This is a genomic window from Hylemonella sp. P2_B10, from assembly GCF_056404875.1.
Window position 1 is genome coordinate 1 of sequence record NZ_JBFUDE010000007.1, and the last position, 55971, is coordinate 55971.

Annotated in this window: 54 protein-coding genes (1 of these 54 only partly in view); 39 read left to right on the plus strand and 15 right to left on the minus strand. The window is 66.2% G+C overall.

Annotation, left to right across the window (positions count from 1 at the left end; genetic code table 11):
* Positions 1–1224 (minus strand): tetratricopeptide repeat protein (locus AC1DX2_RS24470; RefSeq protein ID WP_477199051.1); only part of this gene is annotated, 1224 nt, incomplete at its 3' end.
* Between the two features lie 274 nt (positions 1225–1498).
* On the opposite strand from AC1DX2_RS24470, the gene flhD reads away from it, so the two are divergent.
* The 11 genes from flhD (at position 1499) to AC1DX2_RS24525 (ending at position 12023) form a co-directional block, all read left to right on the plus strand.
* Positions 1499–1825, plus strand: coding sequence for a flagellar transcriptional regulator FlhD (flhD, locus tag AC1DX2_RS24475; RefSeq protein WP_477199052.1), 327 nt, complete (start codon positions 1499–1501; stop codon positions 1823–1825).
* A gap of 54 nt (positions 1826–1879) precedes the next feature.
* Positions 1880–2416: a flagellar transcriptional regulator FlhC gene (gene flhC / locus AC1DX2_RS24480; protein ID WP_477199053.1), complete on the plus strand. Its 537-nt coding sequence runs from the start codon at positions 1880–1882 to the stop codon at positions 2414–2416.
* Positions 2417–2583: 167 nt separating this feature from the next.
* Positions 2584–3444, plus strand: coding sequence for a flagellar motor stator protein MotA (gene motA / locus AC1DX2_RS24485; RefSeq protein WP_477199054.1), 861 nt, complete (start codon positions 2584–2586; stop codon positions 3442–3444).
* A gap of 50 nt (positions 3445–3494) precedes the next feature.
* Positions 3495–4436, plus strand: coding sequence for a flagellar motor protein MotB (motB, locus tag AC1DX2_RS24490; RefSeq protein ID WP_477199055.1), 942 nt, complete (start codon positions 3495–3497; stop codon positions 4434–4436).
* A 64-nt stretch (positions 4437–4500) separates the two neighbouring features.
* The gene (gene cheY / locus AC1DX2_RS24495) at positions 4501–4887 is read left to right on the plus strand and encodes a chemotaxis response regulator CheY (RefSeq protein ID WP_477199056.1); all 387 of its coding nucleotides are present in this window, start codon (positions 4501–4503) and stop codon (positions 4885–4887) included.
* Positions 4887–5534, plus strand: coding sequence for a protein phosphatase CheZ (locus tag AC1DX2_RS24500; RefSeq protein ID WP_477199057.1), 648 nt, complete (start codon positions 4887–4889; stop codon positions 5532–5534). Before cheY ends, AC1DX2_RS24500 begins: the two co-directional genes overlap by 1 nt.
* 206 nt (positions 5535–5740) lie before the next feature.
* Positions 5741–6895: a flagellar biosynthesis protein FlhB gene (flhB, locus tag AC1DX2_RS24505; RefSeq protein WP_477199058.1), complete on the plus strand. Its 1155-nt coding sequence runs from the start codon at positions 5741–5743 to the stop codon at positions 6893–6895.
* Positions 6892–8970, plus strand: coding sequence for a flagellar biosynthesis protein FlhA (flhA, locus tag AC1DX2_RS24510; RefSeq protein WP_477199059.1), 2079 nt, complete (start codon positions 6892–6894; stop codon positions 8968–8970). Before flhB ends, flhA begins: the two co-directional genes overlap by 4 nt.
* Positions 8967–10496 carry a flagellar biosynthesis protein FlhF gene (gene flhF / locus AC1DX2_RS24515; protein ID WP_477199060.1) on the plus strand — a complete coding sequence of 510 codons (1530 nt, stop codon included), beginning with the start codon at positions 8967–8969 and terminating at the stop codon, positions 10494–10496. The genes flhA and flhF overlap by 4 nt, the downstream gene beginning before the upstream one ends.
* Positions 10483–11307, plus strand: a complete 825-nt coding sequence (locus tag AC1DX2_RS24520) for a hypothetical protein (protein ID WP_477199061.1) — start codon at positions 10483–10485, stop codon at positions 11305–11307. The genes flhF and AC1DX2_RS24520 overlap by 14 nt, the downstream gene beginning before the upstream one ends.
* The gene (locus AC1DX2_RS24525; RefSeq protein ID WP_477199062.1) at positions 11307–12023 is read left to right on the plus strand and encodes an RNA polymerase sigma factor FliA; all 717 of its coding nucleotides are present in this window, start codon (positions 11307–11309) and stop codon (positions 12021–12023) included. Before AC1DX2_RS24520 ends, AC1DX2_RS24525 begins: the two co-directional genes overlap by 1 nt.
* A gap of 78 nt (positions 12024–12101) precedes the next feature.
* Here AC1DX2_RS24525 and AC1DX2_RS24530 read toward each other — a convergent pair whose 3' ends face one another.
* From AC1DX2_RS24530 to flgA, 3 genes are all read right to left on the minus strand, one after another.
* Positions 12102–12476, minus strand: coding sequence for a hypothetical protein (locus AC1DX2_RS24530; protein WP_477199063.1), 375 nt, complete (start codon positions 12474–12476; stop codon positions 12102–12104).
* 32 nt (positions 12477–12508) lie between these two features.
* Positions 12509–12829 carry a flagellar biosynthesis anti-sigma factor FlgM gene (gene flgM / locus AC1DX2_RS24535; protein WP_477199064.1) on the minus strand — a complete coding sequence of 107 codons (321 nt, stop codon included), beginning with the start codon at positions 12827–12829 and terminating at the stop codon, positions 12509–12511.
* Between the two features lie 119 nt (positions 12830–12948).
* Positions 12949–13677, minus strand: coding sequence for a flagellar basal body P-ring formation chaperone FlgA (gene flgA, locus AC1DX2_RS24540; RefSeq protein WP_477199065.1), 729 nt, complete (start codon positions 13675–13677; stop codon positions 12949–12951).
* Positions 13678–13889: 212 nt separating this feature from the next.
* Between flgA and flgB the strand changes: the two genes are divergently transcribed.
* From flgB to AC1DX2_RS24600, 12 genes are all read left to right on the plus strand, one after another.
* A complete protein-coding gene (flgB, locus tag AC1DX2_RS24545; RefSeq protein ID WP_477199066.1) occupies positions 13890–14369 on the plus strand; it encodes a flagellar basal body rod protein FlgB in 480 nt (159 codons plus the stop codon).
* A gap of 33 nt (positions 14370–14402) precedes the next feature.
* Positions 14403–14807, plus strand: a complete 405-nt coding sequence (gene flgC / locus AC1DX2_RS24550; RefSeq protein WP_477199067.1) for a flagellar basal body rod protein FlgC — start codon at positions 14403–14405, stop codon at positions 14805–14807.
* Positions 14808–14824: 17 nt separating this feature from the next.
* On the plus strand, positions 14825–15451 hold the full coding sequence (locus AC1DX2_RS24555) for a flagellar hook assembly protein FlgD (RefSeq protein ID WP_477199068.1): 627 nt from the start codon (positions 14825–14827) through the stop codon (positions 15449–15451).
* Positions 15452–15519: 68 nt separating this feature from the next.
* Positions 15520–16725: a flagellar hook protein FlgE gene (gene flgE, locus AC1DX2_RS24560; protein ID WP_477199069.1), complete on the plus strand. Its 1206-nt coding sequence runs from the start codon at positions 15520–15522 to the stop codon at positions 16723–16725.
* A 41-nt stretch (positions 16726–16766) separates the two neighbouring features.
* Positions 16767–17507 carry a flagellar basal body rod protein FlgF gene (locus tag AC1DX2_RS24565; RefSeq protein WP_477199070.1) on the plus strand — a complete coding sequence of 247 codons (741 nt, stop codon included), beginning with the start codon at positions 16767–16769 and terminating at the stop codon, positions 17505–17507.
* A gap of 29 nt (positions 17508–17536) precedes the next feature.
* On the plus strand, positions 17537–18319 hold the full coding sequence (flgG, locus tag AC1DX2_RS24570; RefSeq protein ID WP_477199071.1) for a flagellar basal-body rod protein FlgG: 783 nt from the start codon (positions 17537–17539) through the stop codon (positions 18317–18319).
* Positions 18320–18345: 26 nt separating this feature from the next.
* Positions 18346–19050, plus strand: coding sequence for a flagellar basal body L-ring protein FlgH (locus AC1DX2_RS24575; protein WP_477199072.1), 705 nt, complete (start codon positions 18346–18348; stop codon positions 19048–19050).
* A gap of 35 nt (positions 19051–19085) precedes the next feature.
* A complete protein-coding gene (locus AC1DX2_RS24580; RefSeq protein WP_477199073.1) occupies positions 19086–20216 on the plus strand; it encodes a flagellar basal body P-ring protein FlgI in 1131 nt (376 codons plus the stop codon).
* A gap of 19 nt (positions 20217–20235) precedes the next feature.
* Positions 20236–21132, plus strand: a complete 897-nt coding sequence (gene flgJ, locus AC1DX2_RS24585) for a flagellar assembly peptidoglycan hydrolase FlgJ (RefSeq protein ID WP_477199074.1) — start codon at positions 20236–20238, stop codon at positions 21130–21132.
* Between the two features lie 25 nt (positions 21133–21157).
* The gene (gene flgK, locus AC1DX2_RS24590) at positions 21158–23068 is read left to right on the plus strand and encodes a flagellar hook-associated protein FlgK (protein WP_477199075.1); all 1911 of its coding nucleotides are present in this window, start codon (positions 21158–21160) and stop codon (positions 23066–23068) included.
* 31 nt (positions 23069–23099) lie between these two features.
* Positions 23100–24362: a flagellar hook-associated protein FlgL gene (gene flgL / locus AC1DX2_RS24595; protein ID WP_477199076.1), complete on the plus strand. Its 1263-nt coding sequence runs from the start codon at positions 23100–23102 to the stop codon at positions 24360–24362.
* A gap of 192 nt (positions 24363–24554) precedes the next feature.
* Positions 24555–25814 carry an HDOD domain-containing protein gene (locus AC1DX2_RS24600; RefSeq protein ID WP_477199077.1) on the plus strand — a complete coding sequence of 420 codons (1260 nt, stop codon included), beginning with the start codon at positions 24555–24557 and terminating at the stop codon, positions 25812–25814.
* A 21-nt stretch (positions 25815–25835) separates the two neighbouring features.
* Here the strand turns inward: AC1DX2_RS24600 and AC1DX2_RS24605 are convergent, their stop codons facing one another.
* Positions 25836–26429 carry a hypothetical protein gene (locus AC1DX2_RS24605; protein WP_477199078.1) on the minus strand — a complete coding sequence of 198 codons (594 nt, stop codon included), beginning with the start codon at positions 26427–26429 and terminating at the stop codon, positions 25836–25838.
* Positions 26430–26537: 108 nt separating this feature from the next.
* The gene (locus tag AC1DX2_RS24610) at positions 26538–27953 is read right to left on the minus strand and encodes an aminotransferase-like domain-containing protein (protein WP_477199079.1); all 1416 of its coding nucleotides are present in this window, start codon (positions 27951–27953) and stop codon (positions 26538–26540) included.
* 110 nt (positions 27954–28063) lie between these two features.
* On the opposite strand from AC1DX2_RS24610, the gene AC1DX2_RS24615 reads away from it, so the two are divergent.
* From AC1DX2_RS24615 to AC1DX2_RS24635, 5 genes are all read left to right on the plus strand, one after another.
* Positions 28064–28990: a DMT family transporter gene (locus tag AC1DX2_RS24615; RefSeq protein ID WP_477199080.1), complete on the plus strand. Its 927-nt coding sequence runs from the start codon at positions 28064–28066 to the stop codon at positions 28988–28990.
* Positions 28990–30216 carry an aminotransferase-like domain-containing protein gene (locus AC1DX2_RS24620; RefSeq protein ID WP_477199081.1) on the plus strand — a complete coding sequence of 409 codons (1227 nt, stop codon included), beginning with the start codon at positions 28990–28992 and terminating at the stop codon, positions 30214–30216. The genes AC1DX2_RS24615 and AC1DX2_RS24620 overlap by 1 nt, the downstream gene beginning before the upstream one ends.
* 15 nt (positions 30217–30231) lie before the next feature.
* On the plus strand, positions 30232–30852 hold the full coding sequence (locus tag AC1DX2_RS24625) for a glutathione S-transferase family protein (RefSeq protein ID WP_477199082.1): 621 nt from the start codon (positions 30232–30234) through the stop codon (positions 30850–30852).
* A gap of 33 nt (positions 30853–30885) precedes the next feature.
* The gene (locus AC1DX2_RS24630; protein ID WP_477199083.1) at positions 30886–31797 is read left to right on the plus strand and encodes a PhzF family phenazine biosynthesis protein; all 912 of its coding nucleotides are present in this window, start codon (positions 30886–30888) and stop codon (positions 31795–31797) included.
* Between the two features lie 104 nt (positions 31798–31901).
* Complete coding sequence (locus AC1DX2_RS24635; protein WP_477199084.1) at positions 31902–32570, plus strand: histidine phosphatase family protein; 669 nt, start codon at positions 31902–31904, stop codon at positions 32568–32570.
* On the opposite strand, the gene AC1DX2_RS24640 is transcribed toward AC1DX2_RS24635, so the two are convergent.
* Together AC1DX2_RS24640 and AC1DX2_RS24645 are read right to left on the minus strand one after the other, a co-directional pair.
* On the minus strand, positions 32571–33407 hold the full coding sequence (locus AC1DX2_RS24640) for a S1/P1 nuclease (RefSeq protein ID WP_477199085.1): 837 nt from the start codon (positions 33405–33407) through the stop codon (positions 32571–32573).
* Between the two features lie 68 nt (positions 33408–33475).
* Positions 33476–34327 (minus strand): creatininase family protein, encoded by an 852-nt coding sequence (locus AC1DX2_RS24645; RefSeq protein WP_477199086.1) that lies wholly within the window; start codon positions 34325–34327, stop codon positions 33476–33478.
* Between the two features lie 165 nt (positions 34328–34492).
* Here AC1DX2_RS24645 and AC1DX2_RS24650 point away from each other — a divergent pair, with 165 nt between their 5' ends.
* The 6 genes from AC1DX2_RS24650 (at position 34493) to priA (ending at position 42176) form a co-directional block, all read left to right on the plus strand.
* On the plus strand, positions 34493–36673 hold the full coding sequence (locus AC1DX2_RS24650) for a protein-disulfide reductase DsbD family protein (protein ID WP_477199087.1): 2181 nt from the start codon (positions 34493–34495) through the stop codon (positions 36671–36673).
* A gap of 92 nt (positions 36674–36765) precedes the next feature.
* Positions 36766–37389: a thioredoxin family protein gene (locus AC1DX2_RS24655; protein WP_477199088.1), complete on the plus strand. Its 624-nt coding sequence runs from the start codon at positions 36766–36768 to the stop codon at positions 37387–37389.
* A gap of 117 nt (positions 37390–37506) precedes the next feature.
* Positions 37507–37920 (plus strand): CoA-binding protein, encoded by a 414-nt coding sequence (locus AC1DX2_RS24660; RefSeq protein ID WP_477199089.1) that lies wholly within the window; start codon positions 37507–37509, stop codon positions 37918–37920.
* A 117-nt stretch (positions 37921–38037) separates the two neighbouring features.
* A complete protein-coding gene (locus AC1DX2_RS24665) occupies positions 38038–38571 on the plus strand; it encodes a response regulator (protein WP_477199090.1) in 534 nt (177 codons plus the stop codon).
* Between the two features lie 21 nt (positions 38572–38592).
* Positions 38593–39711, plus strand: a complete 1119-nt coding sequence (hemE, locus tag AC1DX2_RS24670; protein WP_477199091.1) for a uroporphyrinogen decarboxylase — start codon at positions 38593–38595, stop codon at positions 39709–39711.
* Between the two features lie 347 nt (positions 39712–40058).
* On the plus strand, positions 40059–42176 hold the full coding sequence (gene priA, locus AC1DX2_RS24675) for a replication restart helicase PriA (RefSeq protein ID WP_477199092.1): 2118 nt from the start codon (positions 40059–40061) through the stop codon (positions 42174–42176).
* A 7-nt stretch (positions 42177–42183) separates the two neighbouring features.
* Here priA and AC1DX2_RS24680 read toward each other — a convergent pair whose 3' ends face one another.
* Entirely contained in the window at positions 42184–42954 is a 771-nt protein-coding gene (locus AC1DX2_RS24680) for a substrate-binding periplasmic protein (RefSeq protein ID WP_477199093.1), read from the minus strand.
* Between the two features lie 90 nt (positions 42955–43044).
* Here AC1DX2_RS24680 and AC1DX2_RS24685 point away from each other — a divergent pair, with 90 nt between their 5' ends.
* The 4 genes from AC1DX2_RS24685 (at position 43045) to AC1DX2_RS24700 (ending at position 47536) form a co-directional block, all read left to right on the plus strand.
* A complete protein-coding gene (locus tag AC1DX2_RS24685) occupies positions 43045–43599 on the plus strand; it encodes a cysteine hydrolase family protein (RefSeq protein ID WP_477199094.1) in 555 nt (184 codons plus the stop codon).
* A gap of 73 nt (positions 43600–43672) precedes the next feature.
* Positions 43673–44920 (plus strand): aminotransferase class V-fold PLP-dependent enzyme, encoded by a 1248-nt coding sequence (locus AC1DX2_RS24690; protein WP_477199095.1) that lies wholly within the window; start codon positions 43673–43675, stop codon positions 44918–44920.
* A 2-nt stretch (positions 44921–44922) separates the two neighbouring features.
* The gene (locus AC1DX2_RS24695) at positions 44923–45372 is read left to right on the plus strand and encodes a DUF2214 family protein (RefSeq protein ID WP_477199096.1); all 450 of its coding nucleotides are present in this window, start codon (positions 44923–44925) and stop codon (positions 45370–45372) included.
* Positions 45373–45496: 124 nt separating this feature from the next.
* The gene (locus AC1DX2_RS24700; protein ID WP_477199097.1) at positions 45497–47536 is read left to right on the plus strand and encodes a M13 family metallopeptidase; all 2040 of its coding nucleotides are present in this window, start codon (positions 45497–45499) and stop codon (positions 47534–47536) included.
* Between the two features lie 18 nt (positions 47537–47554).
* Here the strand turns inward: AC1DX2_RS24700 and AC1DX2_RS24705 are convergent, their stop codons facing one another.
* A complete protein-coding gene (locus AC1DX2_RS24705; RefSeq protein WP_477199098.1) occupies positions 47555–48520 on the minus strand; it encodes an AEC family transporter in 966 nt (321 codons plus the stop codon).
* Between the two features lie 249 nt (positions 48521–48769).
* Here AC1DX2_RS24705 and AC1DX2_RS24710 point away from each other — a divergent pair, with 249 nt between their 5' ends.
* Positions 48770–50896: an ATP-dependent helicase gene (locus tag AC1DX2_RS24710; RefSeq protein ID WP_477199099.1), complete on the plus strand. Its 2127-nt coding sequence runs from the start codon at positions 48770–48772 to the stop codon at positions 50894–50896.
* A gap of 177 nt (positions 50897–51073) precedes the next feature.
* Here the strand turns inward: AC1DX2_RS24710 and AC1DX2_RS24715 are convergent, their stop codons facing one another.
* The 5 genes from AC1DX2_RS24715 to AC1DX2_RS24735 all read right to left on the minus strand — a co-directional run.
* Entirely contained in the window at positions 51074–51934 is an 861-nt protein-coding gene (locus AC1DX2_RS24715; protein WP_477199100.1) for an N-acetylmuramoyl-L-alanine amidase, read from the minus strand.
* 63 nt (positions 51935–51997) lie between these two features.
* On the minus strand, positions 51998–52912 hold the full coding sequence (locus AC1DX2_RS24720) for a BadF/BadG/BcrA/BcrD ATPase family protein (RefSeq protein ID WP_477199101.1): 915 nt from the start codon (positions 52910–52912) through the stop codon (positions 51998–52000).
* Positions 52913–52920: 8 nt separating this feature from the next.
* Complete coding sequence (locus AC1DX2_RS24725; protein WP_477199102.1) at positions 52921–53895, minus strand: M14 family metallopeptidase; 975 nt, start codon at positions 53893–53895, stop codon at positions 52921–52923.
* Positions 53896–53924: 29 nt separating this feature from the next.
* Positions 53925–55115: an MFS transporter gene (locus AC1DX2_RS24730; protein ID WP_477199247.1), complete on the minus strand. Its 1191-nt coding sequence runs from the start codon at positions 55113–55115 to the stop codon at positions 53925–53927.
* A 136-nt stretch (positions 55116–55251) separates the two neighbouring features.
* Positions 55252–55971 carry the 3' portion of a serine hydrolase domain-containing protein gene (locus AC1DX2_RS24735; RefSeq protein WP_477199103.1) on the minus strand. Its footprint extends 663 nt past the window's final position, so only the last 720 of its 1383 coding nucleotides appear in the window; its start codon lies off the right edge, out of view; the stop codon is at positions 55252–55254.

Here is a 55971-nt window from a genome sequence, read left to right on the forward strand (position 1 = left end):
CAGTTCGGCCAGTTCGGCGTAGGCATAGATTTCCACGCGCTGCGGGTCGTGGTTGCCCACCAGGGGCTCCAGGAAGTAGCGGCAGGCGTGGTTGCGAAAGTCGGGGGAGACGTAGCCCACTTTCAAGCGCCGCCCGGCCAGCGGCGCATTGCCGTGGGGCTGCCATTCCTTGCGCAAGGGCTCGCCGAAGCGCCTCTCGTACTCCTGGTACGCCTCGAAGATCTCCTGTGCGCTCTTGTCGGCGTCGTAGTTCAGCGCAAACAACAGGTTGTCGACCACACTGTGGTTGTCGGGCTGCAGCGCCAGCGCCTTGCGCAGCGCCACCAGCGCCTCGTCAAGCCGCCCCAGCCCGGTGAGCGCACCACTGAGGTTGTTGTAGGCCGCGACCAGGTCCGGCGCCAAGGCAATGGCCCGCTTCAAACTGGCCAGCGCATCGTGCACCCGGCCCTGTGCGGCCAACGCCCGCCCCAGGTTGCTGTGTGCCTCGGCATAGCCGGGGCTCAGGGCCACGGCGCGGCGCAACAACGGCTCGGCCTCGTCCACCCGGTCGACCTCCAGCAGTGCGCGGGCCAGGTTGTTCTGCGCTTCGGCGTCGTCGGGCAGCAATTCGGCCGCGCGTTGCTTGACGGCCAGTGCTTCGTCCAGCCTGCCCTGCGGCTGCAGCATGGTGCCCAAGGCCTTCCAGGGGAAGCCCGCATCGGGTTCGCGCGCGATCCAGGCCCGGGCCAACTGTTCGCCGCCGGCATAGTCGCGTCGCCGAAAAAATTCCACCAAGGCCTGCTTCTGTGCCTCGTCATCCAGCACCGGCACCGGCGCCGAAGGTGGCGCTGGCGAGTCCGGCGGCAAGCGCTCCAGCAAGGCGTTGATCAGTGATTCCTGCAGGCCAAACTGGCGCGCCAGCGGCAGCAGCGGGGCTACCGCCTGCGCCTGCTCGGCCCGGATCAAGGCATCCAGGTAGCTGAACCAGAACTGCCCACGCGTGGGGTCGGCGTCCAGCGCCGCCTCGAAATGCGGCAACGCCTGCTTGGCTTGCAGCAACTGCACCGCCAGCAGAACGCCCAGGTTGTGCTGCGCGTCGGCATGGCGCGGCTGCTGCGCCAGGATGTCCTCGTAGAGCGTGCGCGCCTGCTCGAAGCGCAACTCCCGGTGCGCCGTGATGGCCTGCTCCAGCAACGCCTCCACCGCCTCGGGCGGCGGGGTTGGCAGGGGAGCGGCATCGGTCATGGCGGCATCACACAAATGCATGATCGGTGGAGTCGTGTCGTGGCAGCCTCCAAGGATAGTGGAGCACCCCGGCATGAAACCGGTCAATTGGCACAGGCTTACCCGCCATTTTGACGCGCCCGTACACGGCGTGTAGGAATTTCGCTGACACCGCGCGTGGGACAAGATGACAGCCGGCGCAGCGATTCACCGATTCAAGCCGCGCCCCCTCACGCCCAGAATCACCCCAACGCACCTGATATGGGTGCCAACAGATACCAGCAAGGAGCACGGCATGGACAGTGAACAGATGGCAACCGAAATCCGCGAGGCCAACCTGACCTACCTGATGCTGGCGCAGAACCTGATACGCGCCGACCGCGCACAAGCCCAGTTCCGCCTGGGCATGTCGGAAGAAGCCGCCAGGTTGATCGCCCTGTTGTCGCCAGCGCAATTGCTGAAGATCGCTTCCACCAACAAGCTGTTGTGCAAGTTCCGCATGGACGACGAATCCGTCTGGGGCCTGCTGACCAACCACAGCCAGCGCAAGGTCGACAACGACGCCACTGCCAAGCTGCACGCCAGCATCCTGATGGCGGGCCGTTTCGCCGAGGCCATGTGAGCCCGGCCTGACGACTTTCCAGCACATAGACATAACCAGTATCCGGAGACAGCCATGGCAGCCAAGAGCGTTTTGAACGAGTCCAAGCAGATCGAGCGGGCCGTGGCCCTGATACGCCTGGGCGCGCGCCTGCAGGTGCTGGAGAGCGAGACCGAGCTGTCCTACGAGCGCCTGCTGCGCCTGTACAAGGAAGTGGCGGGGCGCTCACCGTCCAAGGGGCAGCTGCCGTTTTCCACCGACTGGTTCCTGACCTGGCAGCCCAATATCCATGCCTCGCTGTTCCTCAACACCTACGAGTACCTGACGAAAGTCACCGCGCTGGACGACATCGACGCCGTGATGAAGGCCTTCAGCCTGTACAGCGAGCAGATCACCGCCTGCGGCGTCGAACCCCTGCTGTCGGTGACCCGGGCCTGGCGTCTGGTGAAATTCATTGACAACCAGATGCTGGCCATGACGCGCTGTTCCAAGTGCGGCGGCCACTTCGTCACCGAGCCGTATGAGAACGCGCGCCACTTCGTTTGCGGCCTGTGCGAGCCACCGGCACGCGCTGGCAAAGGTGCCCAGGCGGGCGGCATCCTGCTGCACTGAGCAGGGCCCCGCGTCGGGAAATCCCGCCAAACCCTACCGAATGGGCCGCGATCACGGCCCATTTCTTTTTATGTTACGGCAATTTAATCCAATAGAATAAATTCAGTGCAACCCTCGGCCTGCGCGCCGCAACCCTCCGTGGACAAACCGCTGGAAGCCCAAACGCCATGATGGTCATCGTTGGTTACGTCGTCGCCATGGGCTGCATCTTTGGCGTCTATATTGTCCACGGCGGCAATATCGGCGTCATCCTGACTGCCCTGCCGTTCGAGCTGATCACCATCTTCGGCGGCGCGCTGGGCGCTTTCGTGGTCAACAACCAGCCCAAGGTGTTGAAAGCCACCATCAAGCTGATCCCGCAGGCACTGAAAGGCTCCATCTACACCAAGGAACGCTACCTGGAGTTGATGGCGCTGCTCTACGACATCCTGCAAAAGGCCCGCAAAGAGGGCCTGATGGCGATTGAAAAGGACGTCGAGGCGCCGCACGAATCCCCCATCTTCAAGAAATACGGCGCCGTCGGCAGCGACCACCACGTGGTGGAATTCATGACCGACTACCTGCGCATGATGGTGTCGGGCAATCTGAATGCGCACGAGATCGAGTCGCTGATGGACAGCGAAATCGAAACCCACCATCAGGAAGCCCACGGCCCGGTGGCGGCCATCGCCCGTCTGGCCGGCGCGCTGCCGGCCTTCGGCATCGTGGCGGCCGTGCTGGGTGTGGTCAACACCATGGGCTCGGTGGGCCAACCGCCGGCCGTGCTGGGTGGCATGATCGCCTCGGCACTGGTGGGCACCTTCCTGGGCATTTTGCTGGCCTATGGCGTGGTGGAGCCGCTGGGCGGCCTGCTGGAGCAGAAGTCTGAAGACAGCGCCAAGGAGTTGCAATGCATCAAGACCACGTTGCTGGCCAGCATGCAGGGCTACAACCCGTCCACCGCAATCGAATTTGGCCGCAAGGTGCTGTTCTCCACCGAACGCCCCACCTTCACGGAGCTGGAAAGCCACGTGCGTGGCAAGAAGTGACGCCAGACGAGACAATGGCGTCTTGAACGCGAACGCATTGAAAGGCTGACATGGCTGATTCCAAGAAGCTGCAGCCCATCATCGTCAAGAAGGTCAAGAAGGGCGGGCACGCTGTGCACGGCGGCGCCTGGAAGATCGCCTATGCCGACTTCGTGACCGCCATGATGGCGTTCTTCCTGCTGATGTGGCTGCTGGGCTCCACCACCGAGGGTGACAAAAAAGGCCTGTCCGACTACTTCAGCGCACCGCTGAAGGTGGCACTGTCCGGTGGCACCGGCGCCGGTGCCAGCAATTCCGTGATCCAGGGCGGCGGCCAGGACCTGACGCGCGCCAGCGGCCAGGCCCGCCGCGGCGAGGGTGACGACCCGGTCAAGCGCAAGATGCTGACCGATGCGGCGAAGGCCGAGCAGGCCAAGCAGGACGCCAAGAAAATGGCCGCACTGAGCGAAAAGATCGCTTCCATCATTTCCAACAACCCCCGGTTGGCAGAATTCAGCTCGCAGATCCGGCTGGAAACCACACCCGATGGCCTGCAAATCTCCATCGTCGACGACAAGAACCGCCCCATGTTTGACAGCGGCAGCGCGCTGGTCAAGCCCTACATGCGCGACATCCTGCGCGAAATCGGCGCCGCACTGGCCAACGTGGACAACAAGATCAGCCTGGATGGCCATACCGATGCCCAGCCCTATGGCAATGGCGAGCGCGGCTATAGCAACTGGGAACTGTCAGCCGACCGGGCCAACGCCTCGCGGCGCGAGCTGGCCGCCGCCGGCATGCCCGACGACAAGCTGGCGCGGGTGACGGGGCTGGCTTCCAGCAACCTGCTGGTGCCGCAAGACCCCCTGAACCCCACCAACCGAAGAATCAGTATCATTGTCATGACGCATGAAGCCGAGGAGCGGCTGGCGGGCAGCAGGCGCACGCCGGTGGTGCCGGGTGAAACCCCGGCGCCCGAAGCCCCACCGGCCACCCCAGAGGCAAAACGGTAATCCCGGACCATGACTTCGTACATACTTGCCATAATTTCGCCATTTGCCTTTGAAAGGGTCACCCATGTCTGACCTGCGATTCCTGATCGTTGACGACTTCTCCACCATGCGCCGCATCGTGCGCAACCTGTTGAAGGAGAGCGGTTTCACCGACGCCGACGAGGCCGAAGACGGCGTGGTGGCCCTGCACAAGCTGCGCAACGGCAAGTTCGACTTCGTCGTCAGCGACATCAACATGCCCAACATGACCGGTTTCCAGCTGCTGGCCGAGATCAAGAAGGACGACAAGCTCAAACACCTGCCGGTGTTGATGGTGACGGCCGAGGCGCGCAAGGAAGACATCGTGCTGGCCGCCCAGCAAGGCGCGGCCGGCTACATCGTCAAACCCTTCACCAAAGCCACGCTGGAGGACAAGGTGACCAACATCCTGAAGAAGATGGGGTTGCAGTAATGTCCGCTGATCTCGCTCCCTCCGAGGTCGGCACCACGCCACCGGAGATTCACCACAAGATCGGTGTCCTGACACGCCAGCTGCACGACTCACTGTCCGGCCTGGGCCTGACCGAAAAGCTGCAGGGCACGGCCAGCGAACTGCCCGACGCCAAAAGCCGCCTGACCTACATCGCCCGCCTGACCGGCGAGGCCGCCGAGAAGGTGCTGAACCGGGTTGACCAGGCCAAGGCCCAGCACGACCACATCGCCGCTGAAACGCGTCGGCTGGCAGCGCTGATCGTCAAGGACCCGGTGGCCGCCGTGGCCAAGGGCCACGTGATGAACTTCGTCACCGACGTCGAACAGGCCACCAAGGAGATCGACCAGCATCTGACCGAGATCATGATGGCGCAGGATTTCCATGATCTGACCGGGCAGGTGATTGCCCGCGTGGTCAACCTGGCGGCCACCATCGAAGAGCAGCTGGTGCAGTTGCTGATAGAAACCGCGCCGCCCAGCGCCGCCAAGACAGCGGCAGCCGCCGCCGCGGCCGCGCCGGAATACAAGCCAGCGCTGGCCGGACCGGTGGTCAACCCCGAAGGCAACACCGATGTGGTGACTGACCAGTCTCAGGTGGATGACCTGCTTGCCAGCCTAGGGTTTTAGGCCCCCACGTCCGGCACTGCGTATCCGTCCTGCCCCCCAAGGGGGCCGCAAATTCCCTTGGGGGCGGCCCGGCGGGAATTTGAATCTGCCAAGTTACTCCTCGCTGAGGACGACCAGGGTGAATAAGTCGGTGAAACACCGCCTTTTCACCCTTTAGTTTTGGTGCCTGCCCGGGACAATCGTGGGAACACTCAGGCCCCACCGTCATGGAATCCAGCAGTCAGGACAGACGTCTACCGGCGTCAGAGCGCAAGCTCAGGAAAGCGCGCGAGGACGGGCAGGTTACCCGTTCCACCGACCTGTCGCACCTGGCTGTGCTGGGCTCCGGCGCGCTGGCCCTGCTGGCGCTGGCGCCCACCCTGTTCGAGCAATTCAAGCTGCATATGGGCCAACAACTGGCCTTCAACGCCGCCACCATCCACCAGGAAGGCGACATGCTGAGCCGCCTGGGCAGCATGTCACTGGTGGGCCTGGTCGGTTGCGTGATGTTTGCCGGCATCGTGATGCTGTCGGTCATGCTGAGCAGCGTGGCCGTGGGGGGCTGGGTGCTCAGCACCAAGCCGCTGATGCCTGACTTCAGCCGCCTGAACCCCCTGGCGGGTCTGGGCCGCCTGTTCAGCAAGGAGAAGCTGACCGAAACCCTGAAGCTGCTGTTCATCACCATCGTGCTGGTGGGGGTGGCCAGCTGGTTCCTGCGCGCCGGCCTGCCCAAGATGTCCATGCTGGTGCTGCAGCCGTCGGCGTCGGCCATACGCACCATGAACGACTGGCTGGTCACCGGCCTGGGCCTGATGCTGGGCGTGGTGCTGCTGGTGGCGCTGGTGGACGTGCCGCTGCAGACCTTTCTGCACAAATCACGGCTGAAGATGACGCACCAGGAAGTCAAGCAGGAGCACAAGGAGTCCGAAGGCAACCCGCAGGTCAAGGGCAAGATGCGCCAGCGTCAGCGCGAACTGGCCCAGCGCAACAGCGTGACCGCCGTGCCCAAGGCCGACTTCGTGCTGATGAACCCCACCCACTACGCCGTCGCCATCCAGTACGACGAGCACCGCATGGCCGCGCCGCGCGTGATCTCCAAGGGCACCGACCTGCTGGCCATGAAGATCCGCGAGATCGCCAAGAACCACGACATCCCGGTGCTGCAGTCGCCCATGCTGGCGCGCGCGCTGTACGCCAACGCCGAACTGGACCGCGACATTCCCTCCAGCCTGTACACCGCCGTCGCCCAGGTACTGGCTTATGTGTACCGCCTGAGGGCCGCGCTGCGCGGCGAGGGGGTGATGCCCGGCGAACCACCACAACCGGTGGTGCCGCCCGAACTGGACCCGCTGTCCAAGGCTGAAGCCGGAGCCACCGCATGAACGAACGCCTGAAGTCCTTCCAGCACTGGTTTGGCAGCAACGCCAACGTGATGCAGGGCGCCGCCGCGCCCATTCTGGTGGTGGTCATCCTCTCCATGATGGTGCTGCCACTGCCACCGTGGGTGCTGGACATCTTCTTCACCATGAACATCTCCATCGCGCTGATGGTGATGATGGTGGCGGCCTATATGATCCGCCCACTGGATTTCGCCGCCTTCCCCTCGGTGCTGCTGCTGACCACCTTGCTGCGCCTGTCGCTGAACGTGGCCTCCACCCGGGTGGTGCTGCTGGAAGGCCACACCGGCGCCGGCGCCGCCGGCTCGGTGATCGAGGCCTTCGGCCACTTCCTGATCGGCGGCAACTTCGCTGTCGGCCTGATCGTGTTCGCCATCCTGGTGGTGATCAACTTCGTGGTGGTCACCAAGGGTGCCGAGCGCATCGCCGAGGTGTCGGCGCGCTTTGCGCTGGACGCCATGCCTGGCAAGCAGATGGCGGTGGACGCCGACCTGAACGCCGGCACCATCGACGAAAAAGAAGCCAAACGCCGCCGTGCCGAGGTGGCCGAAGAAGCCGACTTCTTCGGCTCCATGGACGGTGCCTCCAAGTTTGTGCGCGGCGACGCCGTCGCCGGCATCCTGATCCTGCTGATCAACCTGATTGGCGGCTTTGCCGTCGGCGTGCTGCAACACAACCTCAGCCTGGGCCAGGCAGCCGACTCCTACATCCTGCTGGCCGTCGGTGACGCCCTGGTGGCACAGGTGCCGGGCCTGCTGATCTCGGTGGCCGCCGCCATGGTGGTGTCGCGCGTGGGCAAGGACCACGACATCGGCAAGCAGATCGTGCACCAGATGTTCGTCTCACCCAAGGTGCTGGGCCTCACCGCCATCATCATGGCCGTGCTGGGCCTGATTCCGGGCATGCCGCACCTGGTGTTCCTGTCGATTGCAGCGGTGATTGGCTACGGCGCATGGATGCTGGCCCACAAGCCGCCACCTGAGGAACCCAAACCCGCCGTGGCCGCCGGCAACGATGGCGAAGCCAGCTGGGACGACCTGCAGCCGGTGGACCAATTGGGCCTGGAACTGGGCTACCGCCTGATCACGCTGGTGGACAAGAACCGCCAGGGCGACCTGCTGACGCGTATCAAGGGCGTGCGCCGCAAGTTCGCGCAGGAGGTGGGTTTCCTGCCACCGGCTGTGCATGTGCGCGACAACCTGGAGCTCAAGCCCAGCGGCTACCGCATCACGCTGCGCGGCGTCATCGTCGGCGAGGGCGAGGCCTTTCCCGGCCTGTACCTGGCCATCAACCCTGGTGGCATCACTACGCCGCTGATCGGCACACCCACCACCGACCCGGCCTTCGGCCTGCCGGCGCACTGGATTGACGAGCGCCAGAAAGAGGCCGCGCAAATGGCCGGCTTTACCGTCGTTGATTCCGAGACCGTGATGGCCACCCATTTGTCACACTTGATGCAAGTCCAGGCGGCCAAATTGTTGAGCCGCACCGAGACCCAGCAACTGGTGGAACATGTGGCCAAACTGGCGCCCAAACTGATAGAGGAAGTCGTGCCCAAGATGGTCACCATCGCCATCTTCCAGAAGGTGCTGCAGCTGCTGCTGGAAGAGTCGGTGCACATCCGCGACATCCGCACCATCATCGAATCCCTGGCCGAACACGCCGCCACCGTCACCGACCCGGCCGAACTGGCCCGGCGCGTGCGCATCGCGCTGTCGCCGGCCATCGTGCAGCAGATCTACGGGCCGGCACGCGAACTCAACGTCATCGCCATCGACCCGCCGCTGGAGCGCCTGCTGGTGCAGGCCCTGGGCGGGGCCGGTGGCCCGGCGCTGGACCCCGGTGTGGCCGACATGCTGAGCCGCACCGCCGCCGACGTCGCCATGAAGCAGGAGGAAACCGGTGTGCCGGCCTGCCTGCTGGTGCCCGACGCCATACGCGGCGCCATCGCCCGCCTGCTGCGCCGTGTGGCGCCACGCCTGCAGGTGCTGGCGCACAGCGAAATTCCTGAAACCCACACCATCCGCATCGGGCCCATCCTGCGAGGAGCCTTACCATGAACATCCAACGCTTTGTAGCCCCCACCTCACGTGAGGCGCTGGCCAAGGCCCGCATGGCCTTCGGCGACAACACGCTGATCCTGTCCAACCGCCCCACCACCGGCGGCATCGAGGTGGTGGCCACCGCCGAGGACAGCCTGGCCGAGTTGGACGCCGCCGCCAAGGAAGTGGCTCCCCCGCGCGCCGCGCCACCGTCACGCGGCAAGCCCATCATGGTCAACCCCAAGCCCGCCAGCAGAGACATGGAGAGCAGCATGGGCAGCAGCTTCAATGCCAGCACGGGCGGTGCCGGCGACGACGCGCGCGACCTGGCCATGAGCACCCTGTCGTTCCAGGACTATGTGCGCGAACGCATGCTGCGCCGGCGCGCCGAGGCACGCGGCGAGCAAGCCGCGCAGCCCTCACCCGCGCGCCAGGGGATGGAGCGCCAGGCCATGGAGCCCCTGCTGGAGGCCGCCTTCACCAGGCGCGCGCCGGCAACCCCCGCAGCCGCTGCACCGGCCAGCGCACCGCAACAGCAGCAGCCGGCACGCAGGCCCGCCGCACAACCCATGGCGGCCAAGCCCGCGCCCGATCTGTCCAAGGGCATCGTCAACGAGCTGCAGGCCGTCAAGGACCTGATCGAGGAGCGTTTCAACACGCTGACCTGGCTGGGCCAGGCGCGCCAGAACCCGATCCAGGCCAACCTGATGCTTAAGCTGATACGCGCTGGCTATTCGCCGCTGCTGGTGCGCACCATACTGGAACGCATGCCCGAGGCCAGCGACCCGGCCCTGGCCCTGCACTGGGTGATCGAGGTGCTGGAGCGCAACCTGAAGACCGACCACGATGCCATGCCGCTGCAGGAAGAGGGCGGCGTGTTCGCGTTGGTGGGGGCCACCGGCGTGGGCAAGACCACCACCGCGGCCAAGCTGGCCGGCATCTGCGCCCGCACCCATGGCTCCAACTCGGTTGGCCTGATCACGCTGGACACCTACCGTATCGGCGCCCACGAGCAATTGCGTGCCTATGGCCGCATGCTGGGCGTGGTGGCCCATCTGGCGCATGACCGCGCCGCGCTGCAGGACCTGCTGGGCCTGCTGTCGTCCAAGAAGATGGTGCTGATCGACACCACCGGTGTGGCACCGCGCGACCCGCGCAAGCGCGACATGCTGGACGTGCTGGACATCCCGGGCGTCAACCGCCTGCAGGTGCTCAATGCTGGCGGCCATGGCGACACGCTGGACGAGGTGGTGGCCGGCTTCAAATCCAGCGGCATACAGCAAGCCATCCTGTCCAAGACCGACGAGGCGGTGAAGTTGGGCCCGGTGCTCGATGCGGCGATACGCCACCAATTGACACTGCGCGGCATCACCACCGGCCAGCGCGTGCCCGAGGATTGGGAGCAAGCCGACGCCACCAAGCTGGTGCGCCTGTCCCTGCGCGCGCCGGCCAAGTCCGCCTACGACCCCAAGGCCAGCGACCTGGGCTTCTTCTTCACCCCACCCATTCCGCAACACCCGGCCGCGCACAATGACTATGCTTGACCACAGCATCCACCAAGGCTCCGGCCTGCAACGGTTTGCCGCGCAAAACACTCCCCGGGTGCTGGCGCTGGTGGCCCATGGCGATGACGCACTTGAGCGACATCTGCTGGCCGGCCTGTGCGCCCGCCTGTCGGCCCAAGGCTACCCGGTGGCCTTGGTCGATGGCACCCAGGACGAGACCGGTGACCAACCCGGCCTGGCCCAGTTGCTGGACGACAGCGGCTGGCACAGCCTGCGCTCGCCGCAGGATGGCAGCGCCTGGAGCACCCTGCCGGCACGGCGCGGCCTGCGCCGCCTGTGTCACCAGGCCGGGGGCACCGGGCTGCCGGTGATGGAGCTGGGCCAGCACCTGCACCACTACAGCGTCATCGCGGTGTATGCTTCGGCACAGGCGCTGTCCTCGCTGCTGCTCAGCAGCGGCATACAGCCGGTGATCACCGCCGCGGCCACACCGGCTTCGCTGGTGTCTGCCTACCATGCACTCAAGCAATTGTTGCTAATCGGCAAACTTCAACCTACCATTGTTTCCATGCAGAGCGACTCCCCGCAAAGCCGGGCGCCCTCCCCTTCCGCGGTGGGAAGAAGCCTGCAAGACTGTGCCATGACATTCCTGGACTGCCCACTGGACGCCATGCAGATCCGCATGGTGGACGACACCGATTCCGATGACCTGGAACGCCTGGCGTTGCGCCTGCTGGAAGCTGGCACCCCCCGAGCGCAGCGCGAGCCGCTGGCCCGTGGTCCCTGGCTGCGCGCGCGCGCCGGGCTGGAAAGGCGGGACAGTTTGGAAAGGTTGGCGGGAGGCCATTGATGTACACCGCGAAGGGCCAGCTCGACCGCGACGCGCTGATTCGCCAGTATTCGCCGCTGGTGCGCCGGCTGGCGCACCACATGATGGCCAAGCTGCCACCCAACGTGCAGGTGGACGACCTGATCCAGGTCGGGCTGATCGGCTTGTCCGAGGCGCTGACGCGCTATGAGGCAGCCCAGGGGGTGCAGTTCGAGACCTTCGCCACCCAGCGCATACGCGGCGCGATGATCGACGAGCTGCGCGAACACGACTGGATGTCACGTGGCTCGCGCAAGAGCCAGAAAACCATAGAACAGGCGCTGCGCAGGCTGGAGCACAAGCTGGGGCGCAGCCCGGTGGAGTCCGAGATCGCCGCCGAACTGGGCATGACCCTGGCTGACTACCAGTCGCTGCTGGGCAAGGTGCAAGGCACCCAACTGGTCTACCTGGAAGACATGACGGCGCATGGCGACGGCGAAGACAGCTTCCTGGACCGCCACCTCACCGACACCGACGCCGACCCCATGGCCGTGCTGCGCGACCAGCGCCTGCGCGAGTCACTGGTGGCAGCCATCAAGACGCTGCCCGAGCGCGAGCAGTACATCATGAGCATGTACTACGAAAACGACATGAACCTGAAGGAAATCGCGCTGGTGCTGGGCGTCACCGAATCGCGTGTGTGCCAGCTGCACAGCCAGTCCATTGCGCGCCTGCGCGCAAAGATGCGCTCACACTGAGCCCCCTGGCGAACCGCCAGGGCATCTTTTCAAGAATTTCAAGGGAAGACCATTTGCGCCAGCAGGCGCAGGACAGCCTCAGGCCGCCAGCAGCTTGAAGGCGCCGGTCTGCGTCACACCGGTGCCATAGGGGCCCTTGGCATTGCCATAGGTGCTGCTGCGCGAGGCCGGCATGATGGCCTGCAATGCCAGCTCCACCCGGGCCGATTGGCGGGCGACACCGCCACGCTGGTTGCCCAGCAAGGTTTGAATGCGCTTGACGCGCAGGGTGGCCAGTTGCCGCTGCTTGGGCGCCAACTGCGCCAAGCCATGGGAACACATCTGCATGCTGTGGCGCAACTCGGCGCAGGCAAGCGCCAGGCCTTCAGCATCCTTGCCGGCCACGGCACGCGCAACTTCCTCCAGCCTGGCTTCCACGTTGCTCAGCAATTGGTCAGCGGCGGGAGAAAGCATGAAAAGATTCTTTCAGGTGAAAAACGCGCGCTTCAGTTCTGCGTGCGGTTGAACATTTCTTGCGCGTTGGCCAGCAGCTTGTCGGCAATCGCCTCAGGGCTCACCAGGTAGGTGCCTTGCTCGATGGCGGTGCGCACGGCCTCCACCTTGGCGGTGTCCACTTCGCTGTCACTGCCCTGGGTGGCCGACAGGCGATCCAGGGCAAGTGCCTGGGTGGACACGGTCACGGCGACGCCGGCCGAGGTGGCGTTGGACTGGGCAGCGGCGGCCGCACTCTGGCTGGCCTTGGCGGCGGCAGCCGGTGGCGGGCTCGCGCCTACCTGTTTCTCTGGGGGTTGACCTGTGATCTTCATTGTCATGCTCCAAAACTACTTTGGACGTAGCCTCGTACGTTCTGTATCGGCCCCGGGGGAGCTGACTTGAGCGGTATTTCGGCTTTCATGACAGATTAAACGTCTTTTTACAGTTCCCGTTACAGTTCCAGTTTAACTGTACGGGTATCCAGCACCATGCCCGACATGACGCGGCCATTGTCCATGCGCACCCGCGCCGGCTGGCCCACCACGCCGGCCGACATGGCCTGACCGTCGGCGGTGATCTCAAAACCCGGGCCGGCAGCCACCACCCGCACCTGGGCACCAGCCGGGAACACCTGCGGTGCCCGCACCATGCCCTGGCGCAGCGCCTGGCCTGTCACCAGCGCCCGGGTGGTGGTCTGGCCCAGCCACTGGCTGGGGTCGGCCAGCACGGCATTCACCGCGTCTTCGGCCCAGTCCACTTCGGCCTGCATCAGGTCGTTCGGGCCCAGCATCGCACCGCCGGGCAGATTGCCCTTGACCACCCAAGCCTTGCCGTACGCCTTGACGGTCACCGGCAAAAACACGTTCCACTTGGCTGTGCCGTCCTGGCACCGCAGGCCGATGCGGGTGCGCCCCCACAGCTTGGAGCCAGGCGGCAGGTAGGGCTCCACCCGGCCGCAGGGCGCCAATTGCAGGCGACTGTCCAGAGAGCCAACGCTCACTTCAATGCGCAATGGCGCAATCGTCGACGCGTTGAGGCCGGCCACGGCCTGGTTCAGCCACTGGCGCGCACCGTGCACGAATTCCGGCTCGGCGGTTTGCGCCCCAGCACTGGTCGCGGCGCCCAGCAGCGCCAGCACGGCCAGCGGCCGTGACAGGAATCTGGAAAAGAAGGCGAGCATGACGGCGGTTCCGAAAAGAGGGGTGCCGCGCGGAACGAAAGCCGGGCAGGCTCAACGACTATAGGCATCCGGCAGCTTGCGCACGGGCGGAAATGCGGGGGCAATGCCAGCCTTTTCGCGGGTTAAAAAATTAAAGCTTTTCCCATAATTGCCACACCCCCCCTGGACCCCTGGCACCCGTGCCTGGCGGCCACCGAAAGTTGAGGTGTTCCATGCTTGCAAAAATGACCGAAGGGCTCGACTTCCAATCGAAGGCCCTGGTCCTGCGCGCCGAACGCCAACGCGTGCTGGCCAGCAACATCGCCAACGTGGACACGCCCGGCTACGCCGGCCGCGATTTCGACTTCAAGGAAGCCCTGGCCAAGGCCACCGGCACCTCCACCAGCAGCGGCAGCGGCATGCAGCGCACCTCGCTGGCCCTGGCGCCCAGCACCGGCTCCGGCTCCGGCACCCAAGCCGCCAGCACCGGCGCCCAGCCCGGCTTCATCCCGCTGGCCACGCTGCCCGGCAGCAGCGTCAGCACCGGCGACCTGGCGTACACCGTGCAGACGCAGCCCTCCATGGACGGCAACTCGGTGGATCTGGACCGCGAGCGTGCCAACTTCGTCGACAACGCCGTGCGCTATGAGGCCACGCTGCGTTTTCTCAACGGCCACGCCAAAACCATGCTGAGCGCCATCCAGGGCCAGTGAACGGCGGCTTGACACTTCAGGAGGCCAACCACCATGTCCATGTTCTCTATCTTCAACATCTCGGGCAGCGCCGTCAGCGCGCAGTCCAAGCGTTTGAACGTGGTGGCCAGCAACCTGGCCAACGCCGATGCCGTGGCCGGCCCGGACGGCAATTACTACAAGAGCCGCGACGTCGTGTTCCAGACCGTGGCCATGGGCTCGGACGCCTCCGCTGGCGTCAAGGTGAGTTCCATCGTCGAGCACAACGACCCCGGCAAGCGCGTCTACGACCCCTCCAACCCGGCCGCCGACCCGCAGGGCTATGTGACGCACTCCAACGTCAACCCGGTGGAAGAGATGGTCAACATGATCTCGGCCTCGCGTTCGTACCAGAACAACGTCGAGGTCATGAACACCGCCAAGACGCTGCTGCTCAAGACCCTGCAGCTTGGTCAATAAACCAGAAAGACACAGCCATGAGCACCACCGCCGTCGGCGCCACCAGCAACTCCACCCAGACCACCAGCGCTTCGCTGTCGGCCAGCGACCCCAACGAAGCACAGGACCGGTTCCTGAAGCTGCTGGTGGCGCAGTTGGCCAACCAGGACCCCATGAACCCCATGGACAACGCGCAGATGACCAGCCAGATGGCGCAGATCAACACCGTCACCGAGCTGGCCAAGACCAACCAGACGCTGCTGGGCATGCAGATGATCCAGGGCACATCCATGGTCGGCCACAGCGTGCTGGTGCAGGGCAATGACCTGGTCATCAATGACGGCAAGGCTGCCGGCGCCATCGACCTGGCCGGTCCCGCCGACACAGTCAACGTGGACATCCTGGCCGACGGCCGGGTCATCGACACCGTCAAGCTGGGCGACCTGGGCGAAGGCCAGCATGCCTTCACCTGGGACGCCACCAAATACACCGGCAAGGGCACGCTGAGCTTCCAGGTCTCGGCCAAGCTCAAGGGCGAAAGCGTCAACGCCGGCACGCTGACGCTGGACAAGGTGCTGGCCGTCAGCACCAGCAACAACACCTTGTCGGTGCAGACCCAGAACCATGGCAGCGTGGCCTACAGCTCGGTGGCGGCGGTGCTGTAAGCCCGCGCCACCCCCCAACAGATTCACCCGGTTCAGCCTCCAACCCAACGCAACCCACAGGACACACCATGAGCTTTCAACAAGGACTCTCCGGGCTCAACGCCGCCACCCGCAGCCTTGACGTGATCGGCAACAACATCGCCAACGCCAACACCACCGGCATGAAAGCCTCGCGTGCCGAGTTCGCTGACATCGTCGCCGCCTCGCTGGGCACGGGCGGCAGCAACCAGGCGGGCATCGGTGTGACCACCGCTGCCGTGTCGCAGCAGTTCAGCCAGGGCAACATCACCATCACCGGCAACGACCTGGACGTGGCCATCAACGGCGCCGGCTTCCTGCAGCTGCAAATGCCCGACGGCTCCACCGCCTACACCCGTGACGGCACCCTGAAACTGGACAAGCTGGGCAACATCATCACCAACGGCGGCGCCAAGGTCATGGGCTATCCCACCGACACCGCCGGCATACGCACCAGCTTCACCGCCGCGCCGCTGCAGCTGCCCACCACGGCCCCGATCGGCGCCAAGCAGACCACCACGATGGAGGCCGAGTTCAACGTCGACGCCCGCGCCGTCATCGCCGCCACTGCCACGCCGCCCACGCCCATCACCCAATACGGCACCTCCATCACCGCGTTCGATTCGCAGGGTGTGGAAGTGCCGGTGACGCTGTACTTCTCCAAGAGCGCGCAGGACACCTGGGATGTCTACACCGACCCCACCGCGGCGCCGGTGTTCACGATGAACTTCAACATCAACGGCAAGCTCGACACCGCCGTCACCACGCCCACACAGACGCTGACGCTGACCTCGCCCAATCCGGCCATCGGCAGCTTTCCGGTCACGCTGGACATCACCAACGTGACGCAGTACGGCACCTCGTTCGCCGTCTCCGACCTGACGCAGGACGGCTACGCCCCCGGTGAGCTGACCGGCGTGAAGATCGGCACCGACGGCATCATCACCGCGCGCTACTCCAACGGCCAGACCCAGGCCGCCGGCCAGGTGTCGCTGGCCAATTTCCGCAATGTGCAGGGCCTGACCCCGATCGGCGGCAACAACTGGGTCGAGACCTTCGCCTCCGGCCAGCCTATCCAGGGTTCGCCCGGCCAGGGCAAGTTCGGCCAGCTGCAGTCCGGTGCGCTGGAAGAGTCCAACGTGGACCTGACGGCCGAGCTGGTCAACATGATGACCGCGCAACGCGCCTACCAGGCCAACGCCCAGACCATCAAGACCGAAGACCAGGTGCTGTCCACGCTGGTCAACCTGCGCTGATAGGCGCAGACACCCCTTAGCACGCCAGGAGCCAGGACACCATGGACCGCATCATCTACACCGCAATGACGGGTGCCGGCACCGCCGAGCAGCGGCAGTCCATCCTGGCCAACAACCTGGCCAACGTCACCACCAACGGCTTTCGCGCCGAGCTGTCGGCCTACCGGGCGGTGCCTTTGCGCGGCGACGGCGCCACCACCCGGGTGTTCTCCGCCGAGACCACCACCGGCTACCGCGACACCCCCGGCGCACCGCAACGCACCGACCGTCCGCTGGACGCGATGACGCGCGGCAACTCGTGGTTCGCTGTGCAGGGGCTGGACGGCAACGAGGGCTACACCCGCAGCGGCGCCTTTGAGATCTCCACCACCGGCACGCTGGTCAGCCCCGGAGGTCTGCCGGTGCTGAACGAAGGCGGCGGCACCATCGAGGTCCCCAACGGCGCCCAGGTGTCGCTGGGCAACGATGGCGTCATCACCGCCAAGATCACCGGCCAGGCGCCAACGCAGCTGGGCAAGCTGAAAATGGTCACGCCCACGCCAGAAGACAAGTTCGTGCGCGGCACCGATGGCTTGTTCCGCGCCACCGGCGGCGAGCCGCTGACATCCGACCCCAACGCACGGCTGCAGACCGGCGTGCTGGAAGGCTCCAACGTCAGCGCGGTGGAAACCATGGTCAACATGATCCAGGCCGGCCGCCAGTTCGACACCCATGTGCGGCTGCTGCAGACCGCCGAATCCAACGACCGCGCTGCCGGCCAACTGCTCAGCGTGCAAGGCTGATGCCCTGACATCCACGGGAAACCCACACCATGATCAACTCACTCTGGATCTCCAAAACCGGCATGGAAGCCCAGCAAACCCAGCTGGACGTGATTTCCAACAACCTGGCCAACGTGTCCACCAACGGCTTCAAACGCGCCAACGCGGTGTTCGAAGACCTGATCTACCAGAACCTGCGCCAGGTCGGTGCCAACAGCACCGAACAGTCGCAGCTGCCCACCGGCCTGCAGATCGGCCTGGGCGTGCGCACCGTGGCCACCAGCCGCTCATTCGCGCAAGGCAGCCTGCAGCAGACCACCAACAAACTGGACGTGGCCATCAAGGGCAACGGCTTCTTCACGGTCACGCTGCCCGACGGCACCAACGGCTACACGCGCGACGGCTCGTTCCAGGTGGATTCGCAGGGCCGGCTGGTCACCGCCGCCGGCTATCCGGTGGCCACCGGCATCACGCTGCCGGCCAACGCCACCAGCGTGTCGATTTCTGGCGACGGCACGGTCAGCGCCCAAATCCCCGGCAACACCGCGCCGCAGCCGGTGGGCACCATCACGCTGGCCAACTTCATCAACCCGCCGGGCCTTGAGCCCAAGGGCGGCAACCTGTACGCGGAAACCGTGGCCTCGGGCACGCCGCAGACCGGCACGCCGGGCCTCAACGGCCTGGGCGGGCTGATGCAGGGTTTCGTGGAAACCTCCAACGTCAACGTGGTGCAGGAGCTGGTGTCCATGATCCAGACCCAGCGCGCCTACGAGCTGAACTCCAAGGCCATCCAGACCTCTGACCAGATGCTGCAAAAGCTCGGCCAGTTGTAAACACCGACACACCCGGACAACACCCCATGAACCGCCTGCTGCAACCCCTGATGCGCGGCCTGAAGCTGGCCGCCGCGCTGAGCGCCGCCGCATTGACCGGCTGCATGACCATGCCGCAGCCACCCAAGGTGGACCTGGTGGAGGCCCGGCCGTCGCACACCGAGCGCATCGCGCCCTTGCCACCCCTGCCCAACACCGGTGGCCTGTTCTCACAGGCCCGCTATCGGCCTGGCTTCGAAGACGTGCGCGCCCGCCTGGTGGGCGACAGCCTGACGATACAGATCGTCGAGAACATCAGCGCCAGCCAGCAGTCCACCTCCACCATTGACCGGGCATCCAAGAACGACGCCACCATCAGCGCCTTCCCCTTCCTGTCTGCGGCCCAGGTGGGCAAGGCGTCGCTGGGCACGGCCTCGGACAACGCGTTTTCCGGCAAGGGCGGCACGCAAAGCGCCAACACCTTCACCGGCACCATCACCGCCACCGTCATCCAGGTGCTGCCCAACGGCCACCTGATCGTGACCGGCGACAAGCAAATCGGCGTCAACCACAACGTCGACGTGATGCGCTTCTCCGGCATGGTGGACCCGCAATTCATCCAGCCCGGCAACGTCATCGCCTCCACCCAGGTGGCCAATGCTCGCATCGAGTCGCGCGGCCGCGGCCAGCAGGACGAGGCGCAGGCCATGGGCTGGCTGTCACGCTTTGTCATGAACGTGATGCCGTTTTGAACCCCTGCCCCCTGACACGTTATATCGGATCTGCCATGACTTTCCTGAAGACCTTGAACGCGACGCTGAGGCTCACCGCCGTGCTGTTCGCCGCGCTGCTGCTGGCCCAGCCGGCCTGGGCACTGCGCATCAAGGAAGTGGCGTCGGTGCAGGGCGTGCGCAGCAACGCCTTGAGCGGCGTGGGCGTGGTGGTGGGCCTGGACGGCACCGGCGACCAGACCACGCAGATGCCCTACACCACGCAAGGCCTGGGCAACTACCTGAAGCAGATGGGCATCACGCTGTCGGCGGCGGCGATCTCGCAGCTGCAATTCAAGAACGTGGCGGTGGTGATCGTCACCGCTCAGCTGCCGGCATTCGCACAGCCAGGCCAGTTCGTCGACGTCACCGTGTCTTCGATGGGCAATGCCAAATCCCTCAAGGGCGGCATGCTGATGACCACGCCGCTGAAGGGCGCCGATGGTGAAATCTACGCGTTGGCCCAGGGCAACCTGGTGGTGGCCGGCGCCGGCGCCTCGGCCGGCGGCAGCAAGGTACAGACCAACCACTTGAGCGCCGGCCGCATTCCCGATGGTGCCCAGGTGGAGCGCACCGTGCCCACGCCGCTGCTCAACGGCACTACCATCACGCTGGACCTGAAGGCCAGCGACTTCCAGACCGCCCGCCAGGTGGCCCAGGTCATCAACAGCCGCACCGCCGAGGGCACCGCCCGCGCCCTCAACGGTCGCACGGTGGAGGTCAAGGCCCCCACCGACGCCAACGAGCGTGTCAGCTTCCTGGCCCAGCTGGAAGAAATGCCATTGGAGGCCTCGGTCCCGGCCGCCAAGGTGGTGATCAATTCGCGCACCGGCTCCATCGTGCTGAACCAGGCCGTCACCCTGGGGCCGTGCGCCATCGCACACGGCAACCTCTCGATCAGCATCAGCTCCGCGCCGGTGATCAGCCAGCCCAATGCGCTGTCGCAAGGGCAGACGGTGACGGCGCAGAAGTCCGACATCCAGATCAAGGCCGAGCCCGGCATGCTGATACAGCTGCCGGCGGCGCCGCAGCTGGCCGATGTGGTGCGCGCCTTGAATGCGCTGGGCGCCACGCCACAGGACCTGCTGGCCATTCTGGAGGCCATCAAGTCGGCCGGCGCGCTGAACGCGGAGATCGAGGTCATCTGACCGTGGGGATCATGACGTCATGGCCGCGCCGATAACCTCACCCAACGCACTGGGCGTCGATGTACGCTCACTCAATGCGCTGAAGCTCGAAGCGGGCCAGGCCACGCCCGCGTCGATACGTGAGACGGCGCGCCAGTTCGAATCGCTGTTCATGCGCGAGCTGATCAAGAGCATGCGCGAGGCGACGATGAAATCCGGCCTCACCGGCTCCAGCAGCGACCTCGGCAGCGAGTTGTTGGATCAGCAACTGGCCCTGCAGATGTCGGGCCAGCCCGGCGGCCTGACCGACGTCATCGCGCGCCAGCTGTCGCGCCAGATGGGTGTCAGCGAAACCGCAGCGGCGGCCAGCATCCAGCCGGGTGCCAGCCTGAGCGCCAATGCCGCCACGGCCTCCCCGGCTTACACCGCCAACACCGCCGCTGCCAACACCCCCGCCCCCGGTGCCCGCCAGACCGGCTTCGTGCAGCGCCACGCGGCGGCAGCGGCCCGGGTCGCCCAGGACAGCGGCATCCCCTCGGCCTACATGCTGGGCCAGGCCGGCCACGAAACCGGTTGGGGCCGGCAGGAAATCCGCATGGCCGACGGCAGCCCCTCCTACAACCTGTTCGGCATCAAGGCCGGCGCCAGCTGGACCGGCAAGGTGGCCGAGGTCACCACCACGGAATACGTCAACGGCGTGGCGCAGAAGGTCACCGCGCGCTTTCGCGCTTACTCGTCCTACGACGAGTCCTTCCGCGACTACGCCCGCCTGATCACCCAGACCCCACGCTACCAGCAGGCCAGCCTGCAGGTCGGTTCGGCCCAGGCCTATGCCAACGGCTTGCAGCGTGCCGGCTACGCCACCGACCCCCAGTACGCGGCCAAACTCAGCCGCGCCATCAATTCCACGCTGCGCCTGCAGCGCGTGCAGACCTGAGCGCCGATAGGCCAGGAAGAACGCCATGTCCAACCTGCTCAACGTCGCCCAACGCGCGCTGCTGACCAACCAGTCTGTGCTGCAGACGGTGGGCAACAACATCGCCAACGTCAACACGCCGGGCTACTCGCGCCAGACCGCGATGCTGACCAATGTCGCCGGCCAGTTCAGCGGCAATGGCTACTACGGCAATGGCGTGGCGGTGGCCGACATCAAGCGCAACTACAGCGAGTTCCTGACGCGCCAGGCCAGCCTGTCCTCGTCGGTGGCCAATTCGGACGCCGCGCGGCTGGAAAAGCTGACGCAGCTGGAAAACGTGTTCCAGACCGGCACCAACAGCCTGGGCGCCACCATCAACCAGATGATGAACGCGTTTTCGGACGTCGCCAACGCGCCCACCGACCGCACCGCGCGCAATGTGGTGCTGACCGACGCCGACGAGACCGCCGCGCGCTTCCACACCGCCGACCGCCAGTTGTCGGACCTGGAGCAAGGCACCATCATCGACATCAAATCCACCATCAGCCAGATCAACAGCCTGGCCCAGCAGATCGCCGCCGCCAACGAGCAGATCGCCAGGACGGTGGGCACCGGGCACGAACCCAACGACCTGCTGGACCAGCGTGACCAGTTGATCGCGCAGATGAACCAGTTCGTGCAGACCACCTCGGTGAAGGCGGATGACGGCACCGTGGGCATCTTCGTGGCGGGCAGCCAGGCGCTGGTGCTGGGCGCCACGGCCACCACGCTGAACTACGCGGCCGACGACTTCAACGACCCCAACCAGAGCGCCATCAGCATCACGCGCAACGGCACCAGCATCCCGCTGACCGAAGCCGCCCTGGGTGGCGGCAAACTGGCCGGGCTGCTGCAGTTCCAGAACGTGGACCTGGCCGATGCACGCAACCAGCTGGGCCGCCTGGCGGTGGCGATGTCGATCCAGATGAACACCCAGCACCACCTGGGGCTGGACCAGAATGGCAACCCCGGCGGCGACTTCTTCACCCCACCCACCATGCCGGCTGCGTTGGCCGCCAGCACCAACACCAACCCGGCCACCGGCATGAGCGTGACCGTGAACAACCCCACAGCGCTGATCGCCTCGCAGTATCAGGTGGTCTTCACCGGCGCCGGCACCGGCAATGTGATCCGCATGTCGGACGGCCAGGTCACCGCCTTCCCCCAGGCTTCGGCGCCCATCATCCAGGTCGACGGGCTGGATCTGCAAGTCACCGGCGCGGGGGAAAGCGCCGGCGACCGTTTCATCATCAAACCCTACAGCAGCGCGCCGGCCAACATCCAGACGGCCTTCTCCTCGCCCACCGCGTTGGCCGTGTCCAACCAGGTTGAGGTGCAGCAGGGTGCCACCAACACCGGCGGCCTGGCGGTCAGCAGCCTGAAGGCCACCATCGCCGACCCCAACCTGACGCAGACCGTGACGCTGACCTTCAACGGCAACGGCACCTTCGACATCGCCGGCACCGGCACCGGCATCCCGGCCGCCGGCCTGCCGTTCAACTCGGGCCAGGCCATCAGCTTCAACGGCTGGTCGCTGACCCTGAAGGGCGCGCCCAATGCCGGTGACACCTACACCGTGCAGATCGCCAACCCGGCCAACCTGGCGCGCAACGCCGGCAACGCCCAGGCCATGCTGGACCTGCGCGACGTGCCGACCTTTGACGGCGCCGCGCTGACGGACGGTTATGCCGGCGTCATTGCCCAGGTGGGCACGCGGGTGTCCTCGGGCAAGATCTCTGCCACCGTGTCGGACTCCATCGCCACCAATGCCGAACAGGATCGCGCCGCTGTCTCCGGTGTGAACCTGGACGAGGAGGCCGCCAAATTGCTACAGTTCCAGCAGTCCTACCAGGCCTCGGCCAAGCTGATCCAGGCTTCGCAGAACATCTGGGACACGTTGATTTCGACCTTCCGCTGAGTGGCGGACGGGAACAAAGGAGTTCACCTTCATGGCCAACGTTCTGGGACGACTGGGTACCGCCAACGTCTACGACAACGCGGTGCGCAACATCAGCCAGCGCCAATCGCAGCTGTCGGCGCTGCAGGTCAACCTGACCTCGGGCAAACGCGTGGTGCATGCCAGCGACGACCCCACCGCCGCCGTGCAGGCCGAGCGCGCCGAAACCCGATTGGCCCGCATCGCCACCGAGCAGCGCGCCCTGGCGGCGCAGAAGAACACCGTGGCCATGACCGAGTCGGCACTGGGCGATGTGTCCAGCGCGGTGCAGTCCTTCCGCGACCTGTTGGTCAGCGCCGGCGACGCCAGCTACAGCGGCACCGAGCGCCTGGCCATCGTCAACCAGATGAAGCAGTTGCGCGACCAGATCCTGTCCTACGCCAACCGCACCGACACCAACGGCCTGCCGCTGTTCGGCGGCCTGGGCAGCACCGCCCAACCTTTCGTGGACACCGCCACCGGCATGGCTTACAACGGCATTGGCGGCCAGCAGAGCAGCTCGGCGGTGGCCATTCCCGCCACTGCCGACGGCCAGGCCGCCTTCATGAACGTGCCCACCGGCAATGGCGTGTTCACCGCCACGCTGGGCACCAACACCATCACCCCTGGCCCCAACCTGGGCAATGCCTTCAGCGACGTGGGCAGCGTCAGCAACCCCAGCCTGGCGGCCGTGGAAGGCTATGACTACACCATCAGCTTCTCGGTGGTGGGCGGTGTCACCACCTACACCACCACCAACCTGAACAACGCCACCACCACCACCGGCAACTATGTGGCCGGCCAGACCATCACCATGGGCGGCATCTCGCTGGTGGTCAAGGGCACGCCGGCCGATGGCGACACGCTGAACACCGCCCCCAGCGCCCTCACCGGGCCAGGCACCGGCTTGTTCGGCGTGCTGGACAGCGCCATCGCCGCCATGTATTCCAGCGGGTCCACGCCCTCTGCAGGTGCCGCCAGTCGGGAGGCCTCACTGCACCAGGGCATCGCCCGCGGCCTGGCGGAAGTCGACACCGCGATGGACCGCCTGCAATCGGTGCGGGCCCAGGCCGGCGCGCTGCTGAACCGCGCCGACACCATCGACAGCGAGCAGGGCGCCAACACCATCCAGCTGGAATCCGACCGTTCACGCGCCGAAGATCTGGACATGGTCCAGGGCATCTCCGACTTCCAGAACCAGCAGACCGGCTACAGCGCCGCACTGCAGACCTACGCGCAGGTGCAGCGTCTGTCGCTGTTCAACTTCATCAGTTAGGTATGAACGTCGCCGGGCCGTCCCAAGACGTGAGGGCCCCCTCGGGGCGGAGGCCTGCGGCTCCCAATCTGCCGATGCAGACTGGGACAGGCCGACGAGCCATGGCCTGTGGCCATGGCCCCTACAGCGCAGCACGTGCATCATCGGCTAACGCCGATGCTGGGGCAGTGGCAAGCGTGGGGGCCATGTAGCATGGCGGCGTCCATCCTCGGCAATGTGGCCTTGGGCTACCAATTGCTGTGGAACCAGTTGCGCCAGCTCGACGGTGTGCAGCTGTTCGTGGCACCGGCCGGCAGCGGGGCAGATGCTGCCGGCGCGCCGCATCTGCTGGACGCACTGACCGAGTTGTGGCCGGCCCAGGCGCCCACGCTGTTGCTGGCGCCGCGCTCCCCACAGCTGCTGCAAGGCCTGCTGGACCACACGCCGGCCGCCGGCCCGTGGCTGGAAGTGCACGCGGACTGGGCCTACGAGCCGGCCATCACCCAGCGGCTGCGCCCTGCGCAGCAGCGCGGCGTGAAGCTGGTCTGGCGCGGTGACCCCGGGCAACGCCCCAGTGACACACTGGCCGGCTGCTTCTTCAAGCAGATGATCAACCTGACGCCGGAAGAAGCGCTGGCCGGCTTGCGGATCTCGCTGCACAAGCACAACGGCACCGACAGCAGCCTGCTGGCCCAGGTGCACAGCCCGATAGAGGCCGGGCAGATCTACGAGGCCGTGCCCAGCCGGGCGCTGATCGAGCACTGCCTGGACCAGCAGGCCGCCTGGGGCGTGGCCGGCTGGCCGTTGGAGGACGTGCTGTACGGCTACCGCCAGAAGATGATCCAGCCCAGCCAGCGCGCCATCGCGCGGCTGGTGGAGGCCACCAACAGCGACGAGTCCATGGAGACCGTGGAGCGGCTGCTGGGCGAAGAGCCTGTCCTGGCCTACCGCTTCCTGCGCTGGGCCAACTCGGCCGCGGTGGGCTTGCGCGCCGAGATCGGCTCGCTGCGCCACGGCCTGATGGTGCTGGGCTTTGCCCAGTTGAAGAAATGGCTGCTGGAGCAACTGCCGCAAGCCAGCAGCGACATGAACCTGCAGCCGGTGCGCACCGCCATGGTGGTGCGCGCGCACCTGATGGAAAACCTGTTGCAGGCTGGCACCGAAGAAGACCTGCGCCGCGAGTTGTACCTGTGCGGCCTGCTGTCGCAGATTGACCTGCTGCTAGGCGAGCCGCTGGGCAACTCGCTGCAGCGCATCCCGCTGGCCTCGCGCGTCAATTCCGCCATTCTGGGCAGCTCAGGCCCCTACCTGCCCTACCTGCAGGTGGCCACCGCGCTGGAATCCGCAAACACCGAGCGCACCCAGGGGTTGTGCCAGCGCCACCGCATGGGTGGCGAAGAAGTCAACCGCGCGCTGCTGAAGACATTGGCCAACGCGCAGCCGCATCCGGCCCAGGGTTTGCTGCTGGTGTGATGCGGCCCGGCCGCAGGCCTGTCACCAGGACTTGAGCCGCTTGGCGATGGCTTCGATGGCGTCCTTGCTGCTGCCGCCCATCACCATGTCGAATTCGGTTTCGTCACCCAGTATCACCAGGATGCCCGCCGCCGCTGCGTAGGTGGCGTTGGATTTCGGGTCGCTGTTCTGGCAGCCGCCGTAGAGCGCGGTGGCGGCCTGCTTGCGGTGCTTGCCCTGGGTGCCGCGCAGCGTCTTGTACAGGAACTTGGTCTTGCGAAACAGCTGAAACCCCACGGTAGGCGCCGAGCCCACGATGGTGCCCACCGTCACCGCACCCAACGCCGAACCGACACCCGGCAACGCCACCGTGCCCGCCGCTCCGCCTATGGCCGCGCCAGTGACGCCAAAGGCCATGGTGGCGGCGGACTGCCCCGCCTTGCGCTTGGCCTTGGTCAGCTTCTTCGACACCACATAGGCCAGCGCGGTGGGCACGTCGTTGATGTCGCTCTTGCCGTCATAGGGCGACCAACCGGTGAAATAACGCGTCAGCACCTGCTCCAGGGCGATCACCTTTTCTGTCGCCCGGGTGGCAGACAGGGCCTGGTTGGCCGCGCTCAGTAGAAACGTACCCATGGGCTCTCCTGTGTTGGTCAGGCTGCACTATAGCGCCCGCACCCGCCAGCGTGACAGTGCCGCACGACGTTTTCATGTAAATCGTGCGGCCGCAATCCGCCCAGGGGCTCAGCCCCCCATTTCGCTGCGCAAGCGCGTGAATGCGCTCCAGAACTGCGCCTCCTGCGTGGTGGCGAAATTGATGCGCATCAGCGTGCTGGGCTGGCGCTGGGCGTGGAACAGCGCGCCGGGGGCCAGCAGGTAATCCTCGTCCAGCATGCGCTGGGCCAGCGCATCGGTGTCCACGCCGGTGTCGACCCAGCCAAACAGGCCAGCCGGTTCGGTGACAAAGCGGCAGCCCGCCGCCTGCGCCAGCTGCACGCTGCGGCTGCGGGCCTGGTCCAGCCGGGTGCGTATGCGCAGCGCATGGCGACGCAGCTGGCCTTGCTCGATGCACCAGGCCAGCGCCTTCTCCAGCATGGCCGGTGTCGTCAACGTGGTCAGCAGCTTGGTGTCCAGCAGGCGCTCCACCAGGTGGCTGGGCGCGGCCAGGTAGCCCACGCGCCAGTTGGGCGCCAGGATCTTGGCAAAGCCGCTGACGTAGATGGTGCGGCGCAGGCCGTCCAGCGCGCACATGCGGGTGGCGTGGTCGGGCGCAATGTGGCTGTAGGTGTCGTCTTCCACCACGTGGAAGTCGTGCGCGTTGGCCAGTTGCAGGATGCGGTAGGCGCTGGCCGGGTTCAGGCACTGGCCGGTGGGGTTGTGGAACACGCTGACACTGACGAACAGCTTCGGGTTGTGCATCTCGCAATAGCGCGCCATCACCTCCAGGTCAGGCCCGTCGGCGCGGCGCGGCACCGGCAGGATGCGCATGCCCAAGGCCTCCTGGCGGGCAAATTCCACCGCCCAGCCGGGCTCCTCCACCATCACATGGTCGCCCGGGCGCAGCAGCGTGCGGCTGACCACGTCCAGCGCCTGCGTGGCGCCCACCGTGGTGATGATCTGCTGCGGCCCGGCCTGGATGTTCAGCGACTGCAGCCGGTGCGCCAGCGCATGGCGCAGGCTGGCGTCGCCCGCCGGGTCGCCATAGCGCAGCGAGGTGGCGTTCAATTCGGCCGGCGTGGTGAAGCGGCGCACCGCCGACGCCATGAACGTCGAGGCAATCCAGTCCGGCGGAAACGCCCCCATGCCGGGCTGCGGCTGGCCGTTGTTGCCGTGGAACATGCCGCGTATCAGCGTGGCGGCATTCACAGGTGCCGGCCGGGTGGCTGGCGCCATCCCCGCTGTCGCGCGCTCCATCGGGCCGGCGGTCGGCAGGTTGTCACGGACAAAAAAGCCACGGTTGCGCCGCGCCTCCACCAGGCCCTGGGCCAGCAGCTGGTCATAGGCCACCACCACGGTGGACGGGCTGACGCCCTGCTGCTGCGCACACAGGCGCACCGAGGGCAGGCGCGCGCCGGGCGCCAGCAAGCGGTCGCGTATGCGGCTGGCAAAGCGCTGGGCCAATTGCTCGGCCAGCGATTGCGAGGCGGCTTTCATCAACATGGGCGTGTTCCCGGTTCAACGCTGTGTGGGCCAAATCGCCAGTACAGCTAAAACAATTGTTTGAAAAACTGTACTGCCAGTGTGTTGCTGTTGACTATAAAGTCTCTGGCATGTCTTTGCAATCCCGCGCCTTGCCCCTGCCGCCTCACGACGCTGAGCGCCGCGGCCTGTGGCTGGGCCTGCTGGGCATCGTCATCTTCGCGTTGACGCTGCCGATGACGCGCATGGCGGTGGGCTCGCCCGAGGTGCCGCAAATGACAGGCGTGTTCGTGGCCACCGGTCGCGCCGTGGTGGCCGGCGTGCTGTCCCTGCTGCTGTTGTATGTGACCCGGGCCCCGCTGCCACGGCGCCAGGACTGGCTGCCACTGGCGCTGATCGCGGGCGGCGTGGTGCTGGGGTTTCCGCTGTTCACCTCCATCGCCATGCGCCACGTGCAGGCCGTGCATGCCAGCGTCATCGTCGGTGTGTTGCCGCTGGCCACCGCCGCCGTGGGCGCCTGGTTGCACCGACAGCGTCCGTCCGTGGGCTTCTGGATGTGCGCGGGGTTGGGCACTGCGCTGGTGGTGGTGTTCGCGCTGCTGCGCTCAGGCCAGGGCAGCGCGTCGCTGAACCCGGCCGACATGCTGCTGTTGCTGGCCATGGCCTGTGCCGCCGTGGGCTATGGCAAGGGCGCACAATTGGCACAGCACATGCGCGCCGAACACGTGATTTGCTGGGCCCTGGTGCTGGCACTGCCCATCACCCTGCCGCTGGCCTGGGCCGATTGGCCGCACGAGGCCTTGCAGCCGCGGGCCTGGTGGGCCTTTGCCTACGTGGCGGTGTTCTCCATGTGGCTGGGCTTTTTCGCCTGGTACCGCGGTCTGGCGCTGGGCGGCACGGTGCGCGTCAGCCAGGTGCAGTTGCTGCAACCGTTTTTGTCCATGCTGTTTGCGCTGCCGCTGCTGGGTGAGACACTGGACGGCGTGACGCTGGGGTTTTCTTTGGCCGTGATTGGCACGGTGTTTGTGGGCAAACGCATGCCCGTTGGAGTGCAATGATGAAGATGAATGAGAAGGCGACGGCGATGAACTGGAACCTGGCCGCCCGCGCGGCCAAGATGAACCCCTCGGTGATCCGTGAGATCCTGAAGGTCACCGAGAAAGCCGGCATCATCAGCTTTGCCGGCGGCCTGCCATCGCCCAAGACATTTCCGGTGGAAGAGTTCGCGCTGGCCTGCGCCAAGGTGCTGCGCGACGACGCCCCGGCCGCGCTGCAGTATGCGGCCAGCGAAGGCTATGGCCCGTTGCGCGAAATGGTTGCCGCCAACCTGCCCTGGCAAGTGGACCCGGCGCAGATACTGATCACCACCGGCTCGCAGCAAGGCCTGGATCTGGCCGCCAAGATTCTGGTGGACGCCGGCAGCCCCATCCTAGTGGAGCAGCCCACCTACCTGGGCGCGCTGATGGCCTTCACGCCCATGGAGCCGCGCGTGATCAGCGTGGCCAGCGACGACGGCGGCGTGGATGTGGACGACCTGGCCGCCCAATGCCGCGCCAACGCCGCCACGCCGCCGCGATTCCTGTACGTGCTGCCGAACTTCCAAAACCCGACTGGCCGCACCATGGGCGAGGAACGCCGCGCCGCGCTGTCCGCAAAAGCTGCCGAACTGGGCCTGCCGCTGCTGGAAGACAACCCCTATGGCGACCTGTGGTTCGACACCCCGCCGCCCGCGCCGCTGACCGCCCGCAACCCCGAAGGCTGCCTCTACCTGGGTTCGTTCTCCAAGGTGCTGGCACCGGGCCTGCGCCTGGGCTTCATAGTGGCACCGAAAGCGGTCTACCCCAAGCTGCTGCAGGCCAAGCAGGCGGCCGACCTGCACAGCCCCGGTTTCAACCAGCGGGTGGTGGCCGAGGTGATGAAAGACGGCTTCCTGGACCGCCACGTGCCGCTGATACGCCAGCGCTACAAGCTGCAGCGCGACGCCATGCTGGCGGCGTTGGCCAAGGAATTCCCGGCCGAGGGCGACGCCGACCAGCGCCTGACCTGGAACACCCCGGCCGGCGGCATGTTCCTGTGGGCGCGCCTGCCCGCCGGCATGAGCGCGGTGGAACTGTTGCCCAAGGCGGTGGACAAGGGCGTGGCCTTCGTGCCCGGCGCGCCGTTCTATGCCGCTGCTGGTGATGCGCGCACCATGCGCCTGTCCTTCGTCACCTCCACCGAGGACGAAATCCGCCAGGGTGTGGCGGCATTGGCCGCCGCGGTGCGCGAGCAGCAACGCCATTGAACTGGGCTTGAGACCATGCTGAAGATCTGGGGTCGCATCAGCTCCATCAACGTGCGCAAGGTGGTGTGGACGGCGCAGGAGCTGGGCCTGGACTTCCAGCGCACCGATGCCGGCGGCACCTTCGGCATCGTCAAGGACATCGATTACCTGGCGCTGAACCCCAATGCCATGGTGCCGCTGATGGACGACGGCGGCTACACGCTGTGGGAATCCAACGTCATCGTGCGCTACCTGTGCGCCAAATATGCACCGGGCAACCTGTACCCGGAAGCGCTGCATGAACGCTTCGATGCCGAGCGCTGGATGGACTGGCAGCAAACCACGCTGAACCCTGCCGGCCGCGACGCCTTCATCCAGCTGGTGCGCACGCCGCCCGAGCAACGCCAGCCTGAACTGCTGGAACGCTCGCGCGCCGCCACCGAGCCGCTGCTGGCGCTGCTGGACACCCAACTGGCCCAGCGCCCCTACCTGGCCGGTGAGCGTTTCAGCATGGCCGACATCCCCGTGGCCTGTGAGCTCCACCGCTGGTGGGGCTTGCCGCAGCCGCGCACGGCATTGCCGCAGCTGCAGCGCTGGTATGCCGATGTCAGCGGCCGCTCCGGCGCCGTCGGCGTGCTGGACCAACCGCTGTCCTGATCTCCCCTGCTGTTTTTCCCGGAGAGTTTCGCCATGCGCGCACGCCCTTTCAAGCAAGTCGATGTGTTCACCGACACGCCCTACCTGGGCAATGCACTGGCCGTGGTGCTGGACGGCAGCGACCTGAGCGACGCGCAGATGCAGCAGTTCGCGCGCTGGACCAACCTGTCTGAAACCACCTTCCTGCTGCCGGTGACCGAGCCCGGCGCCGACTACCGCGTGCGCATCTTCACGCCCGGCGGCGAATTGCCGTTTGCCGGCCACCCCACGCTGGGCAGTTGCCACGCCTGGCTGCAAGCGGGTGGCCAGCCCAAGGACCCCGACCACGTGGTGCAGCAATGCCAGGTGGGCCTGGTGCGCATACGGCGCGATGGCGCGCGCCAGGCCTTTGCCGCGCCGCCGCTGACACGCAGCACGCCCAGCGACGCCGTGCTGGCCAGCGTGTTGCAGGCGCTGGGCTTGCAGGCGGGTGACGTGAAGGCCGCCCAGCTGCTGGACAACGGCCCGGTGTGGCTGGGCCTGTTGCTGCAGGATGCCGACAGCGTGCTGCAGATCACGCCGGATCACAATGCGTTGAAGGCCGGTGGCGTCAAGGTGGGCGTGGTGGCGCCCTGGCAAACCAGTTCGGCCAGCCAGCTGATAGGCCGCTCCAACCGCGAGGCACGTGCCTTTGGCGCCAGCGGCGGTGACGCGGACCAGCCCGACTTCGAGGTGCGTGGCTTCGCGGCGCCCATAGGCATTCCCGAAGACCCAGTAACCGGCAGCCTGAACGCCAGCCTGGCGCAGTGGCTGATGGGCGAGGGCTTGGCGCCGCAGCGCTATGTCGCCGCCCAGGGTGCCTGCCTGGAGCGCGCCGGCCGTGTGCACATTGAATGCGATGGCGGCGGCCAGGTCTGGGTGGGCGGGCACAGTGTGACCTGCATCGATGGGCACGTGACGCTGTAGGCAGCGCGCACGCAGCGTGCGCCTGCGTCGCGTCTGTGACCCACCGGCCTTCGCCGGTCGCCCGCGTGACTGAGCCGACGCGCGGCTTGCCATCACAATGCCGCATGGGAACACTTTATCTGGTACGCCACGGCCAAGCCTCTTTCGGCGCCGAGGACTACGACCAGCTCAGCGACCTGGGCCACAAGCAAAGCGTCAAACTGGGCGAATACTTCCGCTTCAAGGGCTTGAAGTTCGACGCCGTGCTGACCGGCACGCTGCGCCGTCACCTGCAGACCTATGCCGGCATCCGCGAGGGCGGTGACTACCCGCTGGAGCCCTTGCAATGGCCCGGCCTGAACGAGTACGACAGCGAAGCGGTGATCAGCGCCATCCACCCGCACAAGCTGCAAAAGCCCGATTCACCCGAGATGTACCGCCACCACTTCCGCCTGTTGCGCGACGGCCTGACGCAGTGGATGAACGGCGTGGTCAGCCCCAAGGGCATGCCCAGTTACCCGGAGTTCTTGCACGGCGTGGTCAGCGCGCTCGACCACGTGCGCAAGCAGCATGAAGGCAACGTGCTGATCGTCTCCAGCGGCGGGCCGATTTCCACCGCCGTGGGCCACATCCTGGGCACCACGCCCGAAACCACCATCGAGCTGAACCTGCGCATACGCAACAGCTCGCTGACCGAGTTCGCCTTCACGCCCAAGCGGCACATGCTGGTGAGCTACAACGCGCTGCCGCATCTGGAACACCCGGACCACGCGCCGTGGGTCACGTACTCCTGATCAGGATTTGCAGGAATTGGTGCTGGCGTAGGCTTCATTCAGGAAGCGCGCCAGGCGTATGCCGCCCAGGCCCAATTGCTGGTCCAGCAGCGGCAGCACTTTCTGGTAGTAGTCGTCGGTGATGCGCAGGTCGGCCGGCGTCAGCGGCCAGATGGCAGCGGCCACCGCATGGGTCTGCAACGCCCAGTCCACCGGCGTGCCGGCCGTCTTGTCGGCGTTGGCCTTCAACCAGCCGCCCTCCAGGCGGTCCACGTAAGCGCCCCAGGCCCACACGGTTTCACGGATCAGGTCGGAATCCCATACCGTGTGCAGGTTGCTGGTGCGTTTTTCCGGCGTCATGCGTGGCGTCAGACGCAGGCCGCGCATTTCCACCTCCACCTTGATGCCGTTGGCGCCGCGCTCCTCGAACACGGTGTGCAGCGGCTGGTGAATGTCGCCGATGTAATGCACGGCAAAGCGCAGCGCGTCCAGCTTGGCGGCATCGGTGGGGGCACAGACCAGCTGCGTCTTCAACCGCTCCAGTTCGGCCACGATGCAGTCACCGCCCTGTTGCGGCTTGCAGACCTTGTCCGGCTCATACGCGCTGACGGCAATCGGGATGCTGACGAAGTGGTGGTTGTAGGTCTCCGGCCGCGCGCCGCGAATGTCATCGCCCCAGCTGGCCACGGACGCCAGCGAATAGCCGCGCCCCAGCACGCGCGCCACGGCGGCGGCAGCCTCCGGCGTCAGGCGACGCTGCGCGATCTCGGCGGTGATGGAATGGCCCTCGGCGCCCCATGCAAAGGCGCTGGCAACGGGTGCTGCAGCCAAGCAAGCCACCAACAAACGTTTAAACATCTTTTCTCCTGAAAAATCAAATCAATGGGCAAGCCAAACTGCAAGTCTGGCACAACCGGGTTAACGCACTATTTCTGCGCTGGTGGCACCAGCGTGTCGCCAGGCAGGCCATCCATTTCCGCCACCAGTTGCGCCAGCGACCGCCCTGCCGCATCCAGCACCGCGCGGCCTTTTTCCGCCGTGGCGGCGGCGGCGTTGCCCACCGCACCGGCCGGGTTGTAGTCCTGCGTCTGCCAGGCCAGCTTGGCACTGCGGCCATTGCCCAGGATGGGAAAACGCGCGGCGCGCGCCTGCGAGGCCGACTTGAAATCGCGCGCCTGCGCCATGTCCACCTTGTGCGGTGCCAGGGCCAGCATCATGGAGGTCTCGATGTCGCCACCATGGATGCCGAAACGGTGTTCTTCACTGCTGAACAAACCGTCCACCGCGTCGCCCAGCGGCAGGTTGAACCAGCTGACGCTGTACACCAGCATGCCCAGCCGGGCCCGCAGGTCGCGCCCCACCACGTCCATCAACCCCACCTGGCCGCCGTGTGAATTCAGCAGCACCAGCTTGCGCACGCCCGTGCGCGCCACACTCTCGGCCAGCTCCGTCCACAGCTGTATCACCGTGGTGGCTTTGAGCGTCAGTGTGCCGGCAAAGCCGGTGTGCTCCGGGCTCAGGCCCACCGCCTGGGTGGGCAGCACCAGCACCGGCAGGTTGGCAGCCAGGTGCGGCAACGCCGCCTGCACCACGCCATCCACCAGTTGGGTGTCCACGTCCAGCGGCAGGTGCGGGCCGTGTTGCTCGGTGGCCGCCACCGGCAGCACCGCAATCGTGCGCGCCAGATCCAATGTGGCGAATTCCGCCGTCGTCAAATCGGCCCAGAAGCGCTTGACCATGGCCTCAGGCACCGCCAAACCCGTCACCGTTGCAGGCATTGTTCATGGCCCTATCTTAGCGGCGCGGGCAGGGGTACGATGTAGGGTTGCGATGGCGCCTGCAAAGCGACGTGAAATCCAGCATAATCGGGAAAATATCCCAAAATGAGCCGCGCCTGAACAGCTTCGCCGGAACTTTCGCAGCCCTTTCACCTCCATACCGACATGAATCGTCCGCCCCTCTTGCGCCGCACGCTGCACAGCCTGGTTTTCGCAGCACTCGGCGCCGCCTCCCTGCTGGCAGGCGCCCAGACCGGCAGTGACGGTGAAGCCAAGACGGTGGTGAGCACCGAGCAGGTGCGGGCCGAGATCATGGTCTACGCGCCCGAGGGCGTGACCCCCGGCAAGCCACTGTGGGTGGGCCTGCAACTGATCCACAAGCCCGAGTGGCACACCTATTGGAAGAACTCCGGCGACTCCGGCCTGCCCACCACGCTGCAGTGGACGCTGCCTGCTGGCGTTACCGCTGGCGACATCGCCTGGCCGGTGCCAAAGAAGATCCCCCTGGGCACGCTGGCCAACTACGGCTACGAAAAGACCGTGCTGCTGCCGGTGCCGCTGACCGTCAGCCCCGACTTCAAAGCCCCCGCGATCGGCAACAGCGTGACGCTGAAGCTCAACGCCAACTGGCTGGTGTGCCGCAAGGAATGCATCCCCGGCGAGGGCACGTTCACGCTGAAGCTGCCGGTGCAGGGTTCCACCGCGCTGAACCGCCCGGCCTTCGACACCGCGCTGGCCACCCAGCCCCAGCCCTTCAGCGGCGCCAGCCAGATCGCGGTGGACGGCGACAGCCTGAAGATCAACGTCACCGGGCTGCCAGCCAGTGCACAGGGCAAGAAGCTGGAATTCTTCCCGGAAACCGCCGAGGTGATAGAAACCGCCGCGCCCTGGACGCAGAAATGGGACGGCGCCAACTGGAGCGCCCAGGTGCCGCTGTCGTCGCAGCGCAGCCAGAGCCCGGCCATGATGCCGGTGGTGCTGGCCTTTGACGACAACGGCAAGCCCGCCGGCCTGCGGCTGGAAAGCAAGGTCAGCGGTGCCTGGCCCAAGAGCACGGCGACACCGGCCGGCACCGAGCTGTCGCCCGCGCTGCAAACTGCGCTGGCCGCGAATGCCAGCACCGCCAGCAACCAGGTACCGCCATCGTTCCTGATGGCGCTACTGGGTGCTTTGTTGGGCGGGCTGATCCTGAACCTGATGCCCTGCGTGTTCCCGGTGCTGGCCATCAAGGTGATGAGCTTCACCCACCACGCCGACAACAAACAGGCCCACCGCATCAGCGGCATGGCCTATACCGGCGGCGTGTTGTTGTCCTTCATCGCGCTGGGCGGGCTGATGCTGGCCTTGCGCGCGGCGGGCGACCAACTGGGCTGGGGCTTTCAGTTGCAGTCACCGGGGGTGGTGGCCGCGTTGGCAGCGCTGTTCACGCTGCTGGGGCTGAACCTGGCCGGGCTGTTCGAATTCAGCATGATGCTGCCGTCCAGCGTGTGTTCCTACGAGGCCAGGCACCCGGCCATGAATTCGTTCATCTCCGGCGTGCTGGCGGTGGCGATCGCATCTCCCTGCACCGCACCTTTCATGGGCGCCTCACTGGGCCTGGCCGTCAGCCTGCCGGCACTACAGGCATTGGCGGTGTTCGCTGCCATCGGCCTGGGCATGGCCCTGCCTTACCTGTTGGCCAGCTTCACGCCGGCACTGGCGCGGCTACTGCCCCGGCCCGGCGCCTGGATGGCCACCTTCCGCCGCTTCATGGCTTTCCCGATGTTTGCCACCGTGGTGTGGCTGCTGTGGGTGCTGGGCCAGCAAACCGGCATCGACGGCGCCACCGCGCTGCTGGCGCTGCTGGTGGCACTGGCCATGGTGGTGTGGGCTTTCACGCTGAAGGGCCGCTCGCGCATCGCGCTGGGGATGGTGTCGCTGGCCGCATTGGCCGGCCTGGTGTTTACGGTCGGCGCGCGCATCGTGCAAATACCCACCGGCCCGGTAGGTGGCACGGTGGCTGCCGGCGAGCGCTGGCAACCCTGGGAGCCCGGCCGCGTGGAGCAGACGCTGGCCAGCGGCAAGCCGGTGTTCGTGGACTTCACCGCCGCCTGGTGCGTGACCTGCCAGTACAACAAGAAAACCACGCTGGTCGATGCCGGTGTGCTGGCCGACATGGACGCCAAGAAGGTGCAATTGCTGCGCGCCGACTGGACGCGCCGCGACCCGGCCATTTCCGCCGCCTTGGGCCAGCTGGGCCGCAGCGGTGTGCCGCTGTATGTGATCTACCAGGCGGGTCGCCCGCCGGTGGTGCTGTCCGAGATTCTCAGTGTCAAAGAGGTGCGCTCGGCGCTGGCCACGCTGTAAGCCGCTGCAAGCCGCTGTCGTCGTATTGGCGGCAAGCTGTTGTTTGTCTTCCATGGCAGGCCGGCCATGGGCCTTTTAGAGGAGTGAACACCATGCTGCGCCGTTCCCTGATCACCGCCACCCCCGGCCTGCTGGCCCTGGGCCTGGCCCCCCACCTGGCGCAAGCCGCCGTGGCCACCGTGGGGCAGAAAGCCCCCGACTTCACGCTGACCGACACCAGTGGCAAGAGCGTCAAGCTCAGCGACTACGCCGGCAAGCTGGTGGTGCTGGAGTGGACCAACCCCGGTTGCCCCTTCGTGCGCAAGCACTACGACGCCACCAACATGCAGGGCCTGCAGAAAGAGGCCGCTGGCAAGGGCGTGGTGTGGCTGACCATCAACTCCACCGAACCTGGCAGCGGCGACTACCTGGCGCCCAATGCGCTGGCGCAGTGGATGGCCGGCCAGAAGGCCAACCCCACCGCCACGCTGATGGATCTGGACGGCAACGTGGGCCACGCCTATGGCGCACGCACCACACCCCACATGTACATCATCAGCCCGCAGGGCCAGTTGCTGTATGCGGGCGGCATAGACAGCATCCCCTCCAGCAAGGTGGCAGACATCCAGCAGGCCACCAACTACGTGCGCGTGGGCCTGAACGAAGCGCTGGCCGGCAAAGCCTTAAGCACCAGCACCAGCCGACCCTACGGCTGCTCGATCAAGTACAAGTCCTAGTCTCAGGGCCCCCACGGTCGCTCACTGCCTGTAGCTCCCTGCCCCCAAAGGGGGCCGCAGTTCCCTTGGGGCTGCCGGGCGGGAGCTAGGCTTGAGCGCGTGCGTATCATCACGCCCATGTCTCCAAACGACAACATCCGCGAGATCCTGAACAGCTACCGCACGGTGGCCGTGGTGGGCCTGTCGCCCAAGCCCTGGCGCGACAGCCACGGCGTGGCGCAGTACCTGCAGGCACAGGGCTGGCGCATCATCCCCGTCAACCCGAACGCCGGTGAAGCCAAGATCCTGGGCGAGACGGTCTACCCGGATCTGTTGGAAGCCGCCAAGCACGAGCGCATCGACCTGGTGGACGTGTTCCGCAACAGCGCTGACGTGCCACCCGTGGCACAGCAGGCGGTGGCCATTGGCGCGCGGGTGTTGTGGCTGCAATTGGGCATCGTCAACGAGCCTGCCGCCGCTGCCGCGCGTGCTGCAGGACTGCTGGTGGTGCAGGACAAATGCCTGAAGGTGGAGCACGCACGGGCCGGGTAAATGGCTGGCGCGCTGGTTGACGCCACCCCATGGGGCGGGGATACTGCGGCACAATCAGGAACAACAGACCGGCAGCGGCCGGCACAACAAACACCCGCAGCGGCAAGACACAGCGCCATGATTGACTTCTCGCAAATCTTCCAGATGTACCTGGTCCCGTTCGCCATCGGCGTTCCGGTGGCGCTGCTGCTGATCTTCTTCGGCACCAAATGGAGTTCGCGGCTGGCGGTGCCGCCAGCCCATGTGGCGGCCGACACCGTGCTGGAGCCGGAGCGCGACATGGTGCTGGTGGTGGACGACTCTGCCGTGCCGCGCACCAAGTTGAAAAAGCTGTTCGAAGCCGCCGGCTACCGCGTGGAGACCGCCGGCGACGGCCAGCAGGCGCTGGACATGCTGGGCAAGGTGCGCGCCACGGTGATCGTCACCGACCTGGAAATGCCGGTGATGGACGGCTTTGAGCTGATCGCCGCCGTGCAGGGCAACATGGACACCGAGAACATCCCCATCATCGCCATCACCGGCCACGACGAGATGCACGGCCGCGTCAACGACGCCAAGGGCCTGTACGGCATCTTCAAGAAGCCCTGGAACGACCGCGACCTGCTCAAGCGCGTGGCCGAGCTGTGCTTCCTGGCCAAGAAAGCCGCCTGAGTCGGATGAGACAATGGGGGCATGCAAGCCCCTGATTTCCCCGGCGGCGCGTTCGCGCCACTGACCAACGACACCTTCCTTCGCGCCTGCTGGCGCCAGGCCACCGACCACACGCCCGTCTGGCTGATGCGCCAGGCTGGCCGTTACCTGCCCGAATACCGCGCCACCCGCGCCCAGGCCGGCAGCTTCATGGGCCTGGCCACCAACACCGACTACGCCACCGAGGTGACGCTGCAACCGTTGGAGCGCTACCCGCTGGACGCGGCCATCCTGTTCTCCGACATCCTGACCGTGCCGGACGCCATGGGGCTGGGCCTGAGCTTCGCGTTGGGCGAAGGCCCGAAATTCGCCCATCCGGTGCGCGACGAGGCCGCCGTGGCCCAACTGGCCGTACCGGACATGGACAAGCTGCGCTATGTGTTCAGCGCCGTCACCTCCATCCGCAAGGCCTTGAACGGCCGGGTGCCGTTGATCGGCTTTTCCGGCAGCCCATGGACATTGGCCTGCTACATGGTGGAGGGCGCCGGCTCGGACGACTACCGGCTGGTCAAGACCATGCTGTACAGCCGCCCGGACCTGATGCACCGCATGCTGCAGGTCAACGCCGACGCCGTGGCGCTGTACCTGAACACCCAGATCGAGGCCGGCGCCCAGGCCGTGATGATTTTCGACAGCTGGGGCGGCGTGCTGGCCGATGGCGCCTTCCAGCAGTTCAGCCTGGCCTACACCGCCCGCGTGCTGGCGCAACTGAAGCGCGAACACGCCGGCGTGCGCATCCCGCGCATCGTCTTCACCAAGGGCGGTGGCCTGTGGCTGCGTGAGATGGAAAAGCTCGATTGCGATGTGCTGGGCGTGGATTGGACGGTGAACCTGGGCCAGGCGCGCGCGCTGGTGGGCGCCAGCAAGGCCGTGCAAGGCAACCTGGACCCCAACGTGCTGTTCGCCGAACCGGCGCAAATCCGCACCGAGGTGGCACGGCTGCTGGCCGACTTCGGTCCCCCGCACCAGGGTTCAGGCACCGGCCCTACGCACATTTTCAACCTCGGGCATGGCATAAGTCAGCACACACCCCCCGACAATGTGGCGGCTTTGGTAGAGGCTGTGCATACGCTGTCGCGGCAGGCCAGAAAAGGCAACTGACCCGGCTGACTTGCCTACCACTTTTTTACGCCAAACCAGCGCTTGGATTCCGACTTATGCACAAAAATTTCGAGCTGTTGCGGCGCACCACGTACAACAGTCCGTCACGTGCTACAAATCCCATAGCGATGCTAAGTTGTTGATTTATAAGAAGTTAAATTTTTGCTTTTTTTACGGGCATTCCAGCAAACCCGTTGATTTTCAAGGCTTTGGAAGCCGTCGCAGCAACATATCAACAAAGTTATCCACACAAACCTTGGACTCCAGGTAAAGCGGTTGTAAATCAAGTACTTAGGGATTGTTTCTACAGTTCACATCAACAACAAACCCCAAGTCACCTGGCTCGCATGTCCCACTGGTATTCAGTTCTTGTCCCCACGCCGGCGCACAGCCAGATCAGTGCCGCGCTCAGCTACCAAAGTGAGCTGACACTCGCCCCCGGAGCCCTGGTGCGCGTGCCCCTGGGCCGGCGCGAGACCTTGGGCGTGGTCTGGCAGCAGCTGCCTGCCGACGGCCCGCCAGACCTGGACCCTGCCAAGGCGCGCAGCATCCTGGGCGCCTTCGACACGCTGGCCCCCTTGAACGCAGCCTGGCTTCAACTGGTAGCCTTCAGCGCCGACTACTACCAGCGCTCATTGGGCGAGGTGGCCTTGGCGGCGCTGCCGCCACAGTTACGTGAACTGAGCGCCGCGCAAATGCAGCGACGGCTGAAACGCAAGGCCAGGGATACCGCGCCGAGCGACGAGGCGGCCGACCTGCCGCCACCGTTGACGCCCGAGCAGGCCCAGGTGCTGGCCAGCATCGCGGCGCAGCCCGGTCCCTTTCTGCTGTTCGGCGCCACCGGCAGCGGCAAGACCGAGGTGTACCTGCGCCGCGTGGCCGAAGTGCTGGCCCGTGACCCCCAAGCCCAGGCGCTGGTGATGGTGCCCGAGATCAACCTGACGCCGCAGCTGGAGGCGCGCTTCACGCGCCGCTTCGCGCCGCTGTATGGCGAGCAGGCGGTGGTGTCGCTGCACAGCGGCATGACGCAGCCGCAGCGGCTAAAGAGCTGGCTGGCGGCGCACAGCGGTGCGGCACGCATCATCCTGGGCACGCGCATGGCGGTGTTCGCCTCGGCGCCGGGACTGCAACTGATCGTGGTGGACGAGGAGCACGACCCCAGCTACAAGCAGCAGGAGGGCGCGCGCTACTCGGCGCGCGACCTGGCGGTGTACCGCGGCCGGCTGGAGGGCGCCCAGGTCATCCTGGGCTCGGCCACGCCTTCGCTGGAAAGCTGGCACCACAGCAACCCCAAGGAGGAAGGCGGCGGCCGCTACACCCGCCTGCACATGCCCAGCCGCGTGGGCGCCGTCAGCCTGCCCACGGTGCGCCGGGTCGACATGAACCTGCAGCCGAAGAAAACCGTGTTCTCCGGCGTGTTGCTGCAGGCCATGGCCGAGCGGCTGCAGCGCGGCGAGCAATGCATGGTGCTGCTGAACCGGCGCGGCTATGCGCCGGTGCTGCACTGCACCGACTGCGACTGGAAGAGCGAATGCCCGCACTGCAGCGCCTACCGCGTGTTCCACAAGATAGACCGCACGCTGCGTTGCCACCACTGCGGCCTGACGCAGGGCGTGCCGCGCGCCTGCCCGGCCTGCGGCAACCTGGACCTGGCGCCGCTGGGCCGCGGCACCGAACGGCTGGAGGAGCAGTTGGCCGAGGCGCTGTCGCACCTGCGCCGCCCCGGCAGCGTGACGCCGGAAAACCCCGAAGGTGACCCGGTGCGCATTGCCCGCATCGACGCCGACAGCACGCGGCTGAAGGGCGAGCTGGAGGCGCAACTGGCCCAGGTGCATGCCGGCGAGGTGGACGTGCTGGTGGGCACGCAGATGATCGCCAAGGGCCACGACTTCCGCCACATCACGCTGGTGGCAGCGGTGAACCCGGACGGCGCGCTGTTCTCCAGCGACTTTCGCGCCCCCGAACGCCTGTTCTCACTGCTGATGCAAGCCGGGGGGCGCGCCGGACGCGACGCGGCCAAGGGCGTGGACGCCGAGATGTGGGTGCAAACCTTCCACCCCAGCCACCCGCTGTTCGTGGCGCTGCGCGCGCACGATTACCCGGCCTTCGCCGCCCAGCAATTGAAAGAGCGCCGCCAGGCCGGCATGCCGCCATTCAGCTTCCAGGCGCTGGTGCGCGCCGACGCGCGCACCCAGCAGGTGGCCCAGGGCTTCCTGAAGGCCGCCGCCGACGCGGCGCAGACGCTGGCGGATGACGCGCAGGTCAGCGTCTACCCACCCGTGCCATTGGCGATACAGCGCGTGGCCGACGTAGAGCGCGCGCAGATGCTGGTGGAGGGCGCCTCGCGCCCGGCCCTGCAGCGCTTCCTGGCGGCCTGGCAGCCGCTGCTGCATGAGGCGCGCCAGGCGCCCGAGGCCAGGGGCCTGATACGCTGGGCGGTGGACGTGGACCCGCTGGCGATCTAGAAGGCCCTCATTTGTCCAACGGTGCGGCCAAGTCAAATTTTTTGTAGATTTCGGCAACACGCCCAGAGCTCGCCATTTTCTTCAGCGCATCTGACAACAGCTTCGCGCTCCCGGCATGCCTGGACGCCTTGGCCATGCCAAAGTAAATCGGCAACGCCAGCGGCACCTTGTAGTCAGCCCAGGCGTAGTTGCCAATACGCTGGTCCTTCAACATGTGCTCCAGCGCGGGCCTGTCGAGCACGATCATGGTGTCGAAGCGCCCAAAAGCAAACATCCTGGCCATGTTTTCATCATCGACAGATTCCATCCGCCGGATCGTGCGGTCACTGTCGAAACGCTCAAAGTAAGCGGTGCCGCGCTTGACCCCGACCAGCAAGGTTTTCAGGTCGTCGTAAGACTTCAGGCGGTGCTCATCGCCCGCCCTGACCAGGAATTCAACGAAGCTGGGCCTGACGCCGATGGGGCCCAGGAAGTCGACGAACAATTTTCTGTCCTCCGTCACCATCAGCCGGGGCACGATGTCGGTCTCGCCTGTCTTCAATTGCTCCAGGCTGCGCGTGAAGGGCACGGACCGCCATTTCACCGTGTAACCCAGGCTTTTGGCTGCCTCTTCCAAAACCTCAACCAAGGGACCGGACGGCACACCCATCCTTTCATCCATCACCATTTCGGGCGGGCGCGCTCGCGCGTCCGCCTTCAGCACCAGAGGCTGCGCCGAGGCGTTGGCAAGGCCCCAGGCTAAGAGTGGGGCGGCCAGCCAACGTGTTGCCGTATTCATGTGCACCCCATTCGGCATTGCTGCCACAGTATGATTTCAGTGCAAAGCTGTTTTACGCCGCGCAAGCGCCAACGTCAACCCGGAGCGACCATGCCCGCACCCGCCCTGATCGTCATCGACATCCAGCGTGGCGCCTTTGACGGCGTGCGCTGGCACCCCATCGACAGCGCCGACCGCTTCATCCAGCGCGCCAACCAGTTGGTGGCCGCCGCCCGCGAAGGCGGCCACCCGGTGGTGTTCGTCCAGCACTGCGAAGACACGCCGGGCGAATTGTTCGAGACCGGCTCGCCGCAGTGGCTGCTGCACGAGTCGCTGGTGCCCGCAGAAGGCGAGCCGGTGGTGCGCAAGTACGCGTCCAACGCGTTTGAAAACACCGACCTGCACCAGCGCCTGCAAGCCCTGGGCGCCGATGCGCTGGTGCTGTGCGGCCTGCAGAGCGAGTTTTGCATCGCCAACACCACGCGCGGCGCGCTGGCGCTGGGCTACCCGGTGCAGCTGGCGCAGGACGCGCACAGCACCTGGGCCAGCAAGGAGCGCAGCGCGGCGGACATCAAGGCCGATGTGAACGCGCAACTGGCGCAGGCGGGAGCCGTATTGGCGGACACCGACCACCTGGCGCGGGCGTTGCGCACACCGTCACCCTGACCACGGGTGACCCGCCGCACGGCGGCGTAACATGCTGCGGTTTGGCATCCGATTGACGGAAAGGCAACAGCCCATGAGCCACCCACCCCTCAACGCGCGACGCAACTTCCTGGCGACGCTGGGCGCGTCCGCCATCGCCGGCACCGCCCGCGGCGCCGACGGCAACGGCAGCGCCACACAGGCACCAGCCGCCAGCAGCGGCGCAGCCCAAAGCATGCTGGAGCCCGGCCTGGTGTACCTGAACACCGCCACGCTGGGCCCGACACCGCGCGCGGTGATGGAGCGCACCATGGACATCTGGCGCGCACTGGAGACCAGCCCGGTGCGCCAGGTGTATGGCGACGGCCTCGCCCACACCGAGACCGACCGTGTGCCCGGCCAGGCCGCCGCGCTGCTGGGCTGCGACGCCGATGAGCTGTTGATCACCCGCAACACCACCGAAGCCATGAACAGCGTGGCCCAAGGCATGCTGCTGAACCCCGGTGACCACGTCCTGACCACCGATCAGGAGCACGACGGCGGCAGCGTCTGCTGGCGCTACCTGGCGCGCCGCAGAGGCGTGGTGATCGACAGGATTCCCATCGCGCCCACCGAATACGATCCCACCGCCATCCTGCGCCGCTTTGCCGCAGCCCTGCAGCCCGGCACGCGCGTCATCAGCGTCAGCCATGTCATCACCTCTACCGGGCTGCGCATGCCAGTTGCCGAGATTGCCGCGTTGGCAAGGGCGCGCGGCATCATCTGCATCGTGGACGGCGCCCAGGCGGTGGGTGGCATCGCCGTCAACCTGCGCCAGTTGAATTGCCACGCCTACGCCACCAGCGGCCACAAGTGGCTGCTGGGCCCCAAGGGCACCGGCCTGCTGTACCTGCACCCTGACGCCAAAGAGGCCATACAGCCCATACAGCGCGAAGACGGCCACGCCTTTGTGTCCCACTCCAGCGGCAGCGGCAGCTTACCGCTGGTGGCCGGCCTGGGCGCCGCTATCGAAGCGTTGCGCCAACAAGGCATGGCCAACGTGGAGGCCAGAGGCATCGCGCTGCGCAATCGCGCTTACGAGGGCCTGCGCCAACTGGGCAGCACCAGGCTGCGGCTGGTGGGTCCGCCGCCCGGCCCGCTGGCCACCCCCATGGTGGCCTTTGAGCTGGACGACGGCGTGGACAGCCGCCACCTGCGCGACGTGTTGCAGAACAAGCACCGCATCATCGTCAAGATGGTGGAGAAGCAGTGGTTCAACGGCCTGCGCATTGCCACCAATTACCTGAACACCGAGGACGATGTCGATGCGGCGCTGCGGGCGTTGCGGGTAGAGTTGGGGTGACCATGACCAGCGCACTCTTCGCCTTCCTGCACTTCGTCGCCGTCTTCGGCATCTTCGCCACCCTCTTCCTGGAGTGGCAGACCATGAGCCCCAAGCCCAGCCACGCAGAGGCCCGGCGCATGCAGCAGTGCGACCGCTGGTATGGCATGTTTGCCATGATGGTGCTGGCGGTGGGCTTCCTGCGCGTGTTCTATTTCGAAAAGGGCGTTGCCTTCTACACCGCCAGCCCGTATTTCCACGCCAAGCTGACCTTGTTCGTGCTGGTCGGGCTGCTGTCCATCTACCCTACCGTGCGCTTCATCAAGTGGCGGGCGTACGCCGACAAAGGCCAGGCGCCGCTGGTGTCCGATGCCGAATACCGCCGCATCCTCAACGTGCTGCGCGCGGAGATGCTGCTGTTGCTGGGCGTGGCGCTGTGCGCCAGCCTGATGGCGCGCGGCGTGGGACTGTGAGCCGCCGGGTAGCGATGGCTTCATCCAGGCCTACAAAAGAGCCAGCGCCATGGGACAGCAACCCGGGTTGCTGCCCCAGAGCGTGTTGCGGCATTTTCCTTAGACACCTGCCAGGAGGTTTTCCATGAAACTATCTCCCCTGCTCCCCCTCGCCATCAGCCTGGCCATTGCGTTGCCCGCCTTCGCCCAACAGGCGCCATCAACCGCCCTCACCTCCGGCATAGATGTCGGTGCCTTCGACCCCGGCGTGCGCCCGCAGGACGACTTCTACGCCCACATCAACGGCCGCTGGATGCAGGCCACGCCCATTCCAGCCAGCAAGGCGCGCTGGGGTACGTACGACGCGCTGCGCCAGACCGCTGCGGGCCAGGTGCGCGCCCTGCTGGACGACACTGTCAAGCACCCCGGCGCACCTGGCAGCGAGACGCACAAGATCGCCGATCTGTACCAGAGCTTCCTGGACCAGAAAACGCGGGATGCCCACGGCATCCAGCCCCTGCAGGCCGACCTGCACCGCATCAGCGCGCTGAAGGATAAAAAGGAGCTGCCCGCACTGCTGGCCTACCTGGCGCGCAGCGGCGTGCCGCTGCCACTGTCGCTGGACGTCGGCCAGGATGCCAAGGACGCCACCCGGTACGCGGTCTACGCGAGTCAGGCGGGCCTGGGCCTACCCGACCGCGAGTACTACCTGAAGGACGACGACGCCAAGCTGAAAGCCGCGCGCGAGGCCTATGTGAAGCATGCGGAGCGACTGATGACGTTGAGCGGGGACAAGGACGCCGCCACCCACGCCGCCGAGGTGCTGGCGCTGGAAACCGCGCTGGCCAGACTGCAGTGGGCACGGGTGGAGCTGCGCGATGCCGTCAAAGCCTACAACCCGGTGCCGTTGACCAAGCTGAGCGCGCAGGCGCCGGGATTTGACTGGGCCGCCTACCTGGATGCGCTGGGCCTGGCTGGCAAGATCGACTTCATCATCGTGCGCCAGCCCAGCTACCTCAGCGGACTGGCGGCGCTGCTGGACAGCACGCCCTTGCCCACCTGGCAGAGCTACCTGCGCTGGCACCTGCTGGCCAGCTACGCAAGCTACCTGTCCACCCCCATCGTGGAGGAGCGCTTCGCCTTCACCGGCCAGACGCTGCGCGGCGTGCCCGAGCAGGAACCGCCGTGGCAGCGGGCGCAGAACTTCGTCGACAGCGCCATGGGCGAAGCCGTGGGCAAGCTCTATGTGGCGCGCTATTTTCCACCCGAGAGCAAGGTCCGCGTGCAGGCCATGGTGGACAACTTTCTGGCCACCTTCCATGAAGGCATCGCTGCGCTGGACTGGATGGGCCCCGACACCAAGAAGGAGGCGCTGGCCAAACTGGCCACCTTCCGCCCCAACATCGGCTACCCCGACAAATGGCGCGACTACTCTGACCTGAAGACCACGCCGCACGACCTGGTGGCCAATGTGCGCGCCGCCCGCGGCTTCGCCTTCCGGCGTGGCGTCAACAAGCTGGGCCAGCCAGTGGACCGCGGCGAATGGAGCATGACGCCGCAAACCGTGAACGCCCAGTACAGCCCGCTGAGGAATGCCATCACCTTCCCCGCCGCGCTATTGCAACCGCCGTTCTTCAATGCCAAGGCCGAAGACGCGGTCAACTACGGCGCTGTCGGCACCAGCATAGGCCACGAGATCAGCCACGGCTTTGACGACCAGGGCAGCCAGTACGACGGCCTGGGCAACCTGCGCAACTGGTGGACACCCGAGGACCGCGCCCACTTCGACCAACGCGCCGCCGGCCTGGTGCAGCAATACAGCGCCTACAGCCCGGTGCCGGGCTACTTCATCAACGGCAAGCTGACGCTGGGCGAGAACATCGGCGACAACTCCGGCGTGGCCATCGCCTACAAGGCCTACCGCCGCTCGCTGGGCGGCAAGCCGTCACCGGTGATCGATGGCCTGACCGGCGAACAGCGCCTGTACATAGGCTTTGGCATCAAATACCGGTCGCTGCAGCGCGAAGACGCCGCCATCGTGCAACTGAAGACCGATCCGCACTCGCCCGGTGAATACCGCGTCAAGGGCACGGTGCGCAACCAGCCCGGCTTCTATGAAGCCTTCGGCATCCAGCCGGGCGACAAGATGTATCTGCCGCCGGAGCAGCGCGTCATCATGTGGTGAGGGCGCGGCACCGCTGCGCTAGACCAGCAGCGCCACCGCCAGCGAGAAGCTGAAAAACGCCGCTGCCGTGGACACCAGGATGATGCGCGCGATGCGGCCGTTGTCGGCGCCAAAGCGCTCGGCCAGCATGGACACATTGCTGGCGCTGGGCAGCGCCGCCACCAGCACCAGCGTGGTCAGCGCAAAGGTGTCCAGCGGCAGGCCCCATGAACGCGCCGTGCCGCCCACCGCCAGCACCAGCACCGGGTGCACCAGCAGCTTGAGCAACGCCACCGGCACGTCGTCGCGCCAGGGCAACGCGCGGTGGTGGCCGTGCGCGGCCAGCATCTGCGAGCGCGCCAGCACAGCGCCTATGGTGAACAAGGCCACCGGCGAGGCGGCGTCGGCCAGCATGCCCAGCGTCTGTGCCGCCGGCTTGGGCAACTCCAAACTCAAGGCCGACGACAGCGCGCCCAGCAAAATGGCCCAGGGCAACGGGTTGGTGGCCACGCCGCGCAGCGCCGCTCTTGCTGCCTTGCCGGCGCCGTGCTCGTCGGCGCCATCCAGGCGCGACAACGCGATGCACAGCGAAGTGGTGATGACCATGTCCACCAGGATGGTGCCAATGGCCGGCCCGGCGGCACGCGGCCCCAGCAGCGCCACCAGCAGCGGCACACCCATGAAGCCGGTGTTGGGGAAGGCCGCCACCAGCGCGCCAAAAGAAGCGTCATTCCAGCCTATGCGCGGGCCGCGGGTGACGGCCACGGTGAAAGCCACCATGCCCAAGGCGCACACCAGGTAAGCCACGAACACGGCGCCGTCCAGCAACTGTGCCAGCGGTGTGGTGGCGCCAAAGCGGTACAGCATGCACGGCAGGGCAAAAAACAGCACAAAGCCGTTCAGCCCCGGTATCGCCTCCAGCGGCAGCATGCGCCGGCGCGCGGCGACGTAGCCGCCCAGCACCAGTGCGAAAAAGGGAAAGGTGACCGACAGGATGTGCAGCAAAAGGCGTCAACTCAGAAGTGCAATGCCACCTCACTATACTTGCGCGGCCTTCATGCCCCGTCAGCCACCGGGTTGACGACGCGCCCGCGGAGCTGATGCCCTGTGCTGCAGGCCTCATTTGCCTAGCACAAAAGCACTGCGAATAGCCGCCAGAGGCAGCCGCTATGATGGCTGCGTCCACCTCCTTGTTGCGCTGTTTGCCTTCGCGTCTGCCGGGCTGTTCGCACGCCCTTTGCCTCTCTGTCCCGCATGTCCTCGTCTCCCGCCGGCCCCGGCCTGAACCTCGCGCAACAAGAAGCTGTCAACCACATGCACGGCCCGGCCCTGGTGTTGGCCGGCGCCGGCTCGGGCAAGACGCGCGTCATCACGCACAAGATCGCCCGGCTGATACAGACCGGGATGGAACCCAAGCGCATTGCCGCCATCACCTTCACCAACAAGGCCGCCAGCGAGATGCGCGAGCGCGCCAAGAGCCTGATAGGCCGCTCCGCCAAGGACGTGGTGATCTGCACCTTCCACGCCCTGGGGGTGCGCATGATGCGCGAGGACGGCAGCGTGCTGGGCCTGAAACCCAAGTTCTCCATCCTGGACAGTGACGACGTCACCAGCATTTTGAAAGACGCCGGCGGCACCACCGACGCTGCCACCGCTCGCCAGTGGCAGTGGACCATCAGCCTGTGGAAGAACATGGGGTTGAACGCGCAGGCCGCGCTGGCCCAGGCCAAGGATGCCGACGAGCAGTTGATTGCCCGCATCATGGCCCGCTATGAAGAGCGCCTAGTCGCTTACCAGAGTGTGGACTTCGACGACCTGATCGGCCTGCCGCTGAAGCTGTTGACCAACCACGCAGAGGTGCGCGAGAAATGGCAGAACCTGCTGGGCCATGTGCTGGTGGACGAGTATCAGGACACCAATGCCACCCAGTACGAGGTGCTGAAACTGCTGGTGGGGCCCAAGGGCCACTTCACTGCAGTGGGTGATGACGACCAGTCCATCTACGGCTGGCGCGGTGCCACGCTGGACAACCTGAAGAAGCTGCCGATCGACTACCCGCAGCTGAAGGTGATTAAGCTGGAGCAGAACTACCGCTCCACCAGCGCCATCCTGCGCGCCGCCAACAATGTCATCGGCCCCAACCCCAAGCTGTTTCCCAAAAACCTGTGGAGCGACCTGGGCGAGGGCGAACCGGTGCGCGTGGTGGACGCCGACAACGAAGAACACGAAGCCGAGCGCGCAGTGGCGCGCATCCAGAGCCTGCGCTCCGGCAACAGCGCCACCGGCGGCGCCGGTGCCCAGCAGCTGGAGCTGCGCGACTTTGCCGTGCTGTACCGCGCCAACCACCAGGCCCGCGTGTTCGAACAGGCCTTGCGCAAGGCGCAAATCCCGTACAAGGTGTCGGGCGGCCAGAGCTTCTTCGACCGTGCTGAAATCAAGGACCTGTGCGCCTGGTTTCGCTTGTGGGTCAACAACGACGACGACCCGGCCTTCCTGCGCGCCGTCACCACGCCCAAGCGCGGCATAGGCCACCAGACGCTGCAGACGTTGGGCGAGTTCGGCAGCCGCTACAAGCTCAGCCTGTTCGAGGCGCTGTTCAGCTCGTCGCTGGGCACGGTGCTGCCGGCGCGCGCGGTCGGCAGCCTGCACGAGTTCGGCCGTTACGTGAATGACCTGGAATTCCGCGCCCGCCACTGCGTCGGCGCAGAAGACGCCCGCGCGTTCCTGAACGACTGGCTGAAAGACATTGGCTACGAGAAGCATCTGCACGACGGCGAGGACAGCGAAAAGCTGGCCGCCGCGCGCTGGACCAATGTGATGGAGTTCTGCGACTGGATGGCCGCGCGCTGCGGCGGCCAGATCGACGACGCGGCCGGCGTCAGCACTGCCAGCGAGCGCAAGAACCTGCTGGAGGTGGCACAGACCATCTCACTGCTGTCCACCATTTCCGAGCGCGAGCAGGACCAAAACGTGGTGACACTGTCCACGCTGCACGCGTCCAAGGGGCTGGAGTGGCCGCACGTGATGCTGGTGGGTGTGAACGAAGGCCTGTTGCCGTTCAAGCTGGGCGAAGAGGGCGACAGTCCCGCGCACACCAGTGAAGGCATCGAGGTGCGCCTGCAGGAGGAGCGCCGCCTGATGTACGTGGGCATCACCCGCGCCCAGCGCAGCCTGGCGGTGAGCTGGACCAAGCGACGCAAGAAAGGCCGCGAGACGGTGGCGGCCATCCCCAGCCGCTTCATCGCCGAGATGGCGCTGGACAAGGCCACGGTGAAGGAAGACCCGCGCGAGAAGCTGAAAGCGCTGCGGGCGGAGTTTGCCAAGAAGGCGCAGGCCACTGCGGAAGCTGCCGCTACTGCTGCTGGCGCATCCCGGTCCTAGTCTCTGCTTTTGGCGTGCCAGCGCCACGAGCGCCAAGTGACCCGATGTCGCTGGGGCGCGTGGCGGAGGGAAATCAAGGGGGAGGCCGGAGGACATTCCCGTAGCCACGCGCACCAGTGGCGTCGGCAGCCAGCGAACCGCTCCGCGCAAGCAGCGCAAAGCGGGGCTGGAGAACGACTACTTGGTCTGCACAGGCGCTATGGCTGCAGCAGGCGGCGTGGCCACCTTCGCAACAGGCGAAGTCAGCACATCCAGCAGTGCCGCCGTCTGCGCGTCCGGGGTGCCGTCGAACTTGGTGTTGCGGTACTTCATCTGGAAGGCGCCCAGCACATTGCGCGTGGCTTCGTCCAGCTGGCCGGTGCGCGGCACGGCGTAGCCGAAATGGCCCAGCTTGTTCTGGAACCAGGCCACGTCGGGCAGGTTGGCCTCAAAAGCGGGCTGGCGGCGGGCGGCCTCCTGCTCGTCGGGCCACAGCACCAGGCCGGCGGCGGCCAGCTGCTTCCAGGGGAACAACGGGCCGGGGTCGGGCTTGCGCTGCGGCGCGATGTCGCTGTGGCCCAGCACGCGGTCGGGGGTGATCTCATGGCGGGTGACGATGTCCTTCACCAACACCATCAAACGGTCGATCTGGCCCTGCGGAAAAGGGAAATACACCCGGCCCTGCGGCGTGTCCTGGTAGCCCAGGTTGACGATCTCGATGCCGATCGAGCTGGCGTTCAGCCCGCCGTCCAGCTTCCATGAGCTGACGCCGGCCTGGTAGGCGCGGCGCGATTCGTCCACCAACGCCCAGACCTTGAACTCCGGCGCCTGGTCGTCCAACAGGTAATGCGCGCTGACCTGCTGCTGCGTCAGCGTCTTCAGCGACGTGGGTGAGTCCTGCGCGGTGTAGTGGATGATGAGGTAGCGCACCCGGCTGTCCTGCGCCACCGCGCTGAAGGATTTGTCCACCTTGTTGGGGCCGGTGGCACAGCCGGCCAGTGCGGCCACGGCCAGCGCCAGCAGCAGCCGCTTGGTCATCGTCATCAGGGTCATCATCATGATTGCAAAGCTCCAGAAATCGTTCGTTGAGGTGTTGGATTGAAGAAAAGCTTGTCGGATCGTTCAGCGCCCCAACGCCAGCGCCATGCGCGCGGCCGCCACATGGGCTTGCAGGTGGGCCACGCGCAGCTCACAGCCGGCGTGCAAATGGTCTTGCATGGTCTGCGCGATCAGCGGGTGCAGCTGCGCCACGCGGCCGCCCAGCGCCAGCGGCTTGACGCCAAAGCGCTGCACCAGCGCATTGCCCAGGCGCGCCAGCTCCTCGCCGGCACCGCGCACGATGGCCAGCGCCGCAGGGTCCACATCGGCAGTGGCGGCCACCGCCAGGGCCAGCAAACCCATGTCGCCACGGCCGGCGCCGTAAACCAGCTGGCGCGTCAAGGCCCAGTCGCTGCCGCCTATCCTGTCGAACACGGCCTGCGCCATGGGCGAATCGCGCCAGGCGCCGGGGCGCTCGTCCTCCAGGCGCCAGATGAGGCGCAGCGCCTCGCGCGCGATCCAGTAGCCACCGCCACCATCGTCCAGGATGCCACCACGCCCACCGGCGCGCTGGAATTCGCCGCGCTCGTCCACATAACCGGCAATCGAACCCGTGCCGGCATACACCAGGTAGCCCTGCCCGGGCGCGAACAGCGACAGGCAGGCCAACTCCATGTCGGTGCTCAGGCCCACGCGCTCGGGCGGCAGGCCCAGGTGCTGGGCCATCAGTGCCTGCAAATCGTGGCCGGCGCTTTCCTGCACGCCACCAAAGCCGGTGACACCGGCGTGCGCCGCGTACACGGCACCATGCGGAGCGATGGCGGTCGCCAGTGTGCGCAATACCTCGGCCACCTGCGCCGCGCCGCCGGGCTGGCGCAGTTGCAGGGCGGTGAAACCGTCCACAGCGCCCTCGGCCAGCACAGCGCCGTCGGGCGCAGCCAACGCCCAGCGGGTTTGCGTGCCGCCAGCGTCCAGCCCCAGGCCCAGTGCCGCGTTCATGTTCAATGTCACCCCAGGCGCGGGTTGGCCTTGGCCAGGTAGTACCACTCATGCCCGGCTTCGGCCTTGGCATTGGGGAACAGGATGTAGCCGTCCACCTCCGCATGCATGGCCGTGCCGTCCTGGCGCGTGCCAATCAGGTCACCGGCCTTCAGCGCATCGAAGCTGGACCAGGGCCGGCTGAACGTGTCGTCCACATGATCCTTGTCGATCACCTCATAGATACGCAGTGCCTCGATGTTCTTGGCTGGTTCGGGCTTCGCCGCATCGGTGATACCCAAGTGGGCCAGCGTGTTGACGATGGCGCGGTAGGCCACCTCCGGGCCGTGCGGGTCGTCGTGCTGGCCGCATTCCAGCGTCATGCAGTAGCCGCCGGTCGTTCGGAAGTACTCCGTGGTGCCGACGCCATAGCGCGGGTCCATGTCCAGCTGCTGCTGGCGGGTGGCGGCCACGCCAATCTTCTGCCGGCGCTTCTCGACGCCGCGCGCGTACGTGCTGAGCCAGCCGTCCACGAAGCGGTTGACGCCCAGGCGCAGCGCCATGGCCTCTTCCTCTTTCGCGTGGATGGTGGGCTCCAGCGGGCCGTCGTTGTTCTCCGGCCCCACCATCACGAAAGCCTGGCCCACGGCCTGGAAGGAATGCAGGTCCAGCAGCACCTCATGCCTGGCCATCAGCGGGCACAGCCAATTGGCGATGTGGTCCTCGAACTCCTGCGGGGTGTCGGTGGGGCCCAGGTTGCGGTTCAGGTTGCGGTCACCCACGCGGCGTTTCAGCGCATAGGCCATCGGGTTGGTGATGGGCACGAAGGTGACGCTGCCAGCCACCAGGGCGAGCGTCTTGGCCTCGATCTCGGCCAGCACCCGCTGTATGCCCTGGGTGCCGGCCGTCTCATTGCCGTGCACGGCACCCAGCACCAGCAGCTTGGGGCCGGGCTTCAGTGCCTGGAAGGAGACGGATTTGAAATGGTAGGGCGTGTCAGACATCAGAACTCTCGCTCAACAACAGAAGAAAACTAAGCCGCCTTGCGGCCGAACCCCGGGTCTATGCGCGTCAGCGATGCCGCGATGAAGGCGGGAATCGCCGACAGGCAAACCCAGATGAAGAAATGCGCATAGCCCACCTGGCTTTGCAGCCAGCCGCTGGCCATGCCCGGCAGCATCATGCCCAGGGCCATGAAGCCGGTGCAGATGGCGTAGTGCGCGGTCTTGTGCGGGCCGTCGGACACCATGATCATGAACAGCAGGTAAGCCGCAAAACCGAAGCCGTAGCCCAGCTGCTCCACCGCCACGCACAGGCCAATGACCAGGATGTTGGTCGGCAGCGCCAGCGCCATGTACACATACACCAGGTGCGGCACGTTGATGGCGAGCACCATGGGCCACAGCCAGCGCTTCAGGCCGTGGCGCGAGATCATGAAACCGCCCAGCAGGCCGCCCACCGTCAGGCACAGGATGCCTATGGTGCCGTAGACCACACCCACCTGCTGCGTGGACAAGCCCAGGCCGCCTTTGTCGGCCGCATCCAGCATGAAGGGCGTGGCCAGCTTCAGCAGTTGCGACTCGCCCAGCCGGTACAGCAGCAAAAAGGCCAGGATGCGGCCTATGCCGGGCTTGCGCAGGAAAGAGCCAAACACGCCGAAGAACTCGCGCACCGGCGAGCCCTCGGGCTTGCGCATCACGTCAACCGCAGGGCGCGGCAGCACCCACTGGTGCCAGGCACACAGCGCCAGGAACAAAACAGCCAGCACACCAAACACCAGCGCCCAGGCCAGCGGCACCTGGCCGGTGCGGGTTTCCATCTGGCCGGCAAAGAACACCAGGCCACCCTGGCCGGCGATCATGGCCAGCCGGTAGCAGGTGCTGCGCACGCCCACGAAGGCGGCTTGCTGGTGCGGCTCGGTGGCCAGCATGTAGTAGCCGTCGGCGGCGATGTCGTGCGTGGCCGAGGCAAAGGCCATCAGCCAGAACACCGCCAGCGTGACCTGGAAAAAATGCGACACCGGGATGCTGAAGGCCACCAGCGCGAAGGATGCACCGATCAGCAGTTGCATGGCCACGATCCAGAAGCGCTTGGTGCGGAACATGTCCACAAACGGTGACCACAGCGGCTTGATGACCCAGGGCAGGTACAGCCAGCTGGTGTACAGCGCGATGTCGGTGTTCGACACGCCCATGCGCTTGTACATGATGACCGACAGCGTCATCACCACCACATACGGAATGCCCTGGCCGAAATACAGCGATGGAATCCACCACCACAGCCCGCGCGGCGCCGGACGGGCGGCGGCCGCGAGGTCAGAAGAGGAGGTGGTGGATGTCATGCGTGGCCAATCAATCGGTTCAAGGGGCGAGGGGCGCGGTGTCGCCCTGTATCGCACGACGGTACAACGCGTCCAGCACCTTTTCTTCCCAAGGCTTGAAACTGGAATAGCGGCCTTGCAGCTTATCGGGGTCGGTGCCCACGCCACCGATGATGTACATCAAACCCAGGCGCCGCTGCGGATCAAACACAAACGCCGCATTCAGTCCGTAGGCGATGCCGATGTGGCCGTAGCCGGTCAGCCCGCCTTGCGCCACCAGACGATCGCCACGCCCGGGCGCGCCCTGATCCATGAAGTGCTGTAGCCCCAGGCCCCATGCGTTGAACATGCCCGCCCAGCCGTCGCCATTGCGGCGGTCAGGCGTGACGCGCCACTGGTCGCGCAGCATGGCGCGCACGGTGTCGGCTTGCAGCAGCCGCACGCCGTCGAGCTGCCCCTCGTTCAGCAGCAACAGCATGATGCGCCCCAGGCCGGCGGCGCTGATGCGCAGGCCACTTTGCGGGCTGAACGGTATTGCGTTGGTGCCGGGCACGTAATTCGCCAGCCCGGCGCGCGGCGCCGGCACCTTGCCCCGGTAGTCGTCCACCTGCGCCACCCACGGGCCTTGGGGGTTCCAGTCGGTCTCGCCGCTGCGCTTGCGGTACAGCACGGCCACGTTGGCCACTTCCTGCGGCGTCAGTTCCTCGGCGTTGTAGTGGCCGGCAATGCCCAGTGGCGCCAGCACGGCGGCCTTCATGTA

Excerpts from the sequence above, each read along its gene's own strand:
- flhD (WP_477199052.1), top strand. The coding sequence starts at position 1,499 with ATGGACAGTGAACAGATGGCAACCGAAATCCGCGAGGCCAACCTGACC.
- flhC (WP_477199053.1), top strand. The coding sequence starts at position 1,880 with ATGGCAGCCAAGAGCGTTTTGAACGAGTCCAAGCAGATCGAGCGGGCC.
- motA (WP_477199054.1), top strand. The coding sequence starts at position 2,584 with ATGATGGTCATCGTTGGTTACGTCGTCGCCATGGGCTGCATCTTTGGC.
- motB (WP_477199055.1), top strand. The coding sequence starts at position 3,495 with ATGGCTGATTCCAAGAAGCTGCAGCCCATCATCGTCAAGAAGGTCAAG.
- cheY (WP_477199056.1), top strand. The coding sequence starts at position 4,501 with ATGTCTGACCTGCGATTCCTGATCGTTGACGACTTCTCCACCATGCGC.
- AC1DX2_RS24500 (WP_477199057.1), top strand. The coding sequence starts at position 4,887 with ATGTCCGCTGATCTCGCTCCCTCCGAGGTCGGCACCACGCCACCGGAG.
- flhB (WP_477199058.1), top strand. The coding sequence starts at position 5,741 with ATGGAATCCAGCAGTCAGGACAGACGTCTACCGGCGTCAGAGCGCAAG.
- flhA (WP_477199059.1), top strand. The coding sequence starts at position 6,892 with ATGAACGAACGCCTGAAGTCCTTCCAGCACTGGTTTGGCAGCAACGCC.
- flhF (WP_477199060.1), top strand. The coding sequence starts at position 8,967 with ATGAACATCCAACGCTTTGTAGCCCCCACCTCACGTGAGGCGCTGGCC.
- AC1DX2_RS24520 (WP_477199061.1), top strand. The coding sequence starts at position 10,483 with ATGACTATGCTTGACCACAGCATCCACCAAGGCTCCGGCCTGCAACGG.
- AC1DX2_RS24525 (WP_477199062.1), top strand. The coding sequence starts at position 11,307 with ATGTACACCGCGAAGGGCCAGCTCGACCGCGACGCGCTGATTCGCCAG.
- AC1DX2_RS24530 (WP_477199063.1), bottom strand. The coding sequence starts at position 12,476 with ATGCTTTCTCCCGCCGCTGACCAATTGCTGAGCAACGTGGAAGCCAGG.
- flgM (WP_477199064.1), bottom strand. The coding sequence starts at position 12,829 with ATGAAGATCACAGGTCAACCCCCAGAGAAACAGGTAGGCGCGAGCCCG.
- flgA (WP_477199065.1), bottom strand. The coding sequence starts at position 13,677 with ATGCTCGCCTTCTTTTCCAGATTCCTGTCACGGCCGCTGGCCGTGCTG.
- flgB (WP_477199066.1), top strand. The coding sequence starts at position 13,890 with ATGCTTGCAAAAATGACCGAAGGGCTCGACTTCCAATCGAAGGCCCTG.
- flgC (WP_477199067.1), top strand. The coding sequence starts at position 14,403 with ATGTCCATGTTCTCTATCTTCAACATCTCGGGCAGCGCCGTCAGCGCG.
- AC1DX2_RS24555 (WP_477199068.1), top strand. The coding sequence starts at position 14,825 with ATGAGCACCACCGCCGTCGGCGCCACCAGCAACTCCACCCAGACCACC.
- flgE (WP_477199069.1), top strand. The coding sequence starts at position 15,520 with ATGAGCTTTCAACAAGGACTCTCCGGGCTCAACGCCGCCACCCGCAGC.
- AC1DX2_RS24565 (WP_477199070.1), top strand. The coding sequence starts at position 16,767 with ATGGACCGCATCATCTACACCGCAATGACGGGTGCCGGCACCGCCGAG.
- flgG (WP_477199071.1), top strand. The coding sequence starts at position 17,537 with ATGATCAACTCACTCTGGATCTCCAAAACCGGCATGGAAGCCCAGCAA.
- AC1DX2_RS24575 (WP_477199072.1), top strand. The coding sequence starts at position 18,346 with ATGAACCGCCTGCTGCAACCCCTGATGCGCGGCCTGAAGCTGGCCGCC.
- AC1DX2_RS24580 (WP_477199073.1), top strand. The coding sequence starts at position 19,086 with ATGACTTTCCTGAAGACCTTGAACGCGACGCTGAGGCTCACCGCCGTG.
- flgJ (WP_477199074.1), top strand. The coding sequence starts at position 20,236 with ATGGCCGCGCCGATAACCTCACCCAACGCACTGGGCGTCGATGTACGC.
- flgK (WP_477199075.1), top strand. The coding sequence starts at position 21,158 with ATGTCCAACCTGCTCAACGTCGCCCAACGCGCGCTGCTGACCAACCAG.
- flgL (WP_477199076.1), top strand. The coding sequence starts at position 23,100 with ATGGCCAACGTTCTGGGACGACTGGGTACCGCCAACGTCTACGACAAC.
- AC1DX2_RS24600 (WP_477199077.1), top strand. The coding sequence starts at position 24,555 with ATGGCGGCGTCCATCCTCGGCAATGTGGCCTTGGGCTACCAATTGCTG.
- AC1DX2_RS24605 (WP_477199078.1), bottom strand. The coding sequence starts at position 26,429 with ATGGGTACGTTTCTACTGAGCGCGGCCAACCAGGCCCTGTCTGCCACC.
- AC1DX2_RS24610 (WP_477199079.1), bottom strand. The coding sequence starts at position 27,953 with ATGTTGATGAAAGCCGCCTCGCAATCGCTGGCCGAGCAATTGGCCCAG.
- AC1DX2_RS24615 (WP_477199080.1), top strand. The coding sequence starts at position 28,064 with ATGTCTTTGCAATCCCGCGCCTTGCCCCTGCCGCCTCACGACGCTGAG.
- AC1DX2_RS24620 (WP_477199081.1), top strand. The coding sequence starts at position 28,990 with ATGAAGATGAATGAGAAGGCGACGGCGATGAACTGGAACCTGGCCGCC.
- AC1DX2_RS24625 (WP_477199082.1), top strand. The coding sequence starts at position 30,232 with ATGCTGAAGATCTGGGGTCGCATCAGCTCCATCAACGTGCGCAAGGTG.
- AC1DX2_RS24630 (WP_477199083.1), top strand. The coding sequence starts at position 30,886 with ATGCGCGCACGCCCTTTCAAGCAAGTCGATGTGTTCACCGACACGCCC.
- AC1DX2_RS24635 (WP_477199084.1), top strand. The coding sequence starts at position 31,902 with ATGGGAACACTTTATCTGGTACGCCACGGCCAAGCCTCTTTCGGCGCC.
- AC1DX2_RS24640 (WP_477199085.1), bottom strand. The coding sequence starts at position 33,407 with ATGTTTAAACGTTTGTTGGTGGCTTGCTTGGCTGCAGCACCCGTTGCC.
- AC1DX2_RS24645 (WP_477199086.1), bottom strand. The coding sequence starts at position 34,327 with ATGCCTGCAACGGTGACGGGTTTGGCGGTGCCTGAGGCCATGGTCAAG.
- AC1DX2_RS24650 (WP_477199087.1), top strand. The coding sequence starts at position 34,493 with ATGAATCGTCCGCCCCTCTTGCGCCGCACGCTGCACAGCCTGGTTTTC.
- AC1DX2_RS24655 (WP_477199088.1), top strand. The coding sequence starts at position 36,766 with ATGCTGCGCCGTTCCCTGATCACCGCCACCCCCGGCCTGCTGGCCCTG.
- AC1DX2_RS24660 (WP_477199089.1), top strand. The coding sequence starts at position 37,507 with ATGTCTCCAAACGACAACATCCGCGAGATCCTGAACAGCTACCGCACG.
- AC1DX2_RS24665 (WP_477199090.1), top strand. The coding sequence starts at position 38,038 with ATGATTGACTTCTCGCAAATCTTCCAGATGTACCTGGTCCCGTTCGCC.
- hemE (WP_477199091.1), top strand. The coding sequence starts at position 38,593 with ATGCAAGCCCCTGATTTCCCCGGCGGCGCGTTCGCGCCACTGACCAAC.
- priA (WP_477199092.1), top strand. The coding sequence starts at position 40,059 with ATGTCCCACTGGTATTCAGTTCTTGTCCCCACGCCGGCGCACAGCCAG.
- AC1DX2_RS24680 (WP_477199093.1), bottom strand. The coding sequence starts at position 42,954 with ATGAATACGGCAACACGTTGGCTGGCCGCCCCACTCTTAGCCTGGGGC.
- AC1DX2_RS24685 (WP_477199094.1), top strand. The coding sequence starts at position 43,045 with ATGCCCGCACCCGCCCTGATCGTCATCGACATCCAGCGTGGCGCCTTT.
- AC1DX2_RS24690 (WP_477199095.1), top strand. The coding sequence starts at position 43,673 with ATGAGCCACCCACCCCTCAACGCGCGACGCAACTTCCTGGCGACGCTG.
- AC1DX2_RS24695 (WP_477199096.1), top strand. The coding sequence starts at position 44,923 with ATGACCAGCGCACTCTTCGCCTTCCTGCACTTCGTCGCCGTCTTCGGC.
- AC1DX2_RS24700 (WP_477199097.1), top strand. The coding sequence starts at position 45,497 with ATGAAACTATCTCCCCTGCTCCCCCTCGCCATCAGCCTGGCCATTGCG.
- AC1DX2_RS24710 (WP_477199099.1), top strand. The coding sequence starts at position 48,770 with ATGTCCTCGTCTCCCGCCGGCCCCGGCCTGAACCTCGCGCAACAAGAA.
- AC1DX2_RS24715 (WP_477199100.1), bottom strand. The coding sequence starts at position 51,934 with ATGATGATGACCCTGATGACGATGACCAAGCGGCTGCTGCTGGCGCTG.
- AC1DX2_RS24720 (WP_477199101.1), bottom strand. The coding sequence starts at position 52,912 with ATGAACGCGGCACTGGGCCTGGGGCTGGACGCTGGCGGCACGCAAACC.
- AC1DX2_RS24725 (WP_477199102.1), bottom strand. The coding sequence starts at position 53,895 with ATGTCTGACACGCCCTACCATTTCAAATCCGTCTCCTTCCAGGCACTG.
- AC1DX2_RS24730 (WP_477199247.1), bottom strand. The coding sequence starts at position 55,115 with ATGACGCTGTCGGTCATCATGTACAAGCGCATGGGCGTGTCGAACACC.